The organism is Nonomuraea sp. NPDC003707 (assembly GCF_053587055.1).
The window spans coordinates 57,672-112,360 of the sequence record NZ_JBSFNK010000035.1 but is presented as its reverse complement, the minus strand read 5'-3'; the positions used below and the strand labels follow the sequence as shown (position 1 = coordinate 112,360).

The 54,689-nt window shown below is 70.3% G+C and carries 57 protein-coding genes and 1 pseudogene (2 of these 58 cut by a window edge); 21 read left to right on the top strand and 37 right to left on the bottom strand.

Features of this window, described 5'->3' with window-relative positions; translation table 11 throughout:
- Positions 1–3,066, top strand: the 3' portion of a protein-coding gene (locus tag ACWDRB_RS53130) for a protein kinase domain-containing protein (RefSeq protein ID WP_449908076.1). The gene continues 132 nt to the left of window position 1, outside the view; only the last 3,066 of its 3,198 coding nucleotides appear in the window; its start codon lies off the left edge, out of view; the stop codon is at positions 3,064–3,066.
- Between the two features lie 24 nt (positions 3,067–3,090).
- The gene (locus tag ACWDRB_RS53125; protein ID WP_449908074.1) at positions 3,091–3,345 is read left to right on the top strand and encodes a hypothetical protein; all 255 of its coding nucleotides are present in this window, start codon (positions 3,091–3,093) and stop codon (positions 3,343–3,345) included.
- A 100-nt stretch (positions 3,346–3,445) separates the two neighbouring features.
- Here the strand turns inward: ACWDRB_RS53125 and ACWDRB_RS53120 are convergent, their stop codons facing one another.
- Entirely contained in the window at positions 3,446–3,775 is a 330-nt protein-coding gene (locus tag ACWDRB_RS53120) for a hypothetical protein (protein WP_449908072.1), read from the bottom strand.
- A 406-nt stretch (positions 3,776–4,181) separates the two neighbouring features.
- Positions 4,182–5,267, bottom strand: a complete 1,086-nt coding sequence (locus ACWDRB_RS53115; RefSeq protein WP_449908070.1) for a GRAS family protein — start codon at positions 5,265–5,267, stop codon at positions 4,182–4,184.
- Positions 5,268–5,823: 556 nt separating this feature from the next.
- Between ACWDRB_RS53115 and ACWDRB_RS53110 the strand changes: the two genes are divergently transcribed.
- From ACWDRB_RS53110 to ACWDRB_RS53100, 3 genes and pseudogenes are all read left to right on the top strand, one after another.
- Positions 5,824–6,870: a hypothetical protein gene (locus ACWDRB_RS53110; RefSeq protein ID WP_449908068.1), complete on the top strand. Its 1,047-nt coding sequence runs from the start codon at positions 5,824–5,826 to the stop codon at positions 6,868–6,870.
- Between the two features lie 16 nt (positions 6,871–6,886).
- Positions 6,887–7,152 (top strand): annotated as a pseudogene (locus tag ACWDRB_RS53105) (IS630 family transposase); the annotation flags it as partial.
- Positions 7,153–7,356: 204 nt separating this feature from the next.
- The gene (locus tag ACWDRB_RS53100) at positions 7,357–7,779 is read left to right on the top strand and encodes a hypothetical protein (RefSeq protein ID WP_449908066.1); all 423 of its coding nucleotides are present in this window, start codon (positions 7,357–7,359) and stop codon (positions 7,777–7,779) included.
- Positions 7,780–8,092: 313 nt separating this feature from the next.
- Here ACWDRB_RS53100 and ACWDRB_RS53095 read toward each other — a convergent pair whose 3' ends face one another.
- The 5 genes from ACWDRB_RS53095 to ACWDRB_RS53075 form a co-directional block, all read right to left on the bottom strand.
- On the bottom strand, positions 8,093–8,266 hold the full coding sequence (locus ACWDRB_RS53095; RefSeq protein ID WP_449908064.1) for a hypothetical protein: 174 nt from the start codon (positions 8,264–8,266) through the stop codon (positions 8,093–8,095).
- A 391-nt stretch (positions 8,267–8,657) separates the two neighbouring features.
- On the bottom strand, positions 8,658–9,518 hold the full coding sequence (locus ACWDRB_RS53090; RefSeq protein ID WP_449908062.1) for an NBR1-Ig-like domain-containing protein: 861 nt from the start codon (positions 9,516–9,518) through the stop codon (positions 8,658–8,660).
- A gap of 252 nt (positions 9,519–9,770) precedes the next feature.
- Positions 9,771–10,286 carry a hypothetical protein gene (locus tag ACWDRB_RS53085; protein WP_449908060.1) on the bottom strand — a complete coding sequence of 172 codons (516 nt, stop codon included), beginning with the start codon at positions 10,284–10,286 and terminating at the stop codon, positions 9,771–9,773.
- Positions 10,287–10,382: 96 nt separating this feature from the next.
- The gene (locus tag ACWDRB_RS53080) at positions 10,383–10,904 is read right to left on the bottom strand and encodes a hypothetical protein (protein WP_449908058.1); all 522 of its coding nucleotides are present in this window, start codon (positions 10,902–10,904) and stop codon (positions 10,383–10,385) included.
- 569 nt (positions 10,905–11,473) lie between these two features.
- Positions 11,474–13,555 (bottom strand): YncE family protein, encoded by a 2,082-nt coding sequence (locus ACWDRB_RS53075; RefSeq protein WP_449908056.1) that lies wholly within the window; start codon positions 13,553–13,555, stop codon positions 11,474–11,476.
- 181 nt (positions 13,556–13,736) lie between these two features.
- Between ACWDRB_RS53075 and ACWDRB_RS53070 the strand changes: the two genes are divergently transcribed.
- A complete protein-coding gene (locus ACWDRB_RS53070; protein WP_449908054.1) occupies positions 13,737–17,453 on the top strand; it encodes an nSTAND1 domain-containing NTPase in 3,717 nt (1,238 codons plus the stop codon).
- A gap of 45 nt (positions 17,454–17,498) precedes the next feature.
- On the opposite strand, the gene ACWDRB_RS53065 is transcribed toward ACWDRB_RS53070, so the two are convergent.
- Positions 17,499–18,209, bottom strand: coding sequence for an alpha/beta fold hydrolase (locus ACWDRB_RS53065; protein ID WP_449908052.1), 711 nt, complete (start codon positions 18,207–18,209; stop codon positions 17,499–17,501).
- Positions 18,210–18,246: 37 nt separating this feature from the next.
- Positions 18,247–18,786 carry a DinB family protein gene (locus ACWDRB_RS53060; protein WP_449908050.1) on the bottom strand — a complete coding sequence of 180 codons (540 nt, stop codon included), beginning with the start codon at positions 18,784–18,786 and terminating at the stop codon, positions 18,247–18,249.
- A gap of 151 nt (positions 18,787–18,937) precedes the next feature.
- Between ACWDRB_RS53060 and ACWDRB_RS53055 the strand changes: the two genes are divergently transcribed.
- Genes ACWDRB_RS53055 through ACWDRB_RS53045 form a run of 3 tightly spaced genes read left to right on the top strand, consistent with a single transcriptional unit; the run spans position 18,938 to position 20,273 of the window.
- Positions 18,938–19,420 (top strand): phosphoheptose isomerase, encoded by a 483-nt coding sequence (locus ACWDRB_RS53055; RefSeq protein ID WP_449908048.1) that lies wholly within the window; start codon positions 18,938–18,940, stop codon positions 19,418–19,420.
- Positions 19,417–19,644, top strand: coding sequence for a HypC/HybG/HupF family hydrogenase formation chaperone (locus ACWDRB_RS53050; RefSeq protein ID WP_355211264.1), 228 nt, complete (start codon positions 19,417–19,419; stop codon positions 19,642–19,644). The genes ACWDRB_RS53055 and ACWDRB_RS53050 overlap by 4 nt, the downstream gene beginning before the upstream one ends.
- Entirely contained in the window at positions 19,641–20,273 is a 633-nt protein-coding gene (locus ACWDRB_RS53045; RefSeq protein ID WP_449908046.1) for a D-sedoheptulose-7-phosphate isomerase, read from the top strand. Before ACWDRB_RS53050 ends, ACWDRB_RS53045 begins: the two co-directional genes overlap by 4 nt.
- Here the strand turns inward: ACWDRB_RS53045 and hypE are convergent.
- Genes hypE through ACWDRB_RS52980 form a run of 13 tightly spaced genes read right to left on the bottom strand, consistent with a single transcriptional unit; the run spans position 20,256 to position 29,813 of the window.
- Positions 20,256–21,329, bottom strand: a complete 1,074-nt coding sequence (gene hypE, locus ACWDRB_RS53040; RefSeq protein ID WP_449908044.1) for a hydrogenase expression/formation protein HypE — start codon at positions 21,327–21,329, stop codon at positions 20,256–20,258. The genes ACWDRB_RS53045 and hypE overlap by 18 nt on opposite strands.
- Positions 21,326–22,483, bottom strand: coding sequence for a hydrogenase formation protein HypD (gene hypD, locus ACWDRB_RS53035; RefSeq protein ID WP_355211273.1), 1,158 nt, complete (start codon positions 22,481–22,483; stop codon positions 21,326–21,328). Before hypD ends, hypE begins: the two co-directional genes overlap by 4 nt.
- Positions 22,484–22,495: 12 nt before the next feature.
- The gene (locus tag ACWDRB_RS53030) at positions 22,496–22,768 is read right to left on the bottom strand and encodes a HypC/HybG/HupF family hydrogenase formation chaperone (protein ID WP_350737797.1); all 273 of its coding nucleotides are present in this window, start codon (positions 22,766–22,768) and stop codon (positions 22,496–22,498) included.
- Positions 22,746–23,129 (bottom strand): hydrogenase maturation nickel metallochaperone HypA/HybF, encoded by a 384-nt coding sequence (locus ACWDRB_RS53025; protein WP_350737794.1) that lies wholly within the window; start codon positions 23,127–23,129, stop codon positions 22,746–22,748. The genes ACWDRB_RS53030 and ACWDRB_RS53025 overlap by 23 nt, the downstream gene beginning before the upstream one ends.
- A gap of 7 nt (positions 23,130–23,136) precedes the next feature.
- Complete coding sequence (locus tag ACWDRB_RS53020; RefSeq protein WP_397375203.1) at positions 23,137–23,244, bottom strand: DUF6893 family small protein; 108 nt, start codon at positions 23,242–23,244, stop codon at positions 23,137–23,139.
- Between the two features lie 6 nt (positions 23,245–23,250).
- The gene (locus tag ACWDRB_RS53015; RefSeq protein ID WP_449908040.1) at positions 23,251–24,072 is read right to left on the bottom strand and encodes a hydrogenase maturation protease; all 822 of its coding nucleotides are present in this window, start codon (positions 24,070–24,072) and stop codon (positions 23,251–23,253) included.
- On the bottom strand, positions 24,069–24,986 hold the full coding sequence (locus ACWDRB_RS53010; protein ID WP_449908038.1) for a hypothetical protein: 918 nt from the start codon (positions 24,984–24,986) through the stop codon (positions 24,069–24,071). Before ACWDRB_RS53010 ends, ACWDRB_RS53015 begins: the two co-directional genes overlap by 4 nt.
- A 6-nt stretch (positions 24,987–24,992) precedes the next feature.
- A complete protein-coding gene (locus ACWDRB_RS53005; RefSeq protein ID WP_449908036.1) occupies positions 24,993–25,628 on the bottom strand; it encodes a DUF6084 family protein in 636 nt (211 codons plus the stop codon).
- Between the two features lie 14 nt (positions 25,629–25,642).
- On the bottom strand, positions 25,643–25,861 hold the full coding sequence (locus tag ACWDRB_RS53000) for a hypothetical protein (protein ID WP_350737782.1): 219 nt from the start codon (positions 25,859–25,861) through the stop codon (positions 25,643–25,645).
- Complete coding sequence (locus ACWDRB_RS52995) at positions 25,858–26,493, bottom strand: DUF5947 family protein (RefSeq protein WP_350737779.1); 636 nt, start codon at positions 26,491–26,493, stop codon at positions 25,858–25,860. The genes ACWDRB_RS53000 and ACWDRB_RS52995 overlap by 4 nt, the downstream gene beginning before the upstream one ends.
- Complete coding sequence (locus ACWDRB_RS52990; protein WP_449908034.1) at positions 26,490–26,945, bottom strand: hypothetical protein; 456 nt, start codon at positions 26,943–26,945, stop codon at positions 26,490–26,492. Before ACWDRB_RS52990 ends, ACWDRB_RS52995 begins: the two co-directional genes overlap by 4 nt.
- Positions 26,945–28,750 (bottom strand): nickel-dependent hydrogenase large subunit, encoded by a 1,806-nt coding sequence (locus ACWDRB_RS52985; protein ID WP_355211288.1) that lies wholly within the window; start codon positions 28,748–28,750, stop codon positions 26,945–26,947. Before ACWDRB_RS52985 ends, ACWDRB_RS52990 begins: the two co-directional genes overlap by 1 nt.
- Positions 28,751–28,766: 16 nt before the next feature.
- A complete protein-coding gene (locus ACWDRB_RS52980; protein ID WP_449908031.1) occupies positions 28,767–29,813 on the bottom strand; it encodes an NADH-quinone oxidoreductase subunit B family protein in 1,047 nt (348 codons plus the stop codon).
- Positions 29,814–29,923: 110 nt separating this feature from the next.
- On the opposite strand from ACWDRB_RS52980, the gene ACWDRB_RS52975 reads away from it, so the two are divergent.
- Positions 29,924–30,280, top strand: a complete 357-nt coding sequence (locus ACWDRB_RS52975; protein WP_449908029.1) for a hypothetical protein — start codon at positions 29,924–29,926, stop codon at positions 30,278–30,280.
- Position 30,281: 1 nt separating this feature from the next.
- On the opposite strand, the gene hypF is transcribed toward ACWDRB_RS52975, so the two are convergent.
- From hypF to ACWDRB_RS52955, 4 genes are all read right to left on the bottom strand, one after another.
- Complete coding sequence (gene hypF, locus ACWDRB_RS52970) at positions 30,282–32,630, bottom strand: carbamoyltransferase HypF (RefSeq protein ID WP_449908027.1); 2,349 nt, start codon at positions 32,628–32,630, stop codon at positions 30,282–30,284.
- Positions 32,627–33,859, bottom strand: coding sequence for a cytochrome P450 (locus tag ACWDRB_RS52965; RefSeq protein WP_449908025.1), 1,233 nt, complete (start codon positions 33,857–33,859; stop codon positions 32,627–32,629). The genes hypF and ACWDRB_RS52965 overlap by 4 nt, the downstream gene beginning before the upstream one ends.
- A 35-nt stretch (positions 33,860–33,894) precedes the next feature.
- On the bottom strand, positions 33,895–35,502 hold the full coding sequence (locus tag ACWDRB_RS52960; RefSeq protein WP_449908023.1) for an FAD-dependent oxidoreductase: 1,608 nt from the start codon (positions 35,500–35,502) through the stop codon (positions 33,895–33,897).
- A gap of 97 nt (positions 35,503–35,599) precedes the next feature.
- The gene (locus ACWDRB_RS52955) at positions 35,600–36,577 is read right to left on the bottom strand and encodes a phosphotransferase enzyme family protein (protein ID WP_449908021.1); all 978 of its coding nucleotides are present in this window, start codon (positions 36,575–36,577) and stop codon (positions 35,600–35,602) included.
- A gap of 116 nt (positions 36,578–36,693) precedes the next feature.
- Here ACWDRB_RS52955 and ACWDRB_RS52950 point away from each other — a divergent pair, with 116 nt between their 5' ends.
- Positions 36,694–38,496: a PA14 domain-containing protein gene (locus ACWDRB_RS52950; protein ID WP_449908019.1), complete on the top strand. Its 1,803-nt coding sequence runs from the start codon at positions 36,694–36,696 to the stop codon at positions 38,494–38,496.
- A 25-nt stretch (positions 38,497–38,521) separates the two neighbouring features.
- Here ACWDRB_RS52950 and ACWDRB_RS52945 read toward each other — a convergent pair whose 3' ends face one another.
- Positions 38,522–39,094 (bottom strand): TetR/AcrR family transcriptional regulator, encoded by a 573-nt coding sequence (locus ACWDRB_RS52945; RefSeq protein WP_449908017.1) that lies wholly within the window; start codon positions 39,092–39,094, stop codon positions 38,522–38,524.
- Between the two features lie 80 nt (positions 39,095–39,174).
- Between ACWDRB_RS52945 and ACWDRB_RS52940 the strand changes: the two genes are divergently transcribed.
- Positions 39,175–39,585 (top strand): organic hydroperoxide resistance protein, encoded by a 411-nt coding sequence (locus ACWDRB_RS52940; RefSeq protein ID WP_192785113.1) that lies wholly within the window; start codon positions 39,175–39,177, stop codon positions 39,583–39,585.
- Here the strand turns inward: ACWDRB_RS52940 and ACWDRB_RS52935 are convergent.
- Positions 39,575–40,288: a TetR family transcriptional regulator gene (locus ACWDRB_RS52935; protein WP_449908014.1), complete on the bottom strand. Its 714-nt coding sequence runs from the start codon at positions 40,286–40,288 to the stop codon at positions 39,575–39,577. The genes ACWDRB_RS52940 and ACWDRB_RS52935 overlap by 11 nt on opposite strands.
- 114 nt (positions 40,289–40,402) lie before the next feature.
- Between ACWDRB_RS52935 and ACWDRB_RS52930 the strand changes: the two genes are divergently transcribed.
- Together ACWDRB_RS52930 and ACWDRB_RS52925 are read left to right on the top strand one after the other, a co-directional pair.
- Positions 40,403–41,572 carry an acyl-CoA dehydrogenase family protein gene (locus ACWDRB_RS52930; protein ID WP_449908012.1) on the top strand — a complete coding sequence of 390 codons (1,170 nt, stop codon included), beginning with the start codon at positions 40,403–40,405 and terminating at the stop codon, positions 41,570–41,572.
- A gap of 187 nt (positions 41,573–41,759) precedes the next feature.
- Complete coding sequence (locus ACWDRB_RS52925) at positions 41,760–42,470, top strand: hypothetical protein (protein ID WP_449908010.1); 711 nt, start codon at positions 41,760–41,762, stop codon at positions 42,468–42,470.
- On the opposite strand, the gene ACWDRB_RS52920 is transcribed toward ACWDRB_RS52925, so the two are convergent.
- Positions 42,376–43,098, bottom strand: coding sequence for a flavodoxin family protein (locus ACWDRB_RS52920; protein ID WP_449908008.1), 723 nt, complete (start codon positions 43,096–43,098; stop codon positions 42,376–42,378). The two genes, ACWDRB_RS52925 and ACWDRB_RS52920, sit on opposite strands and share 95 nt — an antisense overlap.
- A gap of 409 nt (positions 43,099–43,507) precedes the next feature.
- Positions 43,508–44,359 (bottom strand): universal stress protein, encoded by an 852-nt coding sequence (locus ACWDRB_RS52915; protein ID WP_449908006.1) that lies wholly within the window; start codon positions 44,357–44,359, stop codon positions 43,508–43,510.
- 236 nt (positions 44,360–44,595) lie between these two features.
- Between ACWDRB_RS52915 and ACWDRB_RS52910 the strand changes: the two genes are divergently transcribed.
- Positions 44,596–45,210 carry an Rv1733c family protein gene (locus ACWDRB_RS52910; protein WP_449908004.1) on the top strand — a complete coding sequence of 205 codons (615 nt, stop codon included), beginning with the start codon at positions 44,596–44,598 and terminating at the stop codon, positions 45,208–45,210.
- A 488-nt stretch (positions 45,211–45,698) separates the two neighbouring features.
- On the opposite strand, the gene ACWDRB_RS52905 is transcribed toward ACWDRB_RS52910, so the two are convergent.
- Positions 45,699–45,998, bottom strand: a complete 300-nt coding sequence (locus ACWDRB_RS52905; protein ID WP_449908122.1) for a universal stress protein — start codon at positions 45,996–45,998, stop codon at positions 45,699–45,701.
- Positions 45,999–46,333: 335 nt separating this feature from the next.
- Here ACWDRB_RS52905 and ACWDRB_RS52900 point away from each other — a divergent pair, with 335 nt between their 5' ends.
- Positions 46,334–47,056, top strand: a complete 723-nt coding sequence (locus ACWDRB_RS52900) for a hypothetical protein (protein WP_449908002.1) — start codon at positions 46,334–46,336, stop codon at positions 47,054–47,056.
- A gap of 41 nt (positions 47,057–47,097) precedes the next feature.
- Positions 47,098–48,021 carry an alpha/beta fold hydrolase gene (locus ACWDRB_RS52895; RefSeq protein WP_449908000.1) on the top strand — a complete coding sequence of 308 codons (924 nt, stop codon included), beginning with the start codon at positions 47,098–47,100 and terminating at the stop codon, positions 48,019–48,021.
- Positions 48,022–48,126: 105 nt separating this feature from the next.
- On the opposite strand, the gene ACWDRB_RS52890 is transcribed toward ACWDRB_RS52895, so the two are convergent.
- The 6 genes from ACWDRB_RS52890 to ACWDRB_RS52865 form a co-directional block, all read right to left on the bottom strand.
- Entirely contained in the window at positions 48,127–48,399 is a 273-nt protein-coding gene (locus ACWDRB_RS52890) for a hypothetical protein (protein WP_449907998.1), read from the bottom strand.
- Positions 48,400–48,468: 69 nt separating this feature from the next.
- Entirely contained in the window at positions 48,469–48,903 is a 435-nt protein-coding gene (locus tag ACWDRB_RS52885; RefSeq protein WP_350737732.1) for a CBS domain-containing protein, read from the bottom strand.
- 120 nt (positions 48,904–49,023) lie between these two features.
- Positions 49,024–49,218, bottom strand: a complete 195-nt coding sequence (locus ACWDRB_RS52880) for a DUF1918 domain-containing protein (protein WP_449907996.1) — start codon at positions 49,216–49,218, stop codon at positions 49,024–49,026.
- A gap of 90 nt (positions 49,219–49,308) precedes the next feature.
- Positions 49,309–49,710 (bottom strand): archease, encoded by a 402-nt coding sequence (locus tag ACWDRB_RS52875; RefSeq protein ID WP_449907994.1) that lies wholly within the window; start codon positions 49,708–49,710, stop codon positions 49,309–49,311.
- Between the two features lie 3 nt (positions 49,711–49,713).
- The gene (locus ACWDRB_RS52870) at positions 49,714–51,105 is read right to left on the bottom strand and encodes an RtcB family protein (RefSeq protein WP_449907992.1); all 1,392 of its coding nucleotides are present in this window, start codon (positions 51,103–51,105) and stop codon (positions 49,714–49,716) included.
- Positions 51,106–51,399: 294 nt separating this feature from the next.
- On the bottom strand, positions 51,400–51,864 hold the full coding sequence (locus ACWDRB_RS52865; protein ID WP_449907990.1) for an anti-sigma factor antagonist: 465 nt from the start codon (positions 51,862–51,864) through the stop codon (positions 51,400–51,402).
- Positions 51,865–51,870: 6 nt separating this feature from the next.
- Between ACWDRB_RS52865 and ACWDRB_RS52860 the strand changes: the two genes are divergently transcribed.
- From ACWDRB_RS52860 to ACWDRB_RS52845, 4 genes are all read left to right on the top strand, one after another.
- Positions 51,871–52,263: a phosphoribosyltransferase family protein gene (locus tag ACWDRB_RS52860; RefSeq protein WP_449907988.1), complete on the top strand. Its 393-nt coding sequence runs from the start codon at positions 51,871–51,873 to the stop codon at positions 52,261–52,263.
- Between the two features lie 450 nt (positions 52,264–52,713).
- The gene (locus ACWDRB_RS52855) at positions 52,714–53,667 is read left to right on the top strand and encodes an HAD-IC family P-type ATPase (RefSeq protein ID WP_449907986.1); all 954 of its coding nucleotides are present in this window, start codon (positions 52,714–52,716) and stop codon (positions 53,665–53,667) included.
- Between the two features lie 232 nt (positions 53,668–53,899).
- Positions 53,900–54,241 (top strand): hypothetical protein, encoded by a 342-nt coding sequence (locus ACWDRB_RS52850; protein WP_449907984.1) that lies wholly within the window; start codon positions 53,900–53,902, stop codon positions 54,239–54,241.
- A protein-coding gene (locus tag ACWDRB_RS52845) for a TetR/AcrR family transcriptional regulator (RefSeq protein WP_449907982.1) crosses the window boundary here: on the top strand, positions 54,234–54,689 show its 5' portion. 39 nt of this gene lie beyond the right edge of the window; the window shows 456 of its 495 coding nt (coding positions 1–456); its start codon is at positions 54,234–54,236; the stop codon falls past the right edge of the window. The genes ACWDRB_RS52850 and ACWDRB_RS52845 overlap by 8 nt, the downstream gene beginning before the upstream one ends.

Below are 54,689 nucleotides of genomic sequence, written 5' to 3'. Positions count from 1 at the left end.
CTCGCGAAGGAGGCGGCGGCGGCCCAGCGGGTGGCCTCGTTCTGCACCGCCAAGGTGATCGAGGCACAGGTCGATTCGGCGCCGCTGTACATCGTCAGCGAGTTCGTGCCAGGGCCGAGCCTGAGGCGGGTGGTGGCGGAGTCGGGGTCGTACGAGAAGGACGCGCTGCGCCGGCTGGCGATCGGGGTGGCGACCGCGCTGACCGCCATCCACCAGGGCAGGATCGTGCATCGCGATCTCAAGCCGGACAACATCATCATGGGGCCGGACGGACCGCGCCTGATCGATTTCGGTGTGGCCCGTGAGGTGGGGCCGACGACGAGCGGGCCGATCATGGGCACCCCCGGGTACATGCCGCCGGAGGTGTTCTCCGGGCGGGGCGCGAGCGAGGCGGCCGACCTGTGGGCGTGGGCGATGGTGGTGCTGTTCGCGGCCCGGGGCAAGGACGTGATCGAGGCGGGGGATCCGGCGGCCGTCATCGGGCGGGTGATGGAGTTCGAGCCGGACGTGTGCGGCCTGCCTGAACCCCTGGATGCGTTGGTGGCCGTAGCGCTCGCCCGGGATCCCACGGAGCGGCCGGCCGCCGGGGAGGTGCTGCTGCGGCTGCTGGGTCATGGCGGCGAGGCGCCGCTCCGCCGCGGCGATGACCTGCTCGAACGCGGCCTTACGCAGGCGGGTGCCCTGACCGGACGGCCCGAGCCCGACCTGGGCGCGATCGCGGAGGAGCTCTACGGCGAGCTGACCGAGGCCGAGCGTGCGACCGCGCCCGAGGTGTTCCTGCGGATGATCGACGGCGACGAACTCCGGCCCGTCGGCAGGGACGAGCTGCCGGACTCGCAGGCCGTGGACGCGATGCTCACCGTGTTCGGCGCCGCGGGCCTGGTCACGCGGTCCGGTACCGCGTACGAACTGGCCACGCCCGGCCTCCTGCACGCCTGGCCCCGGCTGCGCGACTGGGTGGCGGGCAACCGCGAAGGGCTGCCCGTCCACCGGCGGCTCGCCGAGGCGGCCGCGCTGTGGAACGAGCACGGCAGAAGACCGGCCGACCTGCTGCACGGCTCGGCACTCGACCGGACGCTGCAGTGGGCCGCCACCGCGCACAAGGACCTCACGCTGGGACGGCGCGAACGCGAGTTCCTCGACGAGGCGGTGAGCCTGGCCCGTACGAGGGCGAGGAGACGCCGTCTGGTCGCGGCGGCCCTGGCCGTACTGCTCGTGGTCGCGCTCGGCGGGCTCGGGACCGCGGAGTACCTGCGCAGGGAGTCGAGCCGCCAGCGCGACGACGCGCTGGCGCGGGAGCTCGTGCTGCGAGCCACCGACCTGCGGCAGAGCGATCCTCAGGTCGCGAAGTTGCTGAGCGTGGCCGGCTGGCGGCTGAGCCCGGGGCTGCCCGAGACCCGCGGCGCGCTCTACGACTCGCTCTCTCAGACCGCGGCCTCCGTCTTCCTCGACCCCGACTACAGGGCCGCGACCGTGCAGAACCTCAGCCAGGACGGCCGCGTGCTCGTGTCCGTGGACGGCGGGACAGCCAGGATCTGGGACGTCACCGGCCGACGCCGGATCGGCGTGCTGTCCGGGGTGAGCGCGGGCGTGTCCCAAGCCGCGCTCGCCCCCGACGGGCGCACCCTGGCCCTCCTCGACCACGAGGGGGTACGGCTGTGGGACACGCGCACCGGAAGACCGCTCGGCGCCCCCATCGCCCGTCAAGGCAGGCGATCGGGCGGCGGCACGCTGAGCTTCGACGGCTCCGGGCGCTACCTCGCCATTCCCTGGGGAGCGAAAGCCCTGCCCGAATGGTGGGACGTCGCCAAGCGCAAGCGGCTCACCGCTCCCTCGGGAGCCGCGCTCAACGCGATCAGCCGCGATGGCCGCTTCGGCTACGTGGTGAAGGGCCATGACGCGGAGTTGTGGGACCTGCGCCGGGGCAAGAGGACGCCGATCCCGCCGACCGATCGGGACAAGGGCGTCATCAACCAGACCGCCTTCAGCGACGACGGCAAGATGATGGTGACCACGGAGCTTCTGAATTCGGACAGGGCAAGCAGGATCCGTGTGTTCGAGCTGCCATCCGGTGAGGAGATGATGGGCCAGGAGGGCGACGTGGGCACGGAGGTCGCCTTCGTCTTCGGCGACGCTTTCATCGCCGATTGGGGCGGCCAGGACAAGCTGACGTTTCAGCGGCGCTCCCCCTATGACGCGGTGTACAGCCAGGCCATGCCCGCCTTCGTCGGCGGGCTCCGCTTCGACCTCGCCGACCGGGTCGTCCGCTATCTGGACGAACACGGCGCCGTCCACACCGAGGATGTCTCGATGGTGTTCGACCCGCCGATCAGCGGCGGCAGCGAGAGCGGGAACGTACGGCTGGACCCCTCCACGCGCGTGCTGGCCGCGATCTGGGACGACGACCGGATGGAGGTCAGGGACGCGGCGACGGGCCGCTCTTTGATGAAACCGATCAGCTGGTCGGGCCGTAGCAGCGCGACCGCCTTCAGTCCCGTCAGCTGGTCGGGCCGTGGCAGCGCGACCGCGTTCAGTCCCGCCGGCCGCCGGCTCGCCCTGGCCGCCGGCGACACAGTCCACATCGTGGATACGACCCAGTACAGGGTGTCGGCCCGGCTCAAACTGGGAGGCGACCGCGAGCAGGGCGCCCAGGCGCTGGCGTTCAGTCCGGACGGACGCACGCTGGCCGTGTCGCGCCACGGGGAGCACGGTCGCGTCGAACTGTGGGACCTCGAACGCGGATCTCAACGAGCGCAGACCGGGACGGGCGCGAACGACCTCGCCTTCCGCCCCGACGGACGGCTGCTCGTGACCGGAAACCCGCTCCAGCTCATCGATCCGGAAAAGGGCGCCACCCGGCCTCCCGAACAGGGCACCGGGCAGCTCGCCGGCGCCTTCGCCTTCAGCCCGGACGGCAGGCAGGTGGCCTTCTCCGGGCCCGGCCGACTCACCCTGTGGGACGGCGACATCAGGACCAGAATCGCCGAGTTCCCCGCGGTGCCGGGCAGCGAGGCCACCATGCTGGCCTGGTCGCCTGATGGGCGCACGATCGCGACGTACGAGTAGGGCTCGCGCGTACGTCTGTGGGACGTGCCGAGCCGGCGACCGCTGGGCCTTGTCTTCGACGGCAAGCAGGCGGCGGACAGCGCCCACAGCGGGTGGGTGGCGTTCTCTGCGGACGGCACTAAACTCCACACCGCCGCCCCCGACGGCACGATCCGTGTGTTCGACGTGGACGAGCGGCACGTGGCCGCGACCCTGTGCGTGCGCGCCGGTCGTACGCTCACCGCCGGTGAATGGTCCCGCCACCTGCCTGGCATCGAACCGTTCACGATGTGCCCCTAGCCAGTGGGGCCGCGGGGAATACCGGAGCCGGACACGCCTATGGTGGATCGGTCTGCACCGGTTCGTCGGCTCTCGCGATCGCTGCTCTACGCGATTCGGCCTAGCGGACCATCTTGAGCCCGGTGTGCCAGACGTACCCGTGCCCCCCGCCGTTCAGGTTCCAGACTTCGGTCCACTTCCAGACGGGCTTGTTGCCCCAGCAGTAGCCGTGGAACTTGGTGCCCTTCTTGGCCACCCGGTAGCCGGAGCTGAGGCTCTTGCGCTTGTGCACCTTGACCGCCCACTTCGCCTGGACGATGCAGGGCCACAGAGCGGCCGAGGCTTTGGTGGCGCCTTCGGTGGCGCTGGTGGCGTGTGCTGAGGAGACCAGCACGCCGGAGGTGAGCGCGGCCGCCATGGCCAGTGCGGCGATCTTTCCTACGGATCTCATGTCCGGAAAAGTAGGCCTACAGGCGTTGAGGATATGTTGAGAATCCGTCGAGCTTCCTAGACTGGGCCGCACACCCCGGCCAGGTGGAACCACTCGTTGACCAGTGGTTCGACGCCGGACAGCGCGCCCTCGGCCGTGGCATTCGTGGCGTTGGCGCTGGTGAAGGTGAACATCAGCCCGTGATCCGGGCTGCTGCCAGTCCGATCAGGCCGAGGAGACATCGCCGACGACCGCGCGCAGCCGCCAGCGCACCTTCCACCCGTCGGCCAGTTTCCCGTCGGGAATGGTGGCCGCGGCCTGAGTGCCGGAGGCGAGGTTGTCGAGGCCGCCGGCCCAGATCTGGATGCCGTGGAGCAGGTTGTCGAGGAGGTCGGGGGCGGGCCGGGGGGTCGAGCGCGGTCGCCGGCTACGTCCGCGCAGGTACTGCGTACAGGACGGCGACGAGTGACTCGCCCTCGAATCCGATCCGCACGCTGTCCGGATCCTGACGGATGGCGGCGGGGGTAGCGGCTTCCGGCACCGCAGACGAGGGCACCGGCATCGGGTGGAACCCGGCCGCACGCAGCCGGGCGAGCCAGGTGGCGGTCGGCTCGTGACGTTCGTAGCGCTCCTTGTCGTCGGCCGTGCCGACGATGTCGGCCACCTCGCGGCGGAAGAACAGCTTCATCGCGTTGCGGTCGGCGGCCGTCACCTCCAGCGCGTCTATCAGCTGAAAGACGGCGTGGAAGTGCTCCCACGAGTTGTGGAAACGCTCGGGGAGCGCCACCCGATGATGGTCGGAGTCCGGCTCGCACAGCACCACGACGTCCGGTTCGGCCGCCCGCAATCTCTCGAAGAACGTGTTCCGCTCGTCCACGCCGGACGGACTGTCTCGGAGGTGGTGCAGCGCGAACGCGGCGTTCATGACCAGCGGACGTGGCGCACGGCGTACCAGGTCCCAGTCCTCGCCGGTCATGTGTTCGGCGAGTCGGGGCACTCCGTGGAAGTCCAGCATGACACCGGTGTCGCGGATGGCTTGTTCGGCCTGGCGGAGGCTGGCCGCCGCGGGGTCCACCCCGATGACCGTCAGCCGTCCGGGGGCCTGATCGCGGTCCGCGAGCGTCCGCAGCACCGCCGCCTCCTGGCCGCCTGAGCCGATCCCCACCGACAGCATGGTGGCCTCGTCCTGACCGGCGAGGTGTCCGGCGAGGAGCGCGCCGCCGATGCGACCTGCCAGATTCACGATCGGCAGGTGTGCGGCCACCAGGTCGAACAGCTGGATCTGCGGACGCTCGAAGCTGCGAAGATAGAGATTGTCCAGCTCGTCTTGGCACGTTCCATGCCGGGCGGCCAAAGCGTCGTGATAGAGCAGATAGAGGAAGTCGTCGCCGCCTGCTTTCTCGGGGTTGATCACACTGCGGAGCTTTTCCAGCCAGCGCCCCGCCGTGTCGGCGCGGCCCGCGTCCGTCTCCTCCACGGCACGGCACAGCAGGTCGAATGCATGGGAATTCACGATCAAGCCTTCCTTCGACGTCGGTAATGATCGAGGATGCCGCGATGCTCTTGTCATCAACTTGGGATGCGCTTGGCGGTCAGGAATGGACGAGGACGCGCCCGCGCGACGACGTCGGCGTGGCTGCCGGGCACCGGTCTCGCCCTCCAGGCCCGTCAGCGGGGACCCGCGCACCGAGCTCGCGGGCGACAGCGCGCAGCGCGATCGCGTACGGCGAAGCGCACCCGTTCGTCGAGTCGTCATCCGTGGCGCGGCTGGTGGAACAGGAGCGATCGCGATCCAAATCGCCTGTCAGGCCGGGTACGCTTCATGACCCTGGCGAGGCCGCTCTCTGAGCGCTCGCCGCTGGTGTAGGGTGCAGGTGCTGGCGCTCCAGCCCCCGGTACGCGGGGACTCTGGGCTGCCCCTCCACGCGGGGGCGACACACCACCCCAGGGTAGTGGCGATGACGACGAGCGATTATCTCCGTCCCTTGAGTTTGGCGCCAACGCGCGTCTGCGGATCTCAACCAGGCGGGGCCAGGCGTGGACGGCCAGCCGCCGGACTGGAATGAGACATGCCGCACGACAACCGAGATCTCGGCCGCGAGGTCCGGAACCGTGTCAAGCGTACGGGCGAGAAGTACCAGGAGGCCCTCACCGCCATTCGTGATGGCCGACGCTACATCTTCGCCGCTGACGTGGATCGATTCCTCGCCGGGGAGGGGCGGCGGGGTATCCCGCACGAGGAGGCCGAGGACAAGGAGTTCTTGCTCGCTTCTATGCGCAATGGGGTATCCGAGTGCTACACGTGCGGGGATCCTGGTGACGCCAGCGCCGAGGACATCACCGTACAAATCGTCGTCACCAGCTACGACCCCGACCTCAGCCCAGCGACCAAGCTGCTCGAGCTCCGACGCAACCACGCCCGCTGCGCGCCGTCCAAGTTGCTCTGGGTGAACCAGAGAGACATCTCGCGCGCGCCTGCTCATACAACGATGTGTCTGCGCGACCAGTCTCTGTCGGAAGGCACGTTCGCCATCACTCCCCGGCCGGTCATGCTGCCGCCCGATTTCGGCCTCGACCCGCAAGGCGCCCCAGAACCGGTCCTGTTCATCACCGTCGAGGTGACCGAGGATCGCGGTCGTGGTGCGGCACCGTGGCTGTCGGAGCTGGAGCGAGTTTTCTGGCTCCCCGCCGGATTCGGCGAACGCCTCACGGAGGCAACTGTCCAACCTGGCTGGTCGGTGCGGCTCGTGCAGGGGTATCAGAGCAGCCTCGTTCCGAACTGGGTGGCCATACGGGTCGCCGAACCGTTCGAGGAAGATGAGCCGCCCGGCCACCTCTACCTGGGAGCGCTCGATCTCCCGACGGATTGGGCTGAAGCTCTGCCGGCAGCGGGCACCCGTGGCAGGATCTTGGTGCTCGTCGGCCCCCGCGCCCTGAACCGTGAGGTCCCGCTCGTTTCGGCGGAATTCGAACCGGGACAACTCGGAGAACTGCTGGAAGACGGTGCGTTCTTGGGGGCCTACCTGCCCTTCATCCACGATCGGGTCAGCACCGGACAGGGGGCGGCGCCGCTCCCGGGCGCCTCCGATCACGTCCACGGGCCGAAACGGGGATGACACCCAGCACAAGATCCGACTGCTGTTCACGCCGACCTGCGCCTCCTGGGCCAACCCGATCGAGGCACATTTCGGACCGTTGCGTCAGTTCACCCTGGCCAACTCCCACCATCCCAATCACATCGTCCAGACCCGAGCTCTGCACGCCTACCTGGCCTGGCGCGACACCCACGCTCGCCATCCCGACGTGCTGGCCGCCCAACGCCGCGAACGCGCCCGCATCCGCATCCGCAGCGAAAGGGCATCCGCTGGGGCGGCCGACCCCTCAAATCCGCAGCCTGAAACCCTCACCCGACCCGTTGATCGTTTCCGGTCACCTCCGTGGTGTGCGTGCGAGGGGCCAGGGTGCCGGTTTCAGTCGCTCAGCCGCGGCAGTAGGCCAGGGTCGGCCGCGACTGAGCAAGATCTCAACGGTTCCTCAACACGCGCTCCCCTACCTTTCGATCATCAACTTCGGATCAGGGGAGGGACACCATGATCTCTACGATGAAGGTGTTGGTGGGGGCTGCGGTGCTGGCGGGTGGCCTGGCGGTGGCGAGCGTACCCGCCCAGGCAGCGGCGGGCCCGATCAACTACTCCTGCGGACCTCACATCGACACCCCGCGCTCCGGTCGGCAGGTCGACCGCGTCAGCGGCTACAACGTCAGGCTCTTCATGAAGGCCAAAGCCTACGGCGGACGCGACATCTACTTCGTCAAGGGCTACGGCCTGCGCCCGGGCGACAAGGTCTCGCTCGACTGGTCCGACACCAAGGGCCGCACCTACCACGCCTGCCACGGCACGGTCCACCGCGGCCGCACCGGCGCCCAGACGTGGGCCATCGACGACCCGGGCGGCTACCGGAGCTTCCGCGCCTGCGTCAAGACGCGTGGCTCCTGGCACTGCACCTACTGGAACGTCGGCTCCTGACCTTCCCGGCGAAAGCCCCTGCGGAGGGATCGAGGAAGACCTGGATGGGTGGACCCCCCCGTGGCGGGCCTTGCGCCTGGGCCGGACGAGCAACGCCGGTGGCGTCCGCCAGGCGCCGGCGCTACGAGCGATAGAGGCATCGTAGGTAGCGGGCATGGGGGCCACGGCTGGGCACGTGGCCCCCATGTTTACGATCGAAGGCGCTCGACAAGCCTACGTGGGACCGGTGAAGGTTTGTGGTCACCGCACCAGAGGCTGATCACGTCGGCACGGAGGTCCACCTGTGCGGGGTCGGGATCGTTGCCCATGAAGATCAGTTCGTCACAGCCGATCTGGTCGAAGTGGCGATCGCGGCGGTGAGCTGTTCTGGTTCGGTGTAGGCGATGGAGATGCCGTATTGCGCGTACTCGTCGCCGGCGATGGCGTAGTAAGCGCCGATGGCATCGGAGACCGCGGTCTTGGCATCGGGTCCGAGCGCGTACATCACCGAGTGCCACGAGGCGGGGCGATGGTGCGATGGGCGTGACCGGATCGTCCGTCAGCCTGGCCGGTCAGGCTTGATCGGGACGCCGTGTGAGCCGGTCGGGTCGTACCGCAGGAGCGCTTGGAGATCGGCGACGGGCAGGACTCCGGAGACCGGCGGCCGCCGCCGCTACCGGTCCTGACCGGCCCCGACCGGTGCGGCAAGGTCCTGCAACTGCTGGCCGCTCAGCCCTGGCGGGCCTGGAGAGGAAGCGAACTGGCCCCCATCCTCGGGATCGAGAACGTCAACAGCTTCCGCGTCCAACTGTCGCAATGGTCCCACCAGGGCTACGCGCCCGTACCCGCCAGCACTCAAGCCATCGTCAGCAGGCTCCAAGACACGCTTCGAGAGCTGATCAGCCGACGACCACGTCCAGGAAGATCGGCTTCTTGGCGGACAGCAACTGGGTCCCGGCCTCGTCGGTCATCTTCCAGTAGATCTTGCATCTGCCGGGGGAGTCCGATGCGCGGACGCGTACCGCGATGTCGACGGGCTCGCCCGGCCGGACCAGGCTTATCTCGACCCGTTTGGGGGCGCGGCACGGGGTGTCGTTCAGCCGGGTGAGATAGCGTCCCCGCCACGGGATGGTGCCGGTGTTCCTGATCCGCCAGATCTTCGTGAACTCCGTCCCCGTTTTCACCACCGTGCCGTCCGGATGGGTGACGTCCTGTTCGAAGGCGGAATCGTCGTAGGGGGAGGTGGTCCGTGCCGAGGTGTTCGGCGCGGTGGGCTCGTCCTTTCCGGAGAGCGGGGCGAACCAGGTGAAGAGGGCGGCACCGGCGGCAGCGGCGGTCGCGACCGCCGCGATCATGGCCGGCCTCCTGGCAAGGGGAGGTCGGGTTCGGCGTTCGGGATGCTCCGCCATACGGACCTCTGTCTCGATGTGCCCGGCACGGGCCTCGGCGGGTCCGGCGCGGGTCTCGTCGTGACCCGTACGGCCCTCGGTGGTCTCGCTACGTGCGGCGGCGCTCGCGGCCCGCTCCCAGTGGGCTCGCCACTCGCGCCTGGCCTCCTCGGCGTCCTGTCTCAACCGGTCGACGGCGAGGACCCGGACGAACTCCCACGTCGTCTCCCAGGTCGGCAGGACCTGCCCCCGGGCGGCGGCTGCCAGCGAGGACTTCGAGGCCGCCGCGCCCATACGGGTCGACATCTCCGCGAAGGACGGGTCGCCCGCCTCCGCCTTGAGCTCCCACAGGCGGTACGCGAGGGCCGCCACCGGGCCCGCGGCCGGTTCAGGCCGGACCGGCTTTCGCCCGGGCCGAGCTCCTCTGCCCGTCCACCGCGGGTCAGGCTCGTCTTCCTGCGAGCCTGACGTCCCCGGTAATTCCGGCATCTTCACCTGCCCTATCCGGCGCCGTCATCCGGCCGTGCCGACGACCCGGCATGGCCTGTGACGCCTGAGAGCAAATGAGATTACCTGAATTGTCCGAATAAGTCCGGAATTCTGCGGGTTACCCGGACGCCCTGGTCATTCACCCGCGCATGCCCGGAAGCCGTACCCCGCCGCGAAGGATCGCAATGCCTTCTCGTTCTCGTCCGGTTCCAAGGACTGTTCCACCGCCTTCTTCGCCTCGCCCTCCCTGCCCGCGCGCATCGCCGCCTCCGCGCGTCCGCTGAGCTCGCGCAGGCTCGCGGCCAGCGCCCTGGCGGGCACGAAGAACCTGTTCCGCACCTGCGGGACGTCACCATCGGGCGGCGCGATCGCTTCTATCGCGGCGATGGTGCCGGTCATCGACTCCGACGCGCGGCGCAGCTCGTCCACCTCCTCGCGCAGGTTGGCAGGTGGCTCCTCGCGGAGATCCGACTGCCGGGACGCTTCCTCGCACACCGCGTCCACGGCGGCGATGTATTGCCTTTTGACGTCCTCGTACGGTTCCTCCTCCGCCACCGAGACCGTCGCCCACAGCACGAAGGCCAGGGCCGGCACGACCCCGCCGACGATCACGCGCCACCCCGGGACATGCCTTCTCTCACGCGATCTCATCCGCCGCTTACTCCTTCGGAAGAAAACGCCCTTGGCGCTCGCGCGAGCGCCAAGGGCCGAAGTCCGGCCGAGCTACGTCCCCGTCCCAGCTCGGGATCAACACCGGATCCGGCGCTCCTGCGACCGCTTGTACAGGGTGGCCACTTCGCTGCCGCGCAGGACAGAGTAGAGATGCACCTTCGTCTGGTTGCGGTAGAGCTGACTGCCGCCGGAGCACTTCCACGAAGGGGTCGTCGTCACGGTGAACGCCGCCCTTCCCTTCTTCACCTCCGAGGTGGCCTTCGTCCGCCAGAAACCGAGCCCGCGATACTGCTGGAGGCTCGTCTTGACCACGGCCCGGCGGCCCCACTCGCCTTTCTCGCAGTGGACCTGCCTGCTGGTCGTGATGTAGGCCCCGGTCCTGTACGGGGTCTTTATCCGCTGCCAGCCCTTGCAGCGGTCGTGGTACCCGATCCCCAGGTAGGACTTCGCCGACCAGCCCGGCGCCAGGACGGCCGAGCTGTCCGAGGCGGCGGTGACGCCCAGCCCCGCCTGCGCCGACGCGGACGATCCCGCCATGAGCCCGGCCGTCAGCCCGATGACGAGAGCCGCTCCTGTAATCCCTTTTCGTCCGATCATCGGATCTCCTTTCAAAGAAATCCTCTGCACTTTCCGACTCGGGAGTCCCCGATCAACCGCGCACAGCGATTCAGCGGAATATCCGAACGCCTGCCAATGGCGTCGATGCCGAACACTGTCGCCGGGAACGGCACCACTCTGACCGCCAATGCCCGGCACCGGCAAGCGATCTGCCCCGTCCAATCATCCAAACATTGTCCAGAGCTATTAGGACAATCGAATCCGCAGGTCAGGAACTTGCGACAGGGATTCAACGTACCAGCGGAATCTTTCCCGGCTTCATACGGTCAGTGCCCACATCGAGCCCGCCAGCAATTGCAGCACTCCAACAATTCGCAGGACGGCAAGGCATCGGTTGTCGCTGGAATCGATCGCAGGCAGTGGACACCAACCGCTGCGGGCGGCCCGGATCGGGGCAGCGATGACGCCGTTGACGTCCTTGTGCGGAACGGCGAGCCTGCGTCGGGCGCTGTATGCCCCGGCATCGAGCGGCGGGTCGACGGTCAGCCGGATGAGGCGGCGGCCCGGGCGACGGCGAGTCGGGTCGCCGTCACCCGGGCGTCGGGATGCTACGCGGGCGGCTGGAGGACGGTGACCACGTGGGTGGTGCTCGCTGACTCGATGGTCGAGTTGCCGAGCAAGTTGACGGTGTACGTATGTTCGCCGGCCGTGGTCGGCGTATCGGAGAAGCTGAACGACCCGTCGGCGGCGGGGGCCAACTTCACCAGGCCCTTCGAGGTGACGGTGCCATCCGGGCTGACGACCTTGCGCGAGACGGTGACGATCGTCCGCGGGAAGGTGATGCCGTCGGCGCCGAAGGTGCCGCTGAATTCGAGTCGCTCGCCGACGTTGCCCGTCGCCGGTCCGGTCACGGTGAGCGTCGGCTCGTACAAGGCCACCGTGACGGTCACCGAGGAGCCGCTACCCCAGAACCATGAGTTGCCCGGCCAGTACACCTGATACTTGAACGCCCCGATGGACGGCGGGGCGTCGGTGAATCGGTAGGTCCCGTCCGCCGCCGTGGTGATCTCCTGGAACGGCCTGGAGGTGCCGTCGGGGAGCCAGCGGTACAGTTCGAGCGTCTGTACGCCGGGCGGCAGTCCGCTGCTCAGCGTGAGTCGTCCGCTGAGGGTCGACTGCTTGAGCGCCGTCACCTTGGAGGGAGCCGTCAAGGTCAGCGTGGAGGAGTGGTAGGGCGAGGGCGGCAGCCGCCAGAGGTGCATCCGCCCGGTGCCGGGCTCTTTCAGAACCGCGAAGGTGAGTGTGCCGTAGAACTCGATGCTGCCCGCCACCACAGCCTTCCCCTGGTGGGCGGCCGTGTAGATGACCTCCGCGTTGGTCGCGTCGTACACCACGAGCTCCGCCGCGTCGCCCGCGGAAGAGTTCCAGCCGCCCACGACGTAGGCGTCGTTCGGGCTGGCCGCGACGGCGGTGGGGAGACCGTGCTCGCCGAATCCGCTGCTGTCGTAGGCGCGGCCCTGCGTCAGGGCTGTCGTGTCCCAGGCGTCGAACTGGCGGGTATCGTCCAACGCCGACAGCGCCGCCGACCCGTACTCGGCGAGTGCGAGATCCCGCAGGGCCGGCAGCCCGTTCGCGTCTCCGCGGATCTCGCCGCGCGAAGTGGCAGGCGTGGTGCTGATGTCGTACACCTTGACTGTGGCGGGGCTGACTCCCGGCTCCCCGGCCACCAGCGTGTTCCCGGCGACGGCGACGAGCGGAGCCTGGGTCGTGGCCGGCCCGACCCGGACGGGGGTGGGTGTCGCCGCCGCCGGAATGAGGCCGAGAACGCCTCCCTCTCCCGCTTCGCCGCAACCGAATCCGATCCACAGCCGATCGTACGACTGCGCCAGGCTCGACGGGCACGGGTACGCGGTGAGGTCGATGCGCTTGGTGATGGCGAGCGTGGTGGTGTCGATCTCGATCACTTCATGCGAATCGCGCAGCGCCGCGTACACCTTCCTGCCGGTCTCCGGCGAGGCCAGGGCGACAGCACCGGACAGGCCGGGGATCGTGTTGATGACCTTGCCGTCGATGGACGTGACCACGATCTGGTCGCCGGCGGCGACGAAGACCTTGCCGCTGCGCGCGACCACATCTCCGCCCTTCCCGGCGACGCCGAGGTCGGTGACCGTCGCGGCGGTCGCGGCGGTCGCGGCGACGGGCGCCTGAGTGACGAGCAGGGCCGCCGTCAGGAGCAGGGTCCCGGCCCAGGCGACTAATCGGCGGGACAGGGGAGCACGCGCAAAGGTTGGTGGGCGCACAGGCACTCCGTTCTGGAGGAGAAGGGGAGAGTCGAGCACCCCGGCATGACTACGGGACCCGCTCCCGCTGACGATCTTCGTTAATCGAACACATATTCGCATAGTGTGAGATTGCCGTCTAGGGCATCGGTCATGGGATGCCGCGCCGTCGCGCTCGGCCGGCCGGCCCTCCTCCAGCCGGTCGGCCGCCTCGAGCAGGATCAACGTCGTCAGCAGGCCGGCGTGCCGGTGGTCGCCGGCCTTGAGCAGGCCGTCCAGCCTGGCCGGCGAGGAGGCGGCCGGCAGCCGCAGCCGCCGCCTGATCTCCCAGAACTGCAGGTCGCCCGTCTCCAGGCTGCCCAGCCGCCACACCGGCAGGCCCGCGCCGCGAAGCTGCAGGACCAGCCACAATGCGTGGTCCGCACCGACGTGGCTGAGCGCGAAGCTGTCCCGCTCGGGAGGGATCAGCGGGCGAGTACGTCGATCAACGTCAGCGCCTTCGACCAGCGCCGGGGGAGTGGTCCGCGATTATCCGTACAAGTCCGTACGCAGCCCGTTACCATGACGGCGAGCCGGGCCTGAGGAGGCGCTCGTGCAGGAGCAGGCACTCATCACGACCCGCGAGGAGTTCGGCCAGGCGCTGACCCGGCTGCGCGAATCGGCCGGGGTGTCGGTGCGCCAGGTGGCGGCCAAGGTGGGGGCCGACATCGCCGCCAGCACGCTGGGCGACTGGTTCGCCGGGCGCGGCCTGCCCTCCCTCTCCTCCCGCGACCTGCTGGTCGAGGTCCTGCGGGTGTGCGGGGTGAGCGACGACGCGGCCGTCGAGCAGTGGCTCAACGCCTGGCACCGGGTACGCCGCGCGCCCGGCCGGCGGCCGGCGGGGCCGGAGCCGTACCGGGGGCTGGCGGCTTTCGAGACCGAGCACGCCGAGTGGTTCTTCGGCCGTGCGGCGCTGACCGGGCAGCTCGTCGCCCGCCTGACCGAGCCGGGCCTCCGGCTCGTGGTGGGCGCCTCGGGCTCGGGCAAGTCCTCGCTGCTGCGCGCGGGGGTGGTCCCCGCGCTGGGCAGGAGCGCCGCCGTGTTCACACCGGGGCCGCACCCGATGGCCGCGCTGGCGCGGCAGCGGGGCGAGGTGCTGATCGTGGACCAGTTCGAGGAGGTCTTCACGGTCTGCGAGGACCAGGACGAGCGTACGAGGTTCGTCGCGGCGCTGAGCGAGGCGGCGGAGCGGGCGGTGGTCGTGGCCGGCCTGCGCGCCGACTTCTACGGCCAGGCCATGCGCCACCCCGAGCTGCTCGCGGCGATACGCTCCGGCCAGCTCGTGGTCGGCCCGATGCGCGAGGACGAACTGCGCGCCGCCGTCGTGGAGCCCGCCCGCAAGGCGGGCATAGAGATCGAGAACGGCCTGGTCGAGCTGCTCCTGCGCGAGGTCGCCCCAGCAGGCGCCGACGGCGAGGCGCACGAGGCCGGCACGCTGCCGCTGGTCTCCCACGCCCTGTACGCGATGTGGCGCGAGAGCCAGGGCAGGCGGCTGACCATCGCCGACTACCGCAAGGTCGGGGGCATCGGCAGGGCCGTGGCCGACAGCGCGGAGAAGGTCTACCTGGGCCTGAGCGAACACCGCCAGGAGCTGGCAAGGAGGCTGTTCCTGACGCTCGTCCACGTGGCGTCCGACACCGCCGCCACCCGCAGGAGCATGACGATCGCCGAGGTCCTCGCCGACCACGACCCCGCCGTGGCGGCCGAGGCGGAGGACGTGCTCGACGGCTTCGTGGCCGAGCGCCTGATCACCGTCGACCTCGACAAGGTGCAGATCAGCCATGAGGCCCTGCTCACCGCCTGGCCCCGGCTGGCCGGCTGGCTGGAGAGCGACCGGGCGGGGCTGGTCGTCGGCCGCGACCTGGCCGAGGCCGCGGCGCGGTGGGCGAAGGAAGGGGACGACCCCGGCGCGCTCTACCGCGGCTCGCGGCTGGCCGTGGCCCGCCTCTGGGCCGAGGGCGCCGGACCGCACGCCGCTCCCGGACCGCAGGCCAGGCGGTTCCTGGCGGCGTCCGTCGAACGCCAGGAGGCGGAGGCCGCGGCGCGGCGGCGCGGCACCCGGCGGCTGCGCCGGCTCGTGGCCGTGCTGGCGGCGCTGCTGCTGCTGACCACGGTGGCGGTCGTGGTCGCCGTACGCGGGCAGCGCGACATCGGCGACCAGCGCAACGCGGCGCTGTCCGGCAAGGTCGCCAACGAGTCGGTCGCGTTGCGGGCGGGCAACCCGGCGCTGGCCGCGCAGCTCGCCCTGGCCGCCCAGCGGCTCCGGCCGAGCACCGAGTCGCGCGGCGCGGTCCTCAGCACGCCGGCCAACCCGTACGCCAACGTGCTGACCGCCCACGCCGGCGCGGTCTACGCGGTGAATTACAGCCCCGACGGCAGGCGGCTGGCCACGGTGGCGCTCGACGGCACGTTGCGGATGTGGGACGTGACCGATCCGCTGCGCCCGGGCGTGCTGTCGTCGGTCGTGGGCGACGCCAAGGGCCTCGCCGCGGCCGCGTTCGCGCCGAGTGGAGAGTTGGTGGCCACGGCCGGCAACGACAACACGGCCGACCTGTGGGACGTGCGCGACCCCCGACACCCCGTGGCGCTGGCCACGATGGGCGGGCACAGCATGGGGATCATCGGGGTGGCCTTCAGCCCCGACGGGACGATGCTGGCGACCGCCTCCTACGACGCCACCACGCTGTTATGGAACGTTACGAATCCCAGCAAACCGTACCTGCAGAGCACGCTCAAAGGCGCTCCCAAGGAGCTGTCGGACGTCGCCTTCAGCCCGGACGGCAGGACGCTGGTCGTCACCGCCTTCTCCAACGACGTCATGCTCTGGGACGTCGGCGACCCGCGCCACCCCGAACGCCTGCCCGACCTGCGCGGTCACACCGGGGCCGTGCTGGCGGCCGCCTTCCACGGCGACACCCTGGCCACGGGCGGCTTCGACAACACGGTACGGCTGTGGGACCTGCGCGATCCCCGGCACGGCAGGCCCCTGGCCACGCTCTCCGGGCACGAGGACGGCGTGGTCGCCATCGACTTCAGCCCCGACGGCCGCTCCCTGGCCACCGGCAGCTACGACCGCACGATCCGGCTGTGGGACCTGACCGATTTCCGCGCCGACCCGATCGTGATGACGGGGCACTCGAACACCGTCTACACCGTCCGCTACAGCCCCGACGGCCGCGTCCTCGCGTCCGGCGGGCGCGACGACACCGTACGCGTGTGGGACCTGGGCCGGCCCCTGCTCGGCGGCCACCGCGGCACGGTCTATGCGCTCGCCTACAGCCCCGACGGCCGCCTGCTCGCCACGGCCGGCCATCCGATGATCAAGATCTGGGACGTGTCGGCCGATCCCCGCCCGCTGGCCACGCTCACCGGGCACGCCAACGGCGTCACCGCCGTCGCCTTCGCCCGCAACGGCACGCTCCTGGCCAGTGCCGACCTGGACAGCTCGGTACGCCTGTGGGACCTCACCGACCCGGCCCGCCCCCGGCTCCTGTCCGAGACGGCGGCCGGCATCGGCAACATCTTCGCCGCGGCCATCAGCCCCGACGGCAGGAGCCTGGTGGTGGCGGGCGAGAAGTTCGACGTGTACGTCTGGGACATCTCCGACCCCGCGCATCCGGTACGCCGGGCCGTCGCCAAGGGCCACGAGGCCGCCGTCAACGCCGTGGCCTTCAGCCCCGACGGCCGGCTGCTGGCCACCGGCGGCGGCGACCGGACCATCCGCCTGTGGCGCACCGCCGACCTTGCCCCGCTCGGCGTCGCCACAGGCCACGGCGGCACGGTCTACTACCTCGCCTTCGACCGCACGGGCACGCTGCTGGCCAGCGGCAGCGGCGACCGCACGGCCCGGCTCTGGAACGTGCGCTCCCTCGACCGGCCGATCGCCGTCCTGCGGGGCCACGCCGACAGCGTGCAGTCGGTGGCCTTCAGCCGCGACAGCCGCACGCTGGCCACCGCCAGTGACGACCGGACCGCGATGCTCTGGGACATCGCCGACCCGGCCGGAGCGACCGCGCTGGCCACCCTGACCGGGCACCTCGGGCAGGTCAACAAGGCGGTCTTCAGCCCGGACGGCGCCACCCTGGCCACGGTGTCCGGCGACTCGACCGCCCGCCTGTGGCCGGTCGACCCCGGCGCCGCCGTCCGGCAGATCTGCGCGCTGGCCTTCCCGCCGATCACCCCGGCGGAGTGGCGCCAGTATCTGCCCGACGTGCCCTACGACCCGCCCTGCCCAAAGGACGCCGCCACCGGCCGCGCCCCGGCGGGCTGACCCCCGCCCGCCGGGCACCACGACCGCGCCGTCACGACCGGGCCGTCAGGCGGGGCCGACGCTGGTCGCGATCGCGCGGCCCAGCTCCTCCGGACGGGTGAACTGCGGCCAGTGGCCTGTGGGCAGGTCGACGTAGTCGACGTGGCGGATCTGGGCGAGCTCCCGCGTGAACGCGAGCGACTGCTCCATCCACTTATGGATCGTCGCGGTCGAGAACTCGCAGGCGATGACGGTGGCGGGCACCTCGTAGCGGCGCTCGTCGGACAGCCGCACCCGGTCGCTCGCGACCCGCGCCGGCGAGGGGATCGCCCGCTCGCGGAAGGCCGCGCGCAGCCCGTCGTCGAGGTCGACGAGGTCCTCCGCCTCGAAGAGCCCCCAGTCGGGCAGCGGGATCTCGCCGTTCTCGACCGGGAGCTCGTCGTTGATGAGGCCGCCCTCGCCGGGAGGCACGCTGTCGACGTAGACGACCCGGGCCACCCGGTCGGGACGCGCGTCGGTGGCGACGTGTGCGATCGCGCCCCCGCCGGAGTGGCCGACCAGCACCACCTTGCCGCCGGCGGGGTCGAAGGAGTCGATCACCTTGACGACCGCGTCGACGTGGTCGCGCAGGGTGATCTGGGAGCGGTCGGCGTCCTTCGACTCCATGCCGGGCAGCGTGAGCGCGTGGGGCCGGTGGCCGGCCTGCTCGAGCGCGGGGACGACCTCGTCCCAGGACGAGCCGTCGAGCCAGAGGCCGGGAATCAGGATGATGTCCATCGCCCCGAGGTTAGAGCAGCTCACCGACAAGATTCGATTACTCCCCGGTCAGCCCGTCCACCGACTCCCGGATGAGGTCCGCGTGGCCGTTGTGCCGCGCGTACTCCTCGATCATGTGGCACAGGATCCACCGCAGGCTGGGCGTCTTGCCGTCGGGCCAGCTGCGCTTGGCCGGCTGGCCGAGGTCGCCGTCCGACAGCGCCTCCGCCACCGCGGACCGCGAGCGGGACACCGCCTCCTGCCAGAGCGCGAAGAGCTGTTCGGGGGAGTCGTCGGCGGCCGAACTCCAGTCCCAGTCGCCGTCGGACTTCCAGTCCACCGTGTCCCACGGAGGCGGCCACTCTCCGTCGCGTAGCGCCCGGCTGAACCAGTAGCTCTCGACGTAGGCCAGGTGCTTGAGCATCCCGCCCAACGTCATCGACGACACGCCGACGGTCGCCTTCAGCCCGCCCGCGTCCAGGCCCGAGCACTTCCACTCCAGGGTCGCGCGCTGATAGTCGAGGAAGCCCAGGAGGGTCGCGGTCTCGTCGGCCGCGAAAGGGGGCTCCGGGCGGCCCTGCTCGTCCAGTTGAGTCATGATCGGTGAGTCTAGAGGCTCGGCACGCCGCCACGGGAGGGCGAATCTTGCCGGGACCTTGCCGAATCGGTGGCGGGGAAAGCCGCGACGTTCGTGGTGGACCACGGTGGAATGGGCGATGTCGTGCAGCGCAGGAAGACGGGATGCCGAAGTGCTCGATCGGGTCCGTGAGGCCGCCGGAACGGCGCTGGTGGAAGACGTCGGCGCGGTCGTCGCGGCGGCGGCCGCCATGTCCGGGCGGTTCCGGCGCGGTGGCAGGCTGCTGGCTTTCGGCCGGGGCGAGGCCGCCTCGGACGCGGCGCACGTGGCCGTGGAGTTCACCCACCCGGTGATCGTGGGCAAGCGCGCCCTTCCGGCGCTCAGCCTGGGCGCCGAGCCCTCCTCGCTGCCGGTGCTGGGCCGCCCCCAGGACATCGCCGTGGGTATCCGGCCGCTCGACGGCGACCTGGCCGCCGCCCGCGGGCTCGGCATGCTGACCGTCGCCCTCACGGCGGACGAGGACTGCGCGCAGGCGGAGCACGTGCTGACCGCGCGGAGCACGGATCCGCTGGTCGCGAGGGAGATCCACATCACGATGTACCACCTGCTGTGGGAGCTGGTCCACGTGTTCCAGGAATCGGAGTGCCCCGCGTGAACGGCGAGCCGGCGGACGAGGAGGTCTGCGACTCCTGCGTGACGTGCGGCGATGTGGCCGTGGCCGTGCGGGTCGTGGGGCTGCTGCCCGACGGGCTGGCGCGTGCCGACACCGGCGCCGGGACCGAGGAGATCAGCGTGGCGCTGGTGGAGGCACAGGTCGGGGACACCGTGCTGGTGCACGCGGGCGAGGCGATCGCCGTACTCGGAAAGGACGCCCGATGACCGAGACGCTCTACCCGTTCCTGCGGCGCGACCCGCTCGACGTGACGGCGTCCACCGCGGAGAAGGCCCGCGAGAGCCTGGAGCTGCGGCGGCGGGTGCTCGACGAGATGGAGGGCCCGCTGGTGGCGTGCGCGGCGGCGCTGGCCGCCGCCTTCCGCGGCGGCGGGCGGCTGTTCACGTTCGGGAACGGCGGCAGCAGCACCGACGCGCAGTCGGTGGCGGACCTGTTCACCGGACGCGGCCTGCCCGCGGTGTCACTGGCGGCCGACACGGCGCTCGTGACGGCGCTCGGCAACGACGTCGGCTTCGAGGTGGTGTTCGCCCGCCAGCTCGCCGCGCTCGGCGGCGAGGGCGACATCGCCTGCGCCCTGTCCACCAGCGGCGGCTCGGCCAACGTGCTGCGCGGCCTGGAGCGGGCCGCGGGCCTGCGGATGGTGACCGTCGGGTTCGCCGGCTCCGGAGGCGGCCGCATGGCGGAGGAGCGGCTGGCCGAGCACCTGTTCGTGGTCCCGTCGTCGTCGGTGCACCGCATCCAGGAGGCGCAGGCGACCCTCTACCACGTGCTGGCCGAGCTGGTGTCGGCCGCCCGCGAGACCTCCTCACACCAGGGTTCAGCAGATGCGGGGTAGCGGGTCGCCCACCAGGACGTCGACCACCCGGGTGCCGCCGAAGGCGGTGCGGAGCAGGACCAGCCCGGCCGGTGCCGCGGCGACGGTCCCGATGATCGCGGCCCCGGCGCCCAGCGGATGGGAGCGCAGCACCTCGAGGGCCCGCCCGGCGTGCTCGCCGTCGACCACCGTGACGAACCGGCCCTCGCAGGCGACGTAGAGAGGGTCGAGGCCGAGCAGCTCGCAGACGCCGGTGACCTCCGCCCGTACCGGGATGTCGTCCTCCCGCAGGACGACGGCCACCTCCGACGCGTTGGCCACCTCGTTGACGACGGTGGCCACCCCTCCCCGGGTGGCGTCCCTCAGCGTACGGACGTGCTGCGGCATCGCGGCCAGCAGTTCGGCGACGATGGCGTGCAGCGGCGCCGTGTCGGAGACGATCGGCGCTTCGATGCCGAAGTCGTCCCTGGCCAGCATGATGGCGGCGCCGTGCTCCCCGATCGGGCCCGAGACGATGACCGCGTCCCCCGGCCGCGCGTGCGAGGCCGACAGCGTGACCGGCTGCTCGACGAGCCCGACCCCGGCCGTGGTGATGAAGCAGCCGTCGGCCTTGCCGCGCTGGACGACCTTGGTGTCGCCGGTCACGATCGTGACGTCGGCCGCCACCGCGGCGGCGGCCATCGAGTCGGTGATGCGCCGCAGGTCGGCGACGGGGAAGCCCTCCTCCAGGACGAAGGCGGCCGACAGGTGGGCCGGTCGGGCCCCGCACATGGCCAGGTCGTTCACCGTGCCGTTGACGGCCAGGTCACCGATGTCCCCGCCGGGGAAGAACAGCGGCGAGACCACGAAGGAGTCGGTGGTGAAGGCCAGGCGCTCGCCGCCCACCCGCAGGAGCGCGCCGTCGTCCAGCGGCGCGAGCAGCGGATTGCGGAACGCCTCCAGGAAGACGGCCTCGATCAACGTGTGGGTGGCCTTGCCCCCGGCGCCGTGGGCGAGCGTGATGCGCTCCTCCCTGACGACGGGCTTGCGCCGCCGGATCCGCTCGATGCGGGCGAGCACCTGCTGTTCGCGGTTCATGCCCGGCTCGCCTCCTCCGCCGGCGGCCGGCCGGCGGAGGTCGCGCGCATCTCCTCCCGGCTGAAGCGCCCGAAGTTGTAGTACGCGGCACACGCGCCCTCCGAGGAGACCATGCAGGTGCCGATCGGCGTCTCCGGGGTGCACGCGGTGCCGAACACCTTGCACTCCCACGGCTTGAGCACGCCCTTCAGCACCTCGCCGCACTGGCACGACCGCGGGTCGGCGACGCGGACCCCGGGCAGGTCGAAGACGCGTTCGGCGTCGAAGCGGGCGTACTCGTCCGACATGGCGAGGGCGGAGTGCGCGATGAACCCGAGCCCGCGCCACTCGAAGTGCGGCCGCAGCCGCATCACCCGGCCCATGGCCGACAGCGCGATGCGGTTGCCCTGCCACGGCACGACGCGGGAGTACTGGTTCTCCACCTCGCAGCGGCCCTCGGCGAGCTGCGTCAGCAGGCGGTGCACCGCGTCGAGGATGTCCAGCGGCTCGAACCCGGCGACCACCAGCGGCTTGCCGTGGTCGCGGGCGATGAACTCGTACGGCTGGCAGCCGATCACCGCCGACACGTGGCCGGGCCCGATGAACCCGTCGAGCCGCAGGTCAGGCGAGTCGAGGATGGCCTTGATCGCCGGAATGATCATGACGTGGTTGCAGAAGACGGAGAAGTTGGCCAGCCCTTCGGCCTCCGCGCGCAGCACGGTCATGGCCGTGGACGGCGCCGTGGTCTCGAAGCCGATGGCCATGAAGACGACCTTGCGGTCCGGGTTGGCCCGCGCGATCTTGAGCGCGTCCAGCGGCGAGTACACCATCCGGATGTCGGCCCCAGCCGCCTTGGCGTCCAGGAACGAGCCCTGCCCACCGGGCACCCGCATCATGTCGCCGAACGACGTCATGATCACGTCCGGCCGGCGGGCGATGTGGATGGCGTCGTCCACCCGGCCCATCGGGATCACGCAGACCGGGCAGCCGGGGCCGTGCACGAGGTTCACCTCGGCCGGCAGGTGGTCCTCCAGGCCGTGCTTGTAGATGGTGTGCGTGTGACCGCCGCACACCTCCATGAACGTGTATCGGCGCCCCGGCCGGCAGCGGGCGGCGATCTGCGCGGCGAGCGCCCGCGCCGTGCCCGCGTCGCGGTACTCATCGACGAACCGCATCAGAGGTCCTTCCTAGGCGATGTCCGAGGTGCGCAGCGCGTCGAGTTCGTCCTCGTACGCCTGCCCGAGCCCGTTGAGGTAGTCGAGCACCGCCTGCGCCTCCAGCTCGGAGATCTTGGACAGCGCGAACCCGACGTGCACGAGCACCCAGTCGCCGGGCGCGAGCGCCTCGTCGGCGAGCAGGCCGACGTTGATGCGCCGGCGCACGCCGCTGACGTCCACCACGGCGAGGTCTTCGTGTTCGGGCAGGCGCTCGACGAGCTCACCTGGAATGCCAAGGCACACCGGACACCTCCCCGCCGGAAGCGCCTGACGTGGCGAAGGTGAGCGACTCCAGGACCAGCTCCTCGCCGCCGCTGATGTCGACGCCGTCGTCGCCGCAGCCCGGGCAGACCGCCAGCGTGTCGACCGACTCGGAGCGCTCGCCGCAGTTGCGGCAGCCGACCGTCATCGGCGTGATGACGAGCTCCACCACCGCGTCCTGCACGGCCGTCCCGGCCGCGGCCAGCGTGAACGCCTGCCCGAAGGCCTCGTCGACGACGGCGTGCCGGGCGCCGACGCGTACCCGGGCGGCCGCGACCGCCCTGCCTCCCGCCTGCTGCTCGATCAGCTCGACGAGCCCCTCGCACATCCCGATCTCATGCATGCTGCCCCTACATTCGCTCCATCTTGATGTATCGCCGGATGTCCGGCCACAGACGGATGACGACCAGCGCCATCCCGCAGAGCACGACCAGCTTCACCGTGCGCGACTTCCACATCTCACATCACCTCACCGTGGGTGCCGGATCGCGGGCGTCCGGAGTGGCACTTTCCGCAATCATGTCCATAACCAGGGACTTCACTAGGCCGGCCGCCTCGCCGACCATCGCGCGCACCGGCGCGCTCAGCTCGAACGGGTCCTCCTCGACCGACGCCGGCTCGCAGCAGACGACCCGCACCCGCGCGGGGAGCCGGCCGAGCTGCCGGGCCAGCCGCAGGACCCGGACCGGGTCCATGCCGTGTGTCTCCACCGATGCGTCGTCCCCGTCCGGCAGCTCGGGTTCGAGGACGGTGAGCGTGCCGGGAGCCAGGCCGCGCGGGGCGGCGTCCACGAAGACCACGCCCGTGTAGTCCCGCTGCAGGGCGTAGGCCAGGTCCATGCCGCGGATGCCGAAGTCGACGACCTCCATGCCCGGCACGCCCGCCTGCCCGGCCAGGTGGCGGGCCACCTCGACGCCGAACCCGTCGTCCCCCAGGAACACGTTGCCGATCCCGGCCACCAGGACGCGGCCGGGGGCCGGGCGGCCGTCCTGCTCCCCGAGGGGCTCGATCTCCTCGGCGGAGTAGAAGAACCGGTGCCCGGGCAGCCGGGCCTCGCCCAGGTCGCGCCCGGGATCGTCGTCGAGCGTGACCGCGATGTGGAAGACGCCCTCGTCGTCCTGCTCCACGCTCTCCACGACGGCCACGCGGCCGTCGAGCACGAGGTCGAAGACGTCGGCCTGCGCGCGGGGCCGCAGCCGTACCCGGCTGCCCGGCCCGATCGGCACGCCGGCGATGACGATCTCGGCCGGGCCGCGGCCCGCCATCCGGGTCCAGAATCCAGTCATTCGGGTGGCTCCGTCCTGCGCATGATGCCGTGCAACCGCATCAGCTCGTCGGGTGTGAGGGAGTCGCAGCGGTCGAGGATCGCGCGGGCGCGCGGGTCCCCGTGGCGGATCTCCTCGCGTTCCCGGTCGCTGAGGGCGAGCACGCTCAGCGTGAGGAGCTGGTCGATCTCGGTCGCGTCGAAGAGGTCGCCGGGGCTCTCCGGCGAGATCCGCGGGTGGTCGTAGAGGATGATCGGCGCGGACAGCACGGTGTGCCGGTCGCCCTCCGGCCCGGCGAGCACCGGCCAGACGCCGGCGTTGTCGCAGCCCGCCGCCTCCGCCCGCAACTCCTCCGGCGGGTCCATGAGGGAGACGAACCTCGCCCGCGGCGCGCGCAGCACGGTGTGCGCGGAGACCAGCGTGCGCCGCATGGCCTCCTCGCGGCCGCCCCCGGGCCAGGCCGTGGTGTTGACCACCTCGACCGTGATCCGGAACAGGTCAGGGCGCAGCCGCCGCGCGCTCGCCTCGATCCGGCCGTTCAGCTCCCGCCAGCCGCCTTCGGGAGACTGATCTCGTGCCGGGATGTCGATCTTCTCGATGACCGGGCCGTGCAGCAGGTCCTCCAGGACCAGGCCCGGCATGCCCACCTCACGCTCCTGGGCCTCCTCGCCGGTCGCCTCCGGCCCTCCGGCGCGGAGCCGGGTGACGACGTGCAGGAAGCGCACGGACGCGTCGACGAGGTCGCGGGGCCCGGCTTCGAGCAGGCACTCGGTACGCGTCAGCCACGGGTTGCCGTCATTGGCCCGCCCGTACGCCTCGGGGTGGACGCCGCCGATCGTCCAGCGGTGCCGGTTCTTCAGCGACGACTCCCGGTACGGCCACAGCAGGTAGCCCTCGTACAGCACGGCCTGCGCGATCTGCCTGACAGGGTCCATGTGGGATCAGCCTCCGCCCGTCTCCAGCAGCGACCGCACCGCGTCGTCCCAGCCGGGCAGGGTGTGCCGGACCCGGTGCGCGTACAGGCGGTCGAACGTGCCGCGCTCCAGCCGGATCCAGGCGGTGTCCGGGAAGTGGCGGTCCATGAGGTCCTTCCAGACCGTCACCGGCATGCGGAAGTCCGCCTCGGTGTCCCACGGCAGGCAGGCCGCCTGCAGGCGGCCGTCGTCGAGGTAGAAGACGGTCCCGGTGAACAGGAACCGCAGCGGCACCTCGCCGTCCGGCAGGCCGTGCAGGTACTTGGCCGCGGCCACGTCGAAGTCGTAGGTGCACGCGACCGTGACCGGCGTGGTCGTGCCGCCGGTGAAGGCCGGGACGTGGGTGACGGTCTGCGTCCACAGCAGGCTGGACAGGTTACGTCCCCAGTCCTCGGGCGGGCCGAACAGCTCCTTGAGCCGCTCCGGCGCGTGCCCGTCGTAGCCGCGTGCGGTGGCGTCGATGCGGATCTGCGTGGCCAGCGTGATCGCCTGGACCGGAGCGTCCGACCGCAGGTCGAGCCGGAAACACAGAGCGGGCGCGACGGCGGGCGTGGCGGGCTCGACGTCGCGCACCTCGATCCGCAGGGCCGGTGTGGTCGTCATTGAGGTGGCCGGCATCACGCGGGCGACAGGTTGGGCATGTCGGGGTCGATCGGGTCGTGCATGCGCGGGTTGACGCCGGTCGAGCGGCGGGCCGTGGAACGGCCGTCGGGCAGGTGGCCCTTCTGCCTGCCGTAGCCGCCCGGCGCGTTGCCCTCGGCCACGCCCTTGACGTGGGAGGGGGCGTCGGGGCGCACGTCGCGCCGCCCGGTCTTGATCGTCGACTTCTTGTTCACGCGGGACTCCTGTCGTTGCCGGTGGCCGGTACGGTGACCGACCGGCCGCCAAGGTCGGTGAAGAATCGGGTGATGTGCTCGCGTACGTCCTTGCCGCCCGTCAGGCCCCGCCAGTGCGCGCGGATGGCTCCGACGAGCGCGTAGCAGTCGTCCACCGGCACGATCCAGGCCTCGCGGTCGACGAGCAGCGCCTCGACGTCCGGCTCCAGCCGCCGCAGCACCGGGTTGTCGCGCCGCAGCAGCTCCCAGGCGGTCCGGTCGGCGGGCGCCCGCACGGCCCCGGCCGGGCTTGGGTAGTACAGGACCGGGTCGCCGGTGTCCGAGTCGTGGATCAGGAACACCGTGCGCACCGGGGCCCGCAGCCGGGCCCAGGCCCCCTCCTCCAGGCGGAAGCCGCTCAGCCGCCAGCGGCGCTCGGGCACCAGCCGGTAGTGCCCGCCGCCGGCCGCCGCGTGGTCGAACAGCACCTGGCAGGCGCGGCACGCGCAGCGCAGCTCGCGCCCGGCCAGCTCCAGCAGGTGGCGGTGGACGGCCGGCAGCGGCTCGGCGCACAGCTCGCAGCGCTGCGTGCGCGGTTCACGCCGGGCGGGCTCGACCGACTGCGCGGCGAGCCGGCGCAGCAGGCCCGTCATGGCACCGGGGCCCGCGAGGCGGGGCGGACGGCCAGGCTCTCGACCGGGATCAGGGCCGCGTCCGCGACCTCGATCTCGACCCGCTCGATCTCCGGGGCCGCCTCGCGCACCGCGTCCCGGAGGGCCGAGGCCGCCCCGGCCGCCGAGGAGCGGCAGCCGGTCGGGCGGAAGCGCAGCCGTACCAGGTCGCCCTCGACGGAGAGCAGGTCGGCGGCGCCGGCCAGCGCCTGCTCCACCCGGGTCCGGGTGTCCAGCGGGTGCAGATCGTGCAGCAGGAGCAGGGGCGAGACCAGCTCGTCGGCGCCCAGGCGGGCCGCCGCCTCGTCGCCCACGAGTGTCATGACCCGTGCCAGGCCCTCGCCGTACAGGCCGAGCACCTCCGCGACGAGCTCCGTGGCGGCCCCGTCGGCCTTGTCGAGCAGGGATTCGATCCTGCGGACGCGCTCGTTCATCAGCCGGAGACGCTCGCGCCGAACGTGGGCGAGTGCACCTGCTTGAGCACCTTGCCGCCGCCCAGGTACATGTGCACCCCGCAGGGCAGGCACGGGTCGAAGCTGCGCACGGTACGCATGATGTCGATGCCCTTGAACGAGTCGGCGCCGTTCTCCTCGAAGATCGGCAGCCCCTGCACCGCGTCCTCGTACGGGCCCGGCGTGCCGTACCTGTCGCGCGGGCTGGCGTTCCACGGCGTCGGCGGGTACGGGTGGTAGTTGGCGATCTTCCCGTCGCGGATCACCACGTGGTGCGACAGCACGCCGCGCACCGCCTCGTGGAAGCCGCAGCCGATCGCCTCGTCCGGCACCTCGAAGTCGGTGAACACCTGCGTGCGCCCGGCCCTGACCTCGCCCATCGCCTGCTCGTAGAAGTGGACGGCCATCGCCGCCGCGTACGCCACGAAGTAGACGCGGGCGCGGTTGCGCTCGATGGTGTTCGCCCAGCGCGGGATCTTCCACTCCAGCCGCGTCTCCGGGAAGGCGGCGCTCTTGGGCAGGTTGATCTCCACGCTCTGGCCGGTGGCCCGCACCGTGCCGGTGTCGACGAGCCCGGCCAGCGCCGTGGTCCACAGCCGGGCCAGCGGGCCGCCGCCGGTGTCGAGCGCCAGGTGGTCGCCGGTGCGCTGGTCGTACCAGCGCGGGCTCATCACCCAACTGTAGTTGCCGTTCTCCAGGTCGCGCTTCTGCGGCTTGGGCAGGGTCGTCTGGTTCCACGGGTGGCGCTGGTCCACCGGGTTGCCCAGCGGGTCGTGGGTGACGAACGTCTCCTCGGCCTGCCAGTCGTCATAGTACGAGCTGCCCAGCAGGATCCTGATGCCGAGGTTGATGTCCACCAGGTTCGTCGTGATCAGCTCGTTGTCCACCACGATGCCCGGCGTGACGAACATCCGGCGGCCCCAGTCGTTCATGTTCCGGTAGTCGTAGTCGACGACCGCCGGGTCCTGGAACGCGCCCCAGCAGCCGAGCATCACGCGTCGGCGGCCGACCTCCTCGTAGCCGGGCATGGCCTCGTAGAAGAAGTCGAAGAGGTCGTCGTTCATCGGGACGGACCGCTTGACGAAGTCGAGGACCCGCAGCAGCCGCACCATGTAGTCGGTGAACACCTGAGGGGTGGCCACCGTGCCCACGCCGCCGGGGTACAGCGTGGACGGGTGCACGTGCCGGCCCTCCATCAGGCAGCACATCTCCCTGGTGACCCGGCTCACCTGCAGCGCCTCGCGGTACAGATCACCGGTGAACGGGTTGCACGCGCGCATGATGTCGGCGATCGTCCGGTAGCCGTGGATCGCGGAGTTGGGCGCCTGGGTCGTCTCGGCCCGGCGCAGCAGGCTCGGGTTCGTCTCCTTGACCATCTGCTCGCAGTAGTCGACGAAGACGAGGTTGTCCTGGAAGAGCGTGTGGTCGAACATGTACTCGGCGGCTTCGCCCAGGTTGATGATCCACTCACCGAGTGGAGGGGGCTTGATGCCGTACGCCATGTTCTGCGCGTAGATCGAGCAGACCGCGTGGTTGTCACCGCAGATGCCGCAGATGCGGCTGGTGATGAAGTGGGCGTCGCGCGGGTCCTTGCCCCTCATGAACACGCTGTAGCCGCGGAACAGCGACGAGGTGCTCTTGCACTCGACGACCTCGCGGTTCTTGAAATCGATCTTCGTGTAGATGCCCAGGTTCCCGATGATCCTGGTGATCGGGTCCCAGGACATCTCCACCAGCTCGCGGGCCTCGCCCTTGAGCTTCTTCTCACCTGCCGTACGGATGGCCACCTCGCCGCTCTCCCTCTCAGCCGTTTCCCCAGCGCGGGTCGAACCCGCTCGTCAGCCGGCGGCGGTTGTGGCGCCACTTCGGCTCCTTGTTCGCTGCCTTGTTCGTGATCGCGCGAAGCCTGCGGATCATCGCGCCGTACGCGCCGCTCATCGCGACCGAGACGGACGCTCCCGGAGGCTCGTCCATGAAGGGCATGAACTTGTCGGGGAAGCCGGGCATGGTGCAGGCGATGCAGATGCCGCCCACGTTCGGGCAGCCGCCGACGCCGTCCATCCAGCCGCGCTTGGTGACGTTGCAGTTGACCACCGGCCCCCAGCAGCCGACGCGCACGAGGCACTTGGGGGAGTTGTAGTCGAGGGCGAAGTCGCCCTGCTCGTAGTAGCCGGCCCGGTCGCAGCCCTCGTGCACGGTCTTGCCGAACAGCCAGGTGGGGCGCAGCATGTCGTCGAGCGGGATCGTCGGCGCCATGCCCGCAGCCTGGTACAGCAGCCAGGTCAGCGTCTCGGTGAAGTTGTCCGGCTGGACGGGACAGCCGGGCACGTTGACGATGGGCAGCCCGCCCGCGGAGCGGAAGTCACGGCCCAGGTAGTCGGCCAGCCCCATGCATCCGGTCGGGTTGCCGGCCATGGCGTGGATGCCGCCGTACGCCGCGCAGGTGCCGATCGCGACCACGGCCCAGGCCTTGGGCGCGAGCCGGTCGATCCACTGGTTGACCGTGATGGGCTGGCCGGTGGCCGGGTCGTTGCCCATGGACGTCCAGTAGCCGTCGCCGTTGATCTTCTCGTTCGGGATGGAACCCTCGACCACGAAGATGAACGGGCCGAGCTCGCCCTCGTGGGCCCGGTGGAACGGGGCCATGAAGGCGTCGCCCGTCTCCGCGGCCAGCACCTTGTTGTGCAGGTGCACCTTGGGCAGTCCCGGTACGAGCCCGAGCAGGACGTCCTCCAGGCTCGGCAGTGTGGCGGCGGTGACCGAGACCGTGTCGCCGTCGCAGCTCATGCCCTCCGAGGTCCACAGGATGTGCACCTCGTCCAGAGCTTTCGGTGTTTGTGTGGCTGTCATGGCCCAAGCCCCCTTCTTGGCCCGCGTAGAGGTTTAGGCCCCCATATCACTTGGTATCCGACCTGCGACTCTACGTAGCGGACATACCGTGATGACGGAGGTTGTAAACCATGACGCAGACCCTGCCGCCCCGTACCGGCACCCATGATGAGCTGCGTCAACGCGTCTCGACCCGGTCTGCGCAGGCCCTCGTGCGGGCCGCCGCGCGGGGAGCGATCGGCTCCATGGCGATGTCCGGATTGCGGCAGTTCACGACGGCGATCGGCCTCGTGGCGAAGGTGCCGCCCGAGGCCGTGCTGGAGCGCACCGTCCCGCGGTTGTTCCACCGGGTCCACCACCGGCGTCGGCCCGCGATGGTAGAGCTGGCGCACTGGGGGTACGGTACGGCCGGAGGGGCGCTGTACGGGGTCGTGGTCGGCGCCTCCCCGTGGCCTCACCGGGACGTGCCGGAAGGCCCTGTCGACTGACCTATGGACCGACCGGGCCGAGCCGGTCCCTGGCGGCGGCGACGGCCACCTGGCCGAGGCTGATGCCGCCGTCGTTGGCTGGCACGCCGGAGTGGGTGAGCACCCGGAATCCGGCCCCGCGCAGCCGGTCGACCGTGCGCCGCAGCAGCAGCACGTTCTGGAAGACGCCGCCGGACAGCGCGACCGTCGTCAGCCCCGTCCCGTCGCGCAGCATCCGGCAGCAGCGCACGATGAGATCGCTCACGCCGTTGTGGAAGCGGGCGGAGATGACCGGCACGCCGACGCCCGCGGCCAGATCCGCCAGGGCGGCCCGTACCAGGTCCGAGCCCGCCACCACCAGCACGCCGCCGTCACGGGAGACGGCCGCCGGGTAGCCGCCGCGCTCGGCGGGGTCGGCGAGCTGCTCCAGCTCGATCGCGGCCTGCCCCTCGTACGTGATGGCGTCGCGCACGCCGAGCAGCGCCGCCACCGCGTCGAACAGCCGGCCCGCGCTGGACGTCAGCGGCGCGGCCGTCCCGCCGCGCCGGGCCAGCGCGCTCACCTGCCCCCACCGCTGCTCGTTGCGCCGGGCCACGGCCGACGTCTCGCCCTCGCCGTCCAGGTACGCGGCGGCCATCCGCCACGGCTGCCTGATCGCCGCGCTGCCGCCCGGCATCGGCACGGGCGCCAGATGCCCGGCCCGCTCGAACGCGACCAGGTCGGCCAGCAGGAACTCGCCGCCCCACAGGGTCCCGTCGAGCCCGTAGCCGAGCCCGTCGAACGCGACACCGATCACCCGGCCGTGCTCGCCGTTGTCGGCCAGGCAGGCGGCGACGTGCGCGTGGTGGTGCTGGACGGCGACCAGCTCCACGTCCGGCAGGCCCAGGGCGTGCTTGGTGGACAGGTACTCCGGGTGCAGGTCGTGGGCCACCACCTCGGGACGCACGTCGAACAGCGCGGCGAAATGCTCAATCCCCTCCACGTACGACCGGAAGGTCTCGTAGTCCTCCAGATCGCCGATGTGCGGGGAGACGAACGCGTGCCGCCCCTTCACCAGGCAGAAGGTGTTCTTCAGCTCGGCGCCGCAGCCGAGGATCCGCCGGGACGCCTCCCAGGCCAGCGTGAACGGGCGCGGGGCGTGGCCGCGCGAGCGCCGCACGGCCATCCCCTTCCCCCGGAAGGGCCGCACCACCGAGTCGTCGGCGCGCAGGTGGATCGGGCGGTCATGCGTGAGGAACGCGTCCGCGATGCCGCCGAGCCGCTCCAGGGCGTCGCGGTCGTCGTACGCGATCGGCTCGTCCGAGCGGTTGCCGCTGGTCAGCACGATCGGGGCGCCCAGGTCGGTGAGCAGCAGGTGATGCAGCGGCGTGTACGGCAGCATCAGCCCGAGCTCGCGGCTCCCCGGCGCGACCGCCCCGGCCACCGCCGCGTCCGGGCGGCGCGGCAGCAGGACGACCGGCCGCGCGCGGTCGGTCAGGAGCGCGGCGCCGGCCTCGTCCACCTCGCACAGCCGCCGGGCCGCGGCCAGGTCGGCGACCATGACCGCGAACGGCTTGTCCTCGCGCTGCTTGCGCCGCCGCAGCTCGGCGGCGGCGTCCTCGTCGGCGGCCGGCACCGACAGGTGGTAGCCGCCGAGCCCCTTCACCGCCAGCACCCCGCCCCGCCGCAGCACCCGCACGGCCCCGGCCAGCGGGTCGCCCGCCGCGCCGACGAGCTCTGCCGACGGCTCGCCCGTCGCACCGACGAGCCTGAGCGCGGGGCCGCAGGCCGGGCAGCAGATGGGCTGCGCGTGGAAGCGCCGGTCGGCCGGATCGTGGTACTCGGCCAGGCAGCCGTCGCACATGGCGAACCCCGCCATCGTGGTCAGGGGCCGGTCGTACGGCATCGCCCGTACGATCGTCAGCCGCGGCCCGCAGTTGACGCAGTTGACGAACGGGTAGCGGTGGCGCCGGTCGGCGGGGTCGGCCAGCTCCGCCAGGCAGTCGGCGCAGGTCGCGATGTCGGGCGACACCAGCGTGCGTGAGGCCCCCGACGGGTCGCTCGCGACGATCCGGAACCGGCCGTCGGCGCGCACCGCACGGGAGGTGACGGTCACCCGCTCGATCGCGGCCAGCGGGGGCGCGTCGCGCTCCAGCCGTACCAGGAACTCCGCGATCTGGCCGTGCCCGCCCTCCAGCTCGACGAAGACGCCGTGCGCGTCGTTGCCCACCCGGCCCGCCAGCCCGAGCCGCGTGGCCAGCCCGTGCACGAACGGCCGGAACCCCACCCCCTGAACGACGCCCTCGACCCGGACCCGCACCCCCATCGGGCCAGTCTGCAACGAGAACGACCCCGACTGAATCACCCCGTCGGCGAGGCGCGGATCGCTCATGCGGGAAGGACGTCGTCGAATTCCACGTAGAGGTGCCGGGGCCCGCGCAGCCCCGGGTTCGGCCGGTACGGCGGCGGGTCGGCGACCAGGCGCGGATTGACCAGCCGCCGCGCGAGCTCGCCCAGCGCGAGCTGCGTCTCCAGCCGCGCCAGCGGGGCCCCGAAGCAGTAGTGGATGCCGCTGCCGAAGCCGAGGTGCTGGTTGTCCTGCCGGTCGGGGTCGAAACGGTCGGGATCGGGGAAACGCGCGGGATCACGGCTGCCGGCGGCGAGCACGAGGCTGATGATGGCGCCTTTCGGGATCGTCGTGCCCGCGATGTCGATGTCGGCCAGCGCGGAGCGGCGCAGGCTGAGCAACTGCACCGGCGGCTCGAAGCGGAGCAGCTCCTCGACCGTGCCGACGACCAGGTCGGGCTCGTGGCGCAGCCGGTCCAGCACGCGGGGGTTGCGCAGCAGGGTGAGCATGCCGTTGGTGACGAGGTTGACGGTGGTCTCGTGGCCGGCGACGAGCAGCGTCGCGGCGGCGCTCAGCAGCTCCTCCAGCCGCAGGTCGATGGCCGGGTCGGTGACGATGGCCGAGAGCAGGTCGTCGCCCGGCCGCCGCCGGTGGGCGTCCATCAGCTCCTTCATGTACGTGCCGAGCTCCGTCCTGACCTCCATGTTCCGCCGCTCCCGCTCGGCGACGGTCCCGGTCGTCGGGTCGATGGTCTCGATGATGGCCTGCGACCACCGGTGGAAGCGGGGCTCGTCCTCGCGGGGCACGCCCAGCAGGTCGCAGATCACCGTGACCGGCAACGGATAGGCGAAGTCCTCGACGATGTCGACCCGGGTCTTCCCGGCGAACCGGTCGATCAGGTCCGTGACGATCCGCATCATCCGGGGTTCCATGCCGTCGACCCGGCCGGGGGAGTGGGGCGGCCCGAAGTGCCGCATCATCATGGAGCGGATCCGGTCGTGGTCCGGCGGGTCGGTCCTGATGAAGGACGACGGCAGCGCCGTCCCCGACTCCTGCTCGGCGGCGATGTCGGGAATGTTGCGGACATCGGAGCTGACGCGCGGGTCATGCAGCAGCGCGACGATCTCCCGGTAGCCGCTGACCGCATAGCTGCCGTCCGCCTGCCGCGCCACCGGGGTCCTGCGGAGCTCGGCGTAGAGCGGGTACGGATCGGCGCGGTTGGCGTAGTCGAGGATCTGCTCGTAGACGCTTGCCCCTGCCACTTCCTCTGCCACGGTGACGGCTCCCTGATGTGCTCGCTCGGTGTGGTTCACTGCCGCCGCTGCAGCGTCACGCGGCGCTCGTCCGGGTTGTGGCCGGTCAGCACCACGGTCGCGCCGTAGGTGGGGGAGATCCGCTGCGGTACGTCGGCCGGCATGACCTGGAGGCCGTCGGGCTGCCCGACCATGCCGGGACCGGGCGGGAACGGCGCGGCCCGCTCGATCTGCGCCTGGTAGAAGTCGAGCCACATCGCCTGGTCGAAGGCGACGGCGGCCGTGATGCGGCCCCGGTTGCCGTAGACGGCGACGAACCGGCGATCGGCGACCGAGCCCTGCGCGATGACGACCTCGTCGGCGAAGGTCGGCACCCCGACGGACTTGATGTTGACGCCGAACTGGGCGGACCAGAAGACCGGCAGGGACACGTGCGGCCAGCGGTCGCTCTCGGCGCTGATCATGTTGTGCGCCGCGACCTGGGCCTGGGTCACCGCGTTGCCCCAGTGTTCGAGGGACAGGAACTGGTACTCGTACACCGGGTGCGGGAAGCGCGCCACGTCGCCGGCGACGAAGACGTTGTCGGTGACCAGGGCGTTGACGTCGAACGCGCGGCAGCCCGCGTCACAGGCGACGCCCCACACCCCGGCGGCCAGCCCCGAGCCCTCCAGCCATTCGACGTTGCGCTCCGCGCCGAGCGCGGCCACCGCCACGTCCACGTCGAGCGTGGTGCCGTCGGACAGGCGGGCGCGGCGCAGGCGACCGTCCCCGTCCCCTTCGAGCGCCTCGACGGTGACCCCGCAGCGCAGGTCCACGCCGTGGTCGCGCTGCATGTCCGCCGCGATCGCCCCGATCGTCCCGCCCAGCGCGCCCGACAGCGGCGCCTTCCCGCGCTCGGTGACGGTGACGTCCAGGCCCAGTTCGCGGCAGACGGAGGCGATCTCCGACCCGGTGAAGCCGGCGCCGATGATCAGCACGCGTCCGGGGCCCGCGGTCAGCCGCTCCCGCAGCTGGGCCGCGTCCTCGTTGGTACGCAGCACGAACACCCCGTCGAGGGCGGCCTCCTTCGCGTTCGGCCAGGGCCGGGCGCGCGCTCCCGTGGCGATCAGCAGGCGGTCGAAGTCCACCTTCCGGCCGTCCGCGAGGTGGACCTGCCTGGCCGCCAGGTCCAGCCCGGTCGCCGCCTGCCCCAGCAGCCATTCGGCCTCGAACTCGGCCCGCCGGGGCAGCGCGGTGTCGTCGGCGGCCACCTGCCCGGTCAGGACCTGCTTGGACAGCGGCGGCCGGTCGTACGGCTCGTACGGCTCCGCGCTGATCAGGGTCAGCGATCCGGCATAGCCCTCCCTGCGCAGGGTCGTCGCCGCCCGCAGCCCGGCCAGCGAGGCGCCCACGATGACGATGCGGCCGACCTCCACGGGCCTCTTCCCGTTCACCGGCCTGGGCGGGGCGGCCTTGGCGGGCCTTCCGAGCGTGTGGACCTGGTCGACCACCAGGGCCTGGACCGGGCAGGCCGCGGCGGCGCGCAGGACGCGGGTGCGCTCCGAGTCGTCCGGGTGGAGCTCGTACATGAGGGCTTCGGAACGGCGCATCGCGAAGACATCCGGCGCGAGGAAGGCGCACTGCCCGTAGCCCTCGCAACGGGTGAGATCAACGACGACTCTCATCTGGTTCGCCCTCTTCGACACGTAGTGTGGCGATTACTGTGAGTAATCATGGGTGGCATACCCATTGCGGTCATAGCCACACCAACCGCCCCGCGGGTCAGCGGGAGGCTGTCAGCGCCAGCACGTCCGCGAGCTGGCGCGGCGTCGGCAGGATGCGCAGGGACTCGTCGATCTCGCGTTCCGCCCACTCGCGGTGCCGCCGCTCGGCCGCCGGGTCCAGCGCGACGCGGGTCTGGACCAGCAGGAAGTTCAGCCGGGTCGCCAGCAGCATCGAGAAGTCGGCCGCCTCCGTGATGCGCCCCGGCCCGCCGTCGCGCACGTAGGTCTCGTACATGGCACGCATGGCGTCGAGGTCCGCGTCCGGGCCGTCGCAGAACCAGTCGAACAGCGCCCTGGCCAGCTCCCGCCCCGGCGCGGCCGGGCCGAGGTTGTCCCAGTCGACGACCACCAGGGCGCCCGCGGGGTCGGCCAGGACGTTCTCCGGGTGCAGGTCGCGGTGGCAGACGATCAGCTCGGCGGGATCGGCCGGCGCGACCGCCGCGCACAGCTCGGGCAACGTGGCCAGCCGCTCGGCCAGCCGCCCGGCCCAGGCCGGGCCCCCTCGCACCCATTCCCGTTCGGCGGGAACCTGGTGGTACCAGGCGGCGGGCGGCCCGCCGTCCGCCTCCGCCGTCGCGGCGGGAGCGCATCGGTGCAGGCGCGCCAGCAGCGTTCCGAGCTCCCGCGGCGTGGCCCGCGCCGCGAGATCGACCGGGCGCAGGTCGATCCAGTCGTAAAGGCGCAGCCACGGCCCGCCGCCGGGCGCGCTGAGCAGGTGGCGGCCCGCGCGGTCGGGGTAGCCGGCCGGCAGCCGCACTCCCGCCTCGGCCGCCCGCCGCGCGAACGCCAGCTCCGCCTCGATCAACGCCGCCGACGGCGGCTCGCCGAAGATCTCCTTCAGCGCGTAGCGCGCCGGGCCCACCTCCAGCCGCCAGATCTGCCCCAGCGCGCCGCGCGGCCCGGCCGACACCACGACGTCGGCATCCCACCCGAACGCCTCGCGCACGTACGCGACCAGCTCCGTGACCACGCTCATCCCTCCGCGGTGAGATCCACGCGTTCGAGTATGAACCGCCACAGCGGCGTTCACTCGACTGTCATCCGCATATGTCATGATCCACGGGTTCTCACGGATCTTGTGACAGGAGAAGGATGACTGCATTAGCGCGCCGCGCGCTCCGCGCCGCTCTCGCGGGCGGCCTGGCCGCGGCCGTGGCGATCTGGCCGGTGGCGGCACCCGCGGAGGCGGCCGTGCCCGCCGCCGTGTCCGCCGCTGTGTCCGCCGCCGTGTCGGTGGACTTCACCAAGCCGGTTCGTACGCTGTCCGCCGGCGACTACGGCGTCGGCATCACCGGGTACGGCGAGGGCTCGTACATCACGAACGACTCCCGGCACCGCGAAAACCTGCGCAACCTCAAAGCGGGCCGGATGCGCATAGAGCTGCACTACCAGGAGCCAGGCGACCACTCCAGCCCGATCGTGTGCGGCGGGTACAAATGCGACACGACCATCACGAGCGACGCCTGGATCGCGGCCATCCGCGACCTGGGCGCCGAGCCGGTCGTCATCCTGCAGGTGGACGGCCGCCAGACCGCCGAGGTGAACCGGGACGACGCGGTCGCCCTCTACCGGCACTTCGCCGCCTCGGGCACGCCGGTGCGCCGCTTCATTCTGGGCAACGAACTCAACTGCACCTGCACCCCAGAAAAGCCGGAAATGTCGGCATCTGAGTACAGCCGGCGCTTCAACCTGATCACCGACGCCCTCGACGCCGTGGACTCCGCGGTCCGCGTCGGCGGCCCCGCCACGGCCTGGAACGACCTGTCGTACATCAGGACGTTCCTGGAGGGCTCACGGGACCGGGTCGACTTCCTCGACTACCACGACTACGGCAACGGCACGGACCCGATCAGCGACGAGGACCTCCTGGGCGCCGCCATCCGCAGCTACGAGACGGACCTGAAGGAGGTCGGCGCGCTGGCCGAGTCCGTGCTCGGCCGCAAGATCGACCTCCAGATCGGCGAGTTCAACTCCGACTTCGACGACCCCGACGGCCACCGTACGCTGACCCACTTCAACACGCTCTGGGGCGCGGCGGCGCTGGGCCAGATCCTGCACGCCGGAGCCGCCGCCTACCAGTACGGCGACAAGAACGGCCAGCTCGGCCTGACCAGCACGAAGGGCGAGGGCGGCATCCCGCGCAGCGAGCCGCTGCCCATCTACCACGGCATCGGCATGTTCACCGGCGAGGGCCTGTTCCGCCCGTTCGGCACGACCATGGTGCAGGCGACGGCCGACACCGACCAGCTGTACGCGTTCGCCTCGGACGGGTCCAAGAACGTCGTCCTGGTCAACGTCGGCGCCCAGCCGCTGGAGACCAGGCTCGCGTTCACCGGCCTGACGGCGGGCACGGCCGCGATCTGGCAGAGCACCTCCGACGCGTGGGCCCCGCACCGCACCGGCACGGCCGCCGTCGCGGGCGGCGCCGCGGCGCTCACGCTCCCCGCGCGCTCGGCCACGACCCTGGTCATCGACCAGCAGGGCCTGTCGGCGACCTACTTCGACAACGCCGACCTGACCGCGCCCAAGCTGACCCGGATCGACCCGGCGGTGGACTTCGACTGGGGCGCGAACGCCCCCGACCCGGCCGTGTCCGCCGACACGTTCAGCGTGCGGTGGACCGGCAAGGTGATCGCCGAGCGCGCCGAGACGTACACGTTCATCACCACGAGCGACGACGGCGTGCGGCTCTGGGTGGACGGCACGCTCCTCGTGGACAACTGGACGGACCACTCCAAGCGCGACGACAGCGGCCAGATCGCGCTGAGCGCCGGGGCGCACGACATCAAGATGGAGTTCTACGACAGCGGCTACGACGCTATCGCCCAGCTCCACTGGTCCAGCCCCACCGTACAGCGGCAGATCATCCCCACGGCGAACCTGCTCGCCGGCTGAGCCCTGAGCCCGCCGGCCGGGAGGCTCAGGTGGCCAGCACCCTGGTGAGAGCCTCCTGGACGGCGGCGCGGACCGTGGCGGGATCGTCGAGGTCGAAGCCGACCACGAGCCCGTCCCTGAGCAGCAGGACGATGTCGGCGGTCCGCTCCGGGTCGGGGTGGCCGTCGGCGGCCAGGAGGTCGCGGTAGAGGTCGCGGACCCAGCGGCGATATTCGCTGATGGCCTGCCGTACGGGGTGGGCGGGGTCGGGATACTCGGCCGCCGTGTTGACGAACGGGCAGCCGCGATAGCTGGTGCCCGCGCCGAACTCGCACATGTAGGCGAACATCTCCAGCAGCTTCTCGCGCGGCGAGGTGGCCCGCAGGGTCGTGACCAGGGTGCGCTGCAGCGAGGTCTGCTGGACCACGTAGGCGCGGACGAGGTCGTCCTTGCCCGGGAAGTGGTGGTAGAAGGTCGCCTTGGCGACGCCCGCCTCGGCGATGATCCGGTCGATCCCGACCGAGTGGACGCCGTCCGTGTAGAACAGGCGCGTCGCGGTCTCGAGGACGCGCTCGCGCGCCGGGCTGGGGCGACGGCCCTCCAACGTTTCTGCGCTCACGAGTTGACGGTACCAGACAGACCTGTCTATTCTCATGCTTAGCGGCAGACAGACAGGTCTGTCTAACGAAGGGCAACGACATGAGCATCTACACCGCCATCGCCACCTCCGCCGGACGCGACGCCCGCGCGGTCTCCTCGGACGGAAAGCTGGACGTCAAGCTGGCCATGCAGAAGGAGCTGGGCGGCGACGGCGAGGGCACCAACCCCGAGCAGCTCTTCGCCGCCGGCTACGCCGCCTGCTTCGCCTCGGCGATGCGGCTGGTGGGCGCGCAGCAGAAGCTCGACGTCTCGGACGCGTCGGTCACGGCCGAGATCGGCCTGTCGCCCAACGGCAAGGGCGGTTTCCAGCTCGAGGCCACGCTCCGGGTCGAGCTGCCCGACTCCATCGCGCCGGAGGCGGCCAGGGAGCTCGTCGAGGCCACCCACCAGGTGTGCCCCTACTCCAACGCCACCCGCGGCAACATCCCCGTCAACCTGGTCATCGAGTAGCGGGGTCGTCGGGGCGGCCGGTGACGGCCTCGATCTCCTCGGCGATCTTCCACAGCGGCGTGCGGCGGGTGGTGAGGACGACCATGACCTCGTCCGCGACGGCCTCGGCCTCGAGGCCGTCCACCCAGGGGCCGAGGGCCTTGGTCACCTCCGAGATCGCCGCCGCGAGCCGCGCGCGTACGTCCCCGTGGCCGGCGGAGCGCAGCCAGCCGCGCAGCACGTGGTTGTGCGCGGCCACCACGGCGGCGGAGGCGACCTCGTGGCGCAGCCGGAACTCCGGCCTTTCGTCCTTCGCGCGGCGGCCGTTCATGTAGCCGACGAAGGCCCGCTGGTAGCGGCTGGTGGCGGCGATCTCCCACTCGCGCAGCGCCGGCACCCGACGCGTCAGCTCGTACCGCTTGACGGCGGTCTCCGGGTCCTCGGCGTACATGTCCAGGACGATCCCGGCGGCGTCCGCGATCACGAGGAGCGGCGAGCGCAGCGGGGAGGCCGACTCCAGGAACTCCGTCACCCGCCCCAGGCACGCGTCGTGGTCGGGGAGGATCGCGTCCTCCTTCGTGCGGAAGTGCCGGAAGAACGTCCGCCTGGCCACTCCGGCGGCCTTGGCGATCTCGTCCACCGTGGTCGCGTCGAACCCGGCCTCGAGCGACATGCTGATGGCCGCGGACATCAACTCCCGGCGCGCGTCTCGCCTCGCGGACATCTGCTCCCTTCCATCCGCCAACGGGGGGCTTCACCGTACACCTGCTCTGGCGTCATGTCACTCAGTGCCTTATCTTAAGTCACTGAGTGCCTGTCCTTGAGTTGGGAGAAGCGTATGAGCCTGGCCGGCCACCTGCACGACGTGGCGGAGGAGTACCCCATGCTCCGCGAGGCGATCAGGGCCCTCGCCGAGGAGAAGATCGCCCCGCAGGCCGCCGCCGCGGACGAGAGCGAGGAGTTCCCCTGGGAGGTCTACAAGGACCTCGTGGCGGCCGACTTCCACGCCGTACACATCCCTGAGCAGTACGGGGGCGCGGGGGCGGACGCGCTGGCCACGGTGATCGTCATCGAGGAGGTGGCGCGGGCGTGCGCCTCGTCCTCGCTCATCCCGGCCGTCAACAAGCTCGGCACGGTCCCGCTCCTGCTGTCGGCGTCGGAGGAGCTCAAGTCCCGCTACCTGTCCTCGGTGGCCAGTGGCGAGGCCATGTTCTCGTACGCGCTGAGCGAGGCGGAGGCGGGCTCGGACGCGGCGTCGATGAAGACCCGGGCGGTCCGGGACGGCGACGACTACGTCCTCAACGGCACCAAGATGTGGATCACCAACGCCGGCGTGTCCGAGTACTACACGGTGATGGCGGTGACGGACCCCTCGGCCGGCGCGCGCGGCATCTCCGCCTTCGTCGTGGAGAAGTCCGACGAGGGCGTCTCCTTCGGCCCCAAGGAGAAGAAGCTCGGCATCAAGGCCTCACCGACTCGCCAGGTGATCCTGGAGGACGTCCGCATCCCGGCCTGGCGCATGATCGGCGAGCCGGGCACCGGCTTCAAGACCGCCCTGGCCACCCTCGACCACACCCGCGTCACCATCGCCGCCCAGGCCCTCGGCATCGCACAGGGCGCCCTCGACTACGCGATCGGCTACGTCAAGGAACGCCGCCAGTTCGGTCGCCCGATCGCCGACTTCCAGGGCCTGCAGTTCATGATCGCCGACATGGCCATGAAGCTGGAGGCGGCCCGGCAGCTCACGTACACGGCCGCGGGCATGTCCGAGACGGCCATGCGCGGGACTCCGGTGAAGGAGCTGACCTTCTTCTCCAGCGCGGCCAAGTGCGCGGCCTCGGACGCCGCCATGGAGATCACCACGGACGCCGTCCAACTGCTCGGGGGGTACGGCTACACGCGGGACTATCCGGTCGAGCGGATGATGCGCGACGCCAAGATCACCCAGATCTACGAGGGCACCAACCAGATCCAGCGCCTGGTGATGGCCCGCCAGCTCCTCAAGTAGGCAGTCAACGTGCGGAACCCGGTTAAGTGATCATGCGCGAAGCCGGGTCGCGCACGTAGGCGGTGCCGCTCGGAAGAGCGGTGTTCCGTCGCTGTTCCGTGGTGGAGCGCTCGACTCACAAGACCGACACCCGGCAAGCACGAGTCTGCGGGTGGTCGCTGACCTTCTCGCCCACCGTGGACAGGGCATGTCCGATCTGGGTCCAGTTGGCGGAAGCTGCCGCTCGGCACGGTGGCATCAGAGACGTCCTTGCTTCTTGGGGTCACGGGGGCAGGGCGTCCGGAGAGGGCTGGACAGGGCTTGTGTGGGCAGCGTCCTGGATATGGGCGGCATCGGCCCCGCCTGGGAGATCGTGTACGACGGCTTCGATCTCGGTCGAGAGGGACTGAGGGAGGCGTTGTGCACGCTCGGCAACGGCAGGTTCGCCACCCGGGGCGCCACCCCGGACGGCGAGTCGCGCACGCCTGGCACGTACGTGGCGGGCTGCTACGACCGCCTCGACTCCGAGGTTGCCGGACGCACCGTGACCAACGAGGACATCGTCAACCTGCCCGACTGGCTGCCGCTGACGTTCGCCACCCCGGGGTGCGAGTGGTTCCGGCCCGAGCGGGCAACAGGGCACAGTCCTGGAGATTCTTCACCGAGGCCCTCTTCAGCGACATCAAGGACGACCGCCACCAACGTCGGCGGACTGCCGGGCCGAACGGTGGGCCCAGCCGGAGGGCGTCGGTCGTTTGCGGGAGCTACGGCCCAACCGCCGTTGAGCGCCTCCACCGGAGCCTGCGTACCCAGCCGAATCGCCTCTATCGGTGCTCGGGGTTGTCGAAGTCGAAGCGGCATCCGGCGTCCCATTCCGAGCGCTGGTTGCCGTGGGCCGGGATGCCGCCGGCGTCCTTGAGCATGCGTGCCAGGTGCAGCAGGTTCCAGGTCATGAAGGTGGTGTTGCGGTTGGTGAAGTCGTTCTCCGGCCCACCCGAGCCCGGGTCGAGGTAGGACGGTCCGGGTCCGGCGGCGCCCACCCAGCCGGCATCGGCCTGCGGCGGGATGGTGTAGCCCAGGTGCTGCAGGCTGTAGAGCACGTTCATGGCGCAGTGCTTGACGCCGTCCTCGTTGCCGGTGATCAGGCAGCCGCCCACCCGCCCGTAGTAGGCGTACTGGCCGGCCCGGTTGAGCAGGCTGGAGCAGGCGTACAGCCGTTCGATGATCTTCTTGGTCACCGAACTGTTGTCGCCCAGCCAGATCGGCCCGGCGATGACCAGGATGTCGGCGGCGAGCACCCGCTGGTAGAGGGCGGGCCACTCGTCGCTCTCCCAGCCGTGCTCGGTCATGTCCGGCCACACACCGGTGGCGATGTCGTGGTCGATCGCCCGCAACTGCTCGACGCTTACACCCTGCGTGTCCATGATGTGCGCGCTGAGATCGATCAGGCCCTGGGTATGGCTGCGCTCGGGGCTCTTCTTGAGGGTGCAGTTGATGAACAGCGCCCGCAGATCGTCATACCGGGCAGGCGCTCCGTTGACTGTCATCACGACGGTTCCCTTCGATGCGGGCCAGGTGCCTCCGTGGGCAGTTTCGGACCGTACCTGCTCTTCGGCCAGCAGGCTCGCCGCACTGCGGCAGCCACGGGACGAGGTGATGGACGGCTGCGCCGTCTGGCTCACCCGATCGCCCACCCGAACCAGTCACCGACGTGCGGGCCACGGCGCACTCGAACCAGCGGGCGGTCTCCAGCACAACGCGAGTGCCGTCGACGTACTCGATCTCGGTAGTGGCTCCGGCGATCGCGTCGGCGTAGAGCCGCCCGATCACCGGCCCAGCTCCCGTAGCGTCGTCGAACCGCTGCCGCCAAGCACCTGATAGCGGTCACGAGCCGCCGTTCATGGCGTGGGGGCCTGGTTCATCGCCGGCGTCGGCGAACCACTCAACAAAGAGGGGTCAGTGGCCAGGTTGATCGTCGCCACGGCGGCGGACCACGGCGACCGGGCACTGAGCGTGGTGCAGCACGCCGTGGCTGACCGAGCCGAGCACCGCTATCCCACGCCCGCGGTTGCCCACCACGAGCAGGTCCGCGTCTTTGGACGCCTCAGTGAGCGCCGCGACCGGATGTACGGAGGTGATATCCGCGATCGCGTCGACCTCAGGGTGTTCGGCCCGCCAAGGGGTGAGCCGATCGTGGACGAAGTCGTACTGGGCTCGTTGCAGCCGGTCCAGGTCGAGCGTGACCGCGTGAATGGGGACGGCGTAGGCGTAGAGGACGTGCAGCGGCACTCCGCGCAGGGACGCTTCGTTGAAGGCGTGGGCCAGGGCAGGCTCTGAGGAGTCGGTCTCGTCCAGACCTACCACGAGCCGCCCATGGTCAGCCGCGATCGAGCGTACGACGACGATCGTGCCGTGGGCGTGGCCCGCCAATCGCAGGCTGACCGAGCCGAGCAACGCGCTGGCGAATCTGCCCCGGCCGCGCGAGCCGACCACCAGTTCGGCGGCCGGCTCCGCCTGCGCCCGCAGCTCGGCCACCGGCGATCCGATCTTCACCTTGGTGGCGACCTCGATGCCGGGCCAGCGGGCCATGACAGCCTGGGCCTTCTTCTCCAGCATGGCCTCGGCGGCCTCCCTGAGGCCCTCCAGCAGACCAGGGATCGGGAAACGCGGAAGTTCGTAGGAGCCGTGTTCGATCACATGTACGAGCTCAAGCCGGAGCCTTTTGCGCGTGGCATCGGCAGCAGCCCAAGCGATGGCGGTGTCGGCGCCCGGCGAGTCGTCAGTCCCCACGACGATGACGTCGTTCATGGTTGCGCCTTTCGCTGGCCGTTGAGGACGTCGTACGGGCCCTCTGCCCGAAGCGTGGCAAAACCACGGCAAAGATCCTCAAGGCTGGCCGTTCACCCGGAGTCGTTCGCCTTCGGTGAGCTGAGGCCAGATCTCCCTTGTGAACAGGAGGTCCAAGGGCCCGCTGAGGTCGGGTCATATGCCCCTGTCGTGAACCGTTGCATCGCCGGAGGCTGAAAAATAGGGGGAGGTGCGTGATGAGGCGCGCGAGTCAGTGGGTGTTGCTTCGAGTGCGCCGGTACTGGCTGGGACGGAATCCGCTGCGTCGTCGCTCCGATCGGCTGGAAGCGGCAGGTGTGGCCGCCACGTTGATTCTGCTGCTGCTCAGCGTCTGGCCGGCCGTCGTCGTGGGGCGGGCGATCTATGAGAGAGGTCTGCAGGCCGAGCGAGCCGGCCAGGGCATCCGCCAGTCAGTGACGGCGACTCTGGCCCGGGATGCGCCGTACACCCTTCCTACCGGAAGTGGCGAGGATGGCGCGGAGCCGGGATCACACGCTCCCGCGCGGTGGATGGCTCCGTCCGGTCACTGGAAGATGGGCGAGGTGGCCGTGCCCGCGGGCACCAGAGCGGGTACGTCCGTAAAGGTATGGATCGACGGTCACGGCGAGTTGACCACTCCTCCGACGAGCCACGCGGAAACACTGACGGGCGCCACGGTCGCGGCCTTCCTGGTCGTCGTGGGATCAGCGGCTACCCTGTCGTTGGCCTTCCGGGCCTTCAGAGGGTTGCTCGACAGAGGGCGGTACGCGGCGTGGGACGCCTCCTGGGCGGAGGCGAGCGCGCGGTGGCGCCGCCGCAAACCTGACGGGTAGCCCGTTACATCTCACACGGCGTACAGCGAGAGTCGAAGATCAGGCTTTGTCCGCCACGGCGATCACGACCAGCGGGCCCTTGGCGTACTGGACTAGGGCATGGCTGACCGATCCGAAGAACGCGCTGACGTACGGCGATCCCGCTCGAGATCGGAGAGAACGACGTGGAAGTCCTCTCCGGAAAACCCAGATCGCCAGCCCTGATGCCCAGATCGGCGGGTGCCTTACCGTCCCTGAGGCGTTCCCGGCCGACCCGGGCTTGGGCCGCGGCGCCAGGGCCATTGGTCCTCAAAGAGAAGGACTTCCGTCCCTAGCGAGACGAACCGGACGGCGGGAAGTTGGTATTAGGCCTGTGAGACGAGCGAGGGAGTCCGACCTGAGAGCCTCGATGGAGGATCAAGGGAAGGGCTGAGAGGTCGGAAAGCCGAAAGACTGACCGGCGACCCCTAGCCACCTGATCCGGACCATACCGGCGAAGGGAGAGCGCCTCACAGGTCTTTGCCGTGTGCAGCCCGGGAACTCTGACCACCGGCTCCATTGAGTAAAGCAACGACCCCCGAACGTGTTCGGTCGGCTCGGACACGTGGCCGTACGACGGCGACCGGGCAGGATGCGTAGTGCAGGACACCGTGGCTGACCGAGCCGAGCATGGCTGAGCGGATCACCCCCCGGCCCCGCGAGCCCACGACGACCAGGTCGGCACGAGCGGAAGTCTCGCACAGCGCCGCGATGGGATTTCCACGGAAGCCCGACTCGGTCACCTCTACGCGGGGTGCCCTCGATGATATGCGGCAGACGTTGGGTGCAATCGTGCCGCCGCGATCTCCTCGACCGATGCCTGCTGTGGAACGAACGCCATCTGCGTCCCGTTCCGGATCCGATCACGAGTCCCGAGCGAGTCATCGCGCTGAACATATGCCGACGAGACCGGCTCGGGGGGTCCCCTATGAGTACTCACATGCGGCTTTAGCTGCGTAGATGGGGTTTACGGCAGACGCATAGGGGTAGGTTGGGCTGGCCCAAGAGCGGCGGAGAATCATGCTGTATGCCCTCGCAGATCTGCGGCATGCTGATTTTCCCCTGGCCGCTGATAATGAGACGTCGCAATCCACGCGGGGGTGGGATGAACGACCTGCTGAATCATGTCCTCACGGCCCACGGTGGCTTGGAGCGCTGGTCGCAGATCGGCGAACTGAGCGTTGATGCGCAATTCCACGGCCCCTTCTGGAAAGTCAGAGGGTTCTCGGATGAGCCTTTTCATGCGAAGCTCACCGCCGAGACGCGTCAGGAGCGGATACGGTTTTCTCCTTGGGCGGCCCCAGGCCAGGATATGATCTTCGATCGTAGTGAGGACCAGGTCTCGCTGGTGGCGGAGGACGGCGGCACCCTGGAGAGCCGGACCGGAATCCGCTCCACTTACGGCGGGTACGACCTGGCATCGCCGTGGGAGTCCCTTCAGGTGGGCTACTTCCTCGGGTACGCCATGTGGAACTACCTGACCACGCCATTCCTCTTCACGTATCCGGGGATGGAGTCGCGCGAGGGAGCGCGGTGGGAGGAGAGCGGTGAGGCGTGGCGGCGACTGCACGTCAAGTACCCCGACAGCATTGCCGCGCACAGTTCGGAGCAGACCTTCTACTTCGCTGAAAACGGTATGCTCCGACGCCTCGACTACAACGTGGATGTGAATGTCGGCGTTGCTGTTGCTCAGTACGTCGGCGAATACAAGGATTTTCACGGAATCATTTTCCCAACTCGACGGCGAGTCCATCGGAGGAATCCGGATAATTCCGCTTCGGAGAATTGGTCGATCGGGATCGAGATTGAAAATGTCACCATGAGCTGAATCACCCGGAAGCGGCGATCCCTGGAATCGTTACCATTCAGATGGCGATCGATTTTTCAACATGGCGTGGGGGCGCGTCGCGTGCTCCTGGAAGGCCTGACATGTCCACGCTTTATGCAGATACTCCCATCCAGTATGTCGAGGTCGAAGGCACGCGCCTCGCGTACCGGGAGTTCGGGGACCGCACCGGCGTGCCGCTCGTCCTGTTCAGTCGTTTCGTCGGCAGCATCGATGACTGGGATCCTGTGGTCATCGAGCGACTCGCCGCCCAACGCCACGTCATCGTCTTCGACAACGCGGGCGTCGGATTCTCCGACGGCAAGGTCGGGGCTGATATCGCGGAGATGGCCGGCACGGCGATTCACCTCATTGAAGAGCTCGGCATCTCCCAGGCGGACCTGCTGGGATTCTCGATGGGCGGCTACATCGCGGAACGCCTGACGCTCACGCGGCCGGACCTCGTGCGCTACCTGATCCTTGTCGGCACGGGCGGAGGCGGCGGCGAAGGAGCGGTGCTCCAGGGCCCCGAGGTCGAGGAGTGGACCAAGATGGCCCGCAGCCCGCAGGAGACGTACGAGGCGATGTGGTTCAGCAGTTCCGAAACCGGCAAGGCCGCCACCGCGAACTACCTGGGGCGCATCTACACGCCTGAGCGACCCGAGCGAGCCAATGTCACCGACGAGGCCGGGGTCGCGCTCCGCAAGGCGGTCAACGACTGGTGGGCGGGCAAGGGCTCGACACTGGGCGAACTGCACAACATCAAGCAGCCCACGCTCATCGTCAACGGCATCCGGGACGCGATGGTCCCGCCGGCGAACGCGTTCCTGATGGCCCAGAAGATCCCCAACGCACAGCTCATCATCTACCCCGACTCGGGCCACGGCTCACTGTTCCAGTACCCGGAAGCCTTCTCGCGGGCGGTGCTCGACTTCATCGCAACCCAGGAGAGCGGCGGCCTTCGCTGACCGCGACCGATCCGCTGGCCGACGGCGCGGCACAGCACGGGCTGCCAGCCATCACAGGCAGGAAGCACGCGACCCTCGTGCCGACCGAGGCCGATTTCGGCCCAGTCACACAAACACCGCCACGGGACACGACGGCAACGCGCCGTAATGCTCGGCCGGCTTGGTCGCGCCCGGGTCGGGCGCGACCATCACGATCCCGTCCCGCGGCTCCTGCACACCGAGTGATCCCGTACCAAGTTCCCGGGCGAGCAACGGCACGGCGGTCAGCATCTCCACTTCGACAGCGCAGATGGCCTCCAGCGCGACCGTGTGCGGATCGACCACGATCAGGCGCCACGTCCTGACCGAAGCAAGCACCTGGAACCGCTCCGCCGTCACCGAGGCCGGCTCGCTGCGGAGTCATCGCGGTCCACCACCCCGCCGGCAGCGGAGTATCAGGCCGGCGTGTCAGTCGAGTGCGTAAACGCGATGAACGAACTCGGCAAGCTTGTTGTCGGGCAGTTCTTTCGCGAGATCGGCCTCGCTGATGATGCCGGCAAGGCGGTGACTTTCGATCACGGGCAGGCGCTTGACGTGGTTCTGCTCCATCTTGAACAGCGCCTCCTCGATGCTGGCATCGGCATCCACCCATACCAGCCCACGAGCCAGCTCCCCGGCGGTGGTCTGGTCGATGTCCCCGCCGTGGGCGCAGCACTGGACCACGATGTCCCGGTCAGTGACGATGCCCTTGAGCCGGTCGTCGTCCCCGCAGATGGGCAGCGCGCCGACGCCGAGATCGCACATCATCTGCGAGGCGACGCGCAAACTCTCGTGTTCGCCGATGCACTGGACCCCCTCGTGCATCACGTCCCGGGCTTTCACTCCGGTTTCGCCTATATCCATCGCTCGCCTCCCCAACAGGGTACGAAGCGCTCTCATTTCCCCCTACCCGTGCTGGTCCGAGCATGGGCAGGCGTGTCGCCGGAAGATGTAAAAATCGTTCGACGAACTCTCTGGGGTGCCTCATGCGTTCACGTGCTCGACCCTCGCATCGGGCCCTGGGAACACCAGGGTGTCGTGCTCTGAGTCGAACCAGTGCACCATGTAGGGCGGCGAGCCGTCCGTGTGCTCCACCTCGGTGATGACGCCGACCCGGCGCGGATCACTCTCGTGACGGCCCTCGATGACCAGCTTGTCTCCAACAACAGCCTTCATCATGCACCTCCGTTGGTCCTCTCCCCTCAAGGGACGCTCTTCCCCCATTCGGCATGCCGACTCCGGCGGCAGGACCCGAGCGTCGGCCGGCGGTCACACGTCAAGGGTGACCGTGCACATCCATTGGTCCCCGCGCTGCTCGAAAGCCAGCCGGTGCAGGGTGACCGCCTTGGGAACCGCCCCGGTCTGCGCCATCGTCTCGACCTCTGCCGTCGCCAGCAGCAGCCCGTCCTCCTCCGGCGTGGCGCGGATGGGCACCTGACCGGTGGTGTCCATCCGGTAGATCACCTCATCGAGCGCGGCGACGAGCCGATCTTCCGGGCGGCCCGGCGCGAGGCGCACGCGCCGCTCGGCGTACGCGACCCCACCTGCCGTGTCCAGGAAGCTGTCGCTCATGGCGAGGACCGCCTCGGCGATGCACTCCATGACCGTCGGCGCCCAGGCCTGGATGCGGGTGTCGGCCGTGTGCGGCAGCGTACGATGCCCGCGGGCCATCTCTCACCCCTTGACCACGCCCAGCGGCACCAGCCTGGCCACCTTGCGGCACAATCCCGCGCACTCGGCGGCGGTCACCACCTCGTCGACGTCCTTGTACGCGGCCGGGGCCTCCTCGGCCAGGCCGCGCCAGGTGGAGCCGCGCACGGCGATGCCGCGGGCCTCCAGCCGATCGCGCAGTTCACGGCCGCTGATGGAGCGCGCCGCCCGGTGGCGGCTCTGGGTACGGCCGGCGCCGTGGCAGGTGGAATGGAACGCCTCGCCGCCGGGGACGCCGACCAGCACGTATGACGCCGTGCCCATGGTCCCGGGAATCAGCACCGGCTGCCCGACGGCCGCCAGGTCGGCGGGCAGATCTGGATGGCCGGGCGGCAGGGCGAGGGTGGCGCCCTTGCGGTGCACGCACAGCAGCCTGCCGTCGTGCTTCTCGATCTTGGCGAGATTGTGCGAGACGTCGTACACCAACTCCAGTTCCGCGCCGGTGACCTCGGCGAACGCGCGCCTCACCGCCTGGCCGAGCAGCTGACGGTTGGCCCGGCCATAGTTGGCGGCAGCGGCCATCGCCCCCAGGTACGCCCGGCCCTGGGGCGAGCCGACCGGCGCGCAGGCGAGCTGCCGATCCGGAACCTCGATGCCATATCGGGGCATGGCCACCTCCATCGCGCGGACGTGGTCGGTGCATATCTGGTGCCCGAGCCCGCGCGATCCGCAGTGGATCATCACGCACACCTGGCCGGCGCGCAGCCCGAAGGCGGCTGCCGCCTTCTCGTCGTAGACCTGGTCGACCGCCTGCACTTCCAGGAAGTGGTTGCCCGAGCCCAGGCTGCCCACCTGACCCTGGCCGCGTTCCATGGCCCGCGTGCTCACGTGAGAGGCATCGGCGTCGGCGACCGCTCCGCGGTCCTCGCAGCGCTCCAGATCGCGGGCGACGCCGTGGCCCTGCTCGACGGCGTAGCGGGCGCCGCCGTACAGGATGTTCTCGAGCCGGGCACGGCCGGGCGACTGCCAGACCGCATCCCTGCTCGGGCCCCGCGGGATCGTGACGTCGAGGAGATCCATCAGCCGGTCGCGGCGCAGCCCTTCACTGTCCACGTCCGCGGCCAGCAGCCGCACCCCACAGGAGATGTCGAACCCGACCCCACCAGGCGAGACGACACCACCCGCTGCCACATCGGTGGCCGCCACGCCGCCGATCGGGAAGCCGTACCCCCAGTGGAGATCGGGCATCCCGTACGAGGCGCCGACGATCTCCGGCAGGGTCGCCACGTTGATCACCTGCTGGAGCGCCTCGTCCTCAGGCAGCAGTGCGCGGGAGGTGAACACGATCCCGGGCACTCGCATGGCCCCATGCCTGTCGACGCGGAATCGATGGGAGGTTTCCTCGACGAGCTCCATCCGGGCTCCTCATGAGGGTCTGGAGACGAAACCTGTCAGACCCGCGGAGCGAGTGACTCCCTCGCCCGCCTCGCGGGCAATGTCCATCCTCCCTCCCGCCGGCTGATCCCCTCAGGGGCGAAAGACCTTTAACCCCGGCCCGTTCGGCCTGATCTGGTCGGCGCAGACGGCTCGGTGTGGGCCATACCGGCGATTCTCGACGGACGCCCTGACGCCCCGCTCCTTCTCGAGCGAGCTGGGGCAGGACCGTTCAGCCTTGTGGCCGGCCGTGGCACCACCGCGACGTGAGGGCCGTCAGGTGCTGCTGATGAGGCCGCCTGGCGTGCCCCGGTGCCTGCGCCCAGTGGCCGCGGTGAGCGCCTGCTCAAGGCTGTCGTGCGTCGGCAACCACCGGTCCATTCCGCTGAGCCGCAGGACACGAATGGGCTCACGCTGTAGGCCGACCAGCCGAAGGGTGCCGCCATCACGGCTGATCTCCTGCCGTAGGCGCAGCAACGCGTTCAACCCGGTGCAGTCCATGACGACTTGATCGCCGGCTCGGTGGACTCGGCGTACAAACTCCTCCAGCTCATCGGCAGTCGCCAGGTCGAGTTCCCCGCTGACCATGATGATGGTGACCCCGGCCAGGTACTGCCGCCCAAGGGCGATCCCCGCAAGCTGGGAGTGCCTTTCCAGCCCGAGCTGGGATTCGGCGCGGTCGGAGAGGGCGGCGTACGCGTGATCAATGCGGATGTCGTCCGATTGGCGGATGTGACGCATGAGGAGATGTCCGAAGTGGAGAAGCGCGAGCAGGCCGAGGCGTCGCGCCGTGCTCGCCGCTTTCGCGGCGATCGCGCACCGATCGACCTTGCGGGTCGTACGGTGATCCTGGTTGACGATGGGATCGCCACGGGCAGTACCGCTCGGGCCGCCTGCCAGGTGGCTCGTGCGCGCGGGGCCGCGCGAGTGATCTTGGCGGTCCCTGTCGGAACGCCGGACACGATTGAGGGTCTGCGCGAGGACGCCGACGAGGTGACCCGCTTGGAGACGCCTCCCACTCTGTGGGCCATTGGCTCCTGGTACACCGACTCCACCCAGAACACCGACGAGCAGGTGGTCGAACTGCTGCAACGGGCCGCACCGCCTACCGCCGAGGGCACGGTGCGTGGAAAGGGATAGTGATCTTCGTGCGCGGTAGTGGTAGCAGCCGGTACAGTCCTCGTAACCGGTACGTGGCCTCCGTTGGTTCACCGACCATTTCAGCAGGACGCGCGTGGGATGAGAGCTGGTCCGGCGTAGTACGGGACAGGGCCCCCAAGGACCGCCTCATCCTTCATCGCCCAGGCGGTGCTCGGCATGGCGGAGAGCTTCCTCGATCCCCGCAGCGTCGAGAGTGGTGAGCAGTCCCTTCGCCTTGGCGCTCCGTGACGGAAAGCGCTGACCCTGCCGGTTCGTGGCGTATGAGCTTCTCGGCGCCGCCTCTGCGCTCCACCTCGCGCCTACGGCTACGCCTGCCGTCCGGCCTTGCCGGGCGGGCCCTTCGTCCCTGGGCTCCGGGTTCGTTTCCTGCGAAAACAGGTAGGCGAGACGATGCGGCGCCTTGGCCGACCGCGGATCAAGGAGGAAGACGTGGTGATCCCCACACGCTCCGGACTGTCATCTGCGGAGGCGGCGGCGCGCCTGGAGCAGGGTGGGCCCAACACGCTCCCGCAGAAGCCACCCGTCCCGCTGTGGCGACGGGTCGCCGCCCAGCTTCGCGATCCACTGATCATCGTCCTGCTCGTGGCGGCGGTATTGACCATCGTCACCGGCGACTGGACCGACACCGCCGTGATCATGCTCGTGATCGTCGTCAACACCTCCGTCGGCGTGGCGCAGGAGGTCCGCGCCGACCGGGGGATCACCGCGTTGTCACAGCTCACGGCGCCGGTGGCGCGCGTGATCCGCGACGGCTCCCAGACGGAGGTCCCGGCGGCCGGCGTCGTCGTGGGAGACCTGCTGGTCGTGGCCGAAGGTGACATCGTCGTGGCCGACGCCACGGTGGTGGAGTCGGCGGCATTGCTCGTGGACGAGTCGTCCTTGACGGGAGAGTCGGTGCCGGTGGACAAGACCGGCGACGATCCGGTCTCCTCGGGCATCGTCGTGGTACGGGGGCGTGGCCGGGCAGTGGTCACCGCCGTAGGGGCGGCGAGCGCGAGCGGCCGGATCGCCTCCATGATGGTCAAGGGGGCCGGTCTGACGCCGTTGCAGCGGCGCCTGGTGGGGGTCGGCCGCCTGCTGGCCCGGGTCGCGGTGGCGCTGTCCGCGCTGGTGCTGGCGCTGGGACTGGTCCGCGGGCAGCCGGCCGAGCTGATGGTGGTGACCGCGATCAGCCTGGTGGTCGCGGCCGTACCCGAATCCCTGCCCGCGGTCGTGACCCTGAGCCTGGCCTTGGGAGCCCGCCGGATGGCCGCGCGTAACGCGCTCGTCCGCCGGCTGCCCGCCGTGGAGAGCCTCGGCGCGGTGACCGTCCTCGCCACCGACAAGACCGGCACCCTCACCGAGGGCCGGAGTTTGCTTCGTTGGAGGACTCCACGACGTTGAGCCTTTCCTGGATCTCCCGCTGCAGCTCACGCAACCGCAGGTAGCGGGCGACGAAGATGGTCTTCTGCGAGATCCATATCCGCCTGCGGTGCGCACGCCGCGCCCGCTCAGCCAGGACCGTGACCGCCTGCCGTGCCTCGGCGAGCGGCTGCCCGACTCTAGAAAGGCTAACGGTGTTAGCTTATGCTCTCGATATCAGCTAACGCCGTTAGCCATTGCGAAGGGAGACGTCATGAGCGTTGAGGCCATGCGGGGCTGGGGATGGGGCACGTGGGTGCGCTGGGCGGGGTGGGTGCTGCTCGCCGGATTCCTCGGAGCGTTCGCCGTGTTCGAGTCGGCGAAGTACGGGCTGCCGACCACGGCGGCGGCGGTGGCGTTCTTCCTGCTGCCGGATCTGTCCGGCAAGGTCGCGGGCGGGCGGCGCTGGATCGTCGCGGTCGCGAACTCCGGCTGGATTCCGGTCGTGATCCTGGTCGGCTACTCCCTCTCACCGATCGGCTGGCCGCCGCTGTTCACCGCCGGGCTCGGCTGGGCGACGCGGCTCGTAGTCGGACGGGTGGTGCGGCGTGGTTGACCGCCGCGAGCAGATCGTCGTGGCCGCGTTGGAGCTGCTGGAGGCCGACGGCCGCGAGGCGATGTCCATGCGGAGCATCGCCGAGCGCGTCGGCATCCGGGCGCCGTCGCTCTACAAGCACTTTCCCGACAAGGCGGCCGTCGAGCTGGAGCTGACCGTGATCGGGCTGACCGAGATGACCGAGGCGCTCGAGGCCGCCGAGCCCGGGCTGCTGCCCTGCGCACGCGCCTACCGGAGCTTCGCATTGGCGCGGCCGCACCTCTACCGGCTGACAACCACCAATCCGCTGCCGCGGCTGTTGCTGCCCGAAGGGCTCGAGGAGCGGGCCGCCGGTCCCGTCCTGCGCGCCATGCACGGCCGCGCGGATCTGGCCCGCGCGGTGTGGGCATTCGCGCACGGGATGGTGATGCTCGAACTCGACGGCCGGTTTCCGCCCGGAGCCGACCTG

Coding starts and splice junctions, on each gene's coding strand:
- ACWDRB_RS52865 (WP_449907990.1), bottom strand. CDS start 51,864: ATGCGTCACATCCGCCAATCGGACGACATCCGCATTGATCACGCGTAC.
- ACWDRB_RS52950 (WP_449908019.1), top strand. CDS start 36,694: ATGACTGCATTAGCGCGCCGCGCGCTCCGCGCCGCTCTCGCGGGCGGC.
- ACWDRB_RS52925 (WP_449908010.1), top strand. CDS start 41,760: ATGTCCGATCTGGGTCCAGTTGGCGGAAGCTGCCGCTCGGCACGGTGG.
- ACWDRB_RS53085 (WP_449908060.1), bottom strand. CDS start 10,286: ATGAGATCGCGTGAGAGAAGGCATGTCCCGGGGTGGCGCGTGATCGTC.
- ACWDRB_RS52980 (WP_449908031.1), bottom strand. CDS start 29,813: ATGACAGCCACACAAACACCGAAAGCTCTGGACGAGGTGCACATCCTG.
- ACWDRB_RS53080 (WP_449908058.1), bottom strand. CDS start 10,904: ATGATCGGACGAAAAGGGATTACAGGAGCGGCTCTCGTCATCGGGCTG.
- ACWDRB_RS52910 (WP_449908004.1), top strand. CDS start 44,596: ATGAGGCGCGCGAGTCAGTGGGTGTTGCTTCGAGTGCGCCGGTACTGG.
- hypF (WP_449908027.1), bottom strand. CDS start 32,630: ATGAGCGATCCGCGCCTCGCCGACGGGGTGATTCAGTCGGGGTCGTTC.
- ACWDRB_RS52870 (WP_449907992.1), bottom strand. CDS start 51,105: ATGGAGCTCGTCGAGGAAACCTCCCATCGATTCCGCGTCGACAGGCAT.
- ACWDRB_RS53010 (WP_449908038.1), bottom strand. CDS start 24,986: ATGGACCCTGTCAGGCAGATCGCGCAGGCCGTGCTGTACGAGGGCTAC.
- ACWDRB_RS53005 (WP_449908036.1), bottom strand. CDS start 25,628: ATGACGACCACACCGGCCCTGCGGATCGAGGTGCGCGACGTCGAGCCC.
- ACWDRB_RS53045 (WP_449908046.1), top strand. CDS start 19,641: ATGACCGAGACGCTCTACCCGTTCCTGCGGCGCGACCCGCTCGACGTG.
- ACWDRB_RS52930 (WP_449908012.1), top strand. CDS start 40,403: ATGAGCCTGGCCGGCCACCTGCACGACGTGGCGGAGGAGTACCCCATG.
- ACWDRB_RS53015 (WP_449908040.1), bottom strand. CDS start 24,072: ATGACTGGATTCTGGACCCGGATGGCGGGCCGCGGCCCGGCCGAGATC.
- ACWDRB_RS52935 (WP_449908014.1), bottom strand. CDS start 40,288: ATGTCCGCGAGGCGAGACGCGCGCCGGGAGTTGATGTCCGCGGCCATC.
- ACWDRB_RS53100 (WP_449908066.1), top strand. CDS start 7,357: ATGAAGGTGTTGGTGGGGGCTGCGGTGCTGGCGGGTGGCCTGGCGGTG.
- ACWDRB_RS52900 (WP_449908002.1), top strand. CDS start 46,334: ATGAACGACCTGCTGAATCATGTCCTCACGGCCCACGGTGGCTTGGAG.
- ACWDRB_RS53020 (WP_397375203.1), bottom strand. CDS start 23,244: ATGTGGAAGTCGCGCACGGTGAAGCTGGTCGTGCTCTGCGGGATGGCG.
- ACWDRB_RS52860 (WP_449907988.1), top strand. CDS start 51,871: ATGTCCGAAGTGGAGAAGCGCGAGCAGGCCGAGGCGTCGCGCCGTGCT.
- ACWDRB_RS52885 (WP_350737732.1), bottom strand. CDS start 48,903: ATGGATATAGGCGAAACCGGAGTGAAAGCCCGGGACGTGATGCACGAG.
- hypD (WP_355211273.1), bottom strand. CDS start 22,483: ATGCGGTTCGTCGATGAGTACCGCGACGCGGGCACGGCGCGGGCGCTC.
- ACWDRB_RS52915 (WP_449908006.1), bottom strand. CDS start 44,359: ATGAACGACGTCATCGTCGTGGGGACTGACGACTCGCCGGGCGCCGAC.
- ACWDRB_RS52960 (WP_449908023.1), bottom strand. CDS start 35,502: ATGAGAGTCGTCGTTGATCTCACCCGTTGCGAGGGCTACGGGCAGTGC.
- ACWDRB_RS52875 (WP_449907994.1), bottom strand. CDS start 49,710: ATGGCCCGCGGGCATCGTACGCTGCCGCACACGGCCGACACCCGCATC.
- ACWDRB_RS52975 (WP_449908029.1), top strand. CDS start 29,924: ATGACGCAGACCCTGCCGCCCCGTACCGGCACCCATGATGAGCTGCGT.
- ACWDRB_RS53110 (WP_449908068.1), top strand. CDS start 5,824: ATGCCGCACGACAACCGAGATCTCGGCCGCGAGGTCCGGAACCGTGTC.
- ACWDRB_RS52895 (WP_449908000.1), top strand. CDS start 47,098: ATGGCGATCGATTTTTCAACATGGCGTGGGGGCGCGTCGCGTGCTCCT.
- hypE (WP_449908044.1), bottom strand. CDS start 21,329: ATGAACCGCGAACAGCAGGTGCTCGCCCGCATCGAGCGGATCCGGCGG.
- ACWDRB_RS53025 (WP_350737794.1), bottom strand. CDS start 23,129: ATGCATGAGATCGGGATGTGCGAGGGGCTCGTCGAGCTGATCGAGCAG.
- ACWDRB_RS52990 (WP_449908034.1), bottom strand. CDS start 26,945: ATGAACGAGCGCGTCCGCAGGATCGAATCCCTGCTCGACAAGGCCGAC.
- ACWDRB_RS52920 (WP_449908008.1), bottom strand. CDS start 43,098: ATGACAGTCAACGGAGCGCCTGCCCGGTATGACGATCTGCGGGCGCTG.
- ACWDRB_RS52850 (WP_449907984.1), top strand. CDS start 53,900: ATGAGCGTTGAGGCCATGCGGGGCTGGGGATGGGGCACGTGGGTGCGC.
- ACWDRB_RS52940 (WP_192785113.1), top strand. CDS start 39,175: ATGAGCATCTACACCGCCATCGCCACCTCCGCCGGACGCGACGCCCGC.
- ACWDRB_RS52995 (WP_350737779.1), bottom strand. CDS start 26,493: ATGACGGGCCTGCTGCGCCGGCTCGCCGCGCAGTCGGTCGAGCCCGCC.
- ACWDRB_RS52955 (WP_449908021.1), bottom strand. CDS start 36,577: ATGAGCGTGGTCACGGAGCTGGTCGCGTACGTGCGCGAGGCGTTCGGG.
- ACWDRB_RS53065 (WP_449908052.1), bottom strand. CDS start 18,209: ATGGACATCATCCTGATTCCCGGCCTCTGGCTCGACGGCTCGTCCTGG.
- ACWDRB_RS53120 (WP_449908072.1), bottom strand. CDS start 3,775: ATGAGATCCGTAGGAAAGATCGCCGCACTGGCCATGGCGGCCGCGCTC.
- ACWDRB_RS53060 (WP_449908050.1), bottom strand. CDS start 18,786: ATGACTCAACTGGACGAGCAGGGCCGCCCGGAGCCCCCTTTCGCGGCC.
- ACWDRB_RS52880 (WP_449907996.1), bottom strand. CDS start 49,218: ATGATGAAGGCTGTTGTTGGAGACAAGCTGGTCATCGAGGGCCGTCAC.